The organism is Synechocystis sp. PCC 7509, from assembly GCF_000332075.2.
Classification (GTDB): Bacteria; Cyanobacteriota; Cyanobacteriia; order Cyanobacteriales; family Chroococcidiopsidaceae; genus Aliterella.
Window position 1 is genome coordinate 2,117,779 of sequence record NZ_ALVU02000001.1, and the last position, 57,671, is coordinate 2,175,449.

The 57,671-nt window shown below is 40.8% G+C and carries 51 protein-coding genes and 2 pseudogenes (2 of these 53 only partly in view); 21 read left to right on the plus strand and 32 right to left on the minus strand.

Annotation, left to right across the window (positions count from 1 at the left end):
• The 4 genes and pseudogenes from SYN7509_RS0210715 to SYN7509_RS30670 form a co-directional block, all read right to left on the minus strand.
• Positions 1-242: the 5' portion of a helix-turn-helix domain-containing protein gene (locus SYN7509_RS0210715; protein ID WP_009631412.1), read on the minus strand. It extends 112 nt beyond the left edge of the window; 242 of the gene's 354 nt are visible here — the first part of the coding sequence; its start codon is at positions 240-242; its stop codon lies beyond the left edge, outside the window.
• Between the two features lie 154 nt (positions 243-396).
• The gene (locus tag SYN7509_RS0210720; protein ID WP_009631411.1) at positions 397-888 is read right to left on the minus strand and encodes a cupin domain-containing protein; all 492 of its coding nucleotides are present in this window, start codon (positions 886-888) and stop codon (positions 397-399) included.
• Positions 876-1,112, minus strand: coding sequence for a 4Fe-4S binding protein (locus tag SYN7509_RS28460; protein WP_009631410.1), 237 nt, complete (start codon positions 1,110-1,112; stop codon positions 876-878). The genes SYN7509_RS0210720 and SYN7509_RS28460 overlap by 13 nt, the downstream gene beginning before the upstream one ends.
• Positions 1,082-1,342, minus strand: a pseudogene (locus SYN7509_RS30670) (class I tRNA ligase family protein); the annotation flags it as partial. The gene SYN7509_RS28460 and the pseudogene SYN7509_RS30670, both read right to left, overlap by 31 nt.
• Between SYN7509_RS30670 and SYN7509_RS0210730 the strand changes: the two are divergent.
• Positions 1,342-1,647: an ATP-grasp domain-containing protein gene (locus SYN7509_RS0210730; protein WP_009631409.1), complete on the plus strand. Its 306-nt coding sequence runs from the start codon at positions 1,342-1,344 to the stop codon at positions 1,645-1,647. The pseudogene SYN7509_RS30670 and the gene SYN7509_RS0210730 overlap by 1 nt on opposite strands.
• A gap of 93 nt (positions 1,648-1,740) precedes the next feature.
• Here SYN7509_RS0210730 and SYN7509_RS0210735 read toward each other — a convergent pair whose 3' ends face one another.
• The 5 genes from SYN7509_RS0210735 to purD form a co-directional block, all read right to left on the minus strand.
• On the minus strand, positions 1,741-2,076 hold the full coding sequence (locus SYN7509_RS0210735; RefSeq protein WP_009631408.1) for a XisI protein: 336 nt from the start codon (positions 2,074-2,076) through the stop codon (positions 1,741-1,743).
• Entirely contained in the window at positions 2,064-2,480 is a 417-nt protein-coding gene (locus SYN7509_RS0210740) for an element excision factor XisH family protein (protein WP_009631407.1), read from the minus strand. The genes SYN7509_RS0210735 and SYN7509_RS0210740 overlap by 13 nt, the downstream gene beginning before the upstream one ends.
• A gap of 347 nt (positions 2,481-2,827) precedes the next feature.
• Positions 2,828-3,868 carry a S66 peptidase family protein gene (locus tag SYN7509_RS0210745; RefSeq protein ID WP_009631406.1) on the minus strand — a complete coding sequence of 347 codons (1,041 nt, stop codon included), beginning with the start codon at positions 3,866-3,868 and terminating at the stop codon, positions 2,828-2,830.
• Positions 3,869-3,974: 106 nt separating this feature from the next.
• Complete coding sequence (gene nblS / locus SYN7509_RS0210750) at positions 3,975-5,924, minus strand: two-component system sensor histidine kinase NblS (protein WP_009631405.1); 1,950 nt, start codon at positions 5,922-5,924, stop codon at positions 3,975-3,977.
• 100 nt (positions 5,925-6,024) lie between these two features.
• Positions 6,025-7,302 (minus strand): phosphoribosylamine--glycine ligase, encoded by a 1,278-nt coding sequence (purD, locus tag SYN7509_RS0210755; protein ID WP_009631404.1) that lies wholly within the window; start codon positions 7,300-7,302, stop codon positions 6,025-6,027.
• A gap of 646 nt (positions 7,303-7,948) precedes the next feature.
• Here purD and SYN7509_RS0210760 point away from each other — a divergent pair.
• Positions 7,949-8,515, plus strand: a complete 567-nt coding sequence (locus SYN7509_RS0210760; RefSeq protein WP_009631403.1) for a hypothetical protein — start codon at positions 7,949-7,951, stop codon at positions 8,513-8,515.
• Positions 8,516-8,666: 151 nt separating this feature from the next.
• On the opposite strand, the gene SYN7509_RS0210765 is transcribed toward SYN7509_RS0210760, so the two are convergent.
• Genes SYN7509_RS0210765 through folK form a run of 4 tightly spaced genes read right to left on the minus strand, consistent with a single transcriptional unit; the run spans position 8,667 to position 11,871 of the window.
• Positions 8,667-10,097, minus strand: coding sequence for a cryptochrome/photolyase family protein (locus SYN7509_RS0210765; RefSeq protein WP_009631402.1), 1,431 nt, complete (start codon positions 10,095-10,097; stop codon positions 8,667-8,669).
• A gap of 33 nt (positions 10,098-10,130) precedes the next feature.
• Entirely contained in the window at positions 10,131-10,820 is a 690-nt protein-coding gene (locus tag SYN7509_RS0210770; RefSeq protein ID WP_009631401.1) for a Uma2 family endonuclease, read from the minus strand.
• A 3-nt stretch (positions 10,821-10,823) separates the two neighbouring features.
• A complete protein-coding gene (locus tag SYN7509_RS0210775) occupies positions 10,824-11,372 on the minus strand; it encodes an NUDIX hydrolase (protein WP_009631400.1) in 549 nt (182 codons plus the stop codon).
• A gap of 4 nt (positions 11,373-11,376) precedes the next feature.
• A complete protein-coding gene (gene folK / locus SYN7509_RS0210780; protein ID WP_009631399.1) occupies positions 11,377-11,871 on the minus strand; it encodes a 2-amino-4-hydroxy-6-hydroxymethyldihydropteridine diphosphokinase in 495 nt (164 codons plus the stop codon).
• Between the two features lie 157 nt (positions 11,872-12,028).
• Between folK and SYN7509_RS0210785 the strand changes: the two genes are divergently transcribed.
• Both SYN7509_RS0210785 and psb35 read left to right on the plus strand, forming a co-directional pair.
• Positions 12,029-14,428, plus strand: a complete 2,400-nt coding sequence (locus SYN7509_RS0210785; RefSeq protein WP_009631398.1) for a transglycosylase domain-containing protein — start codon at positions 12,029-12,031, stop codon at positions 14,426-14,428.
• Positions 14,429-14,530: 102 nt separating this feature from the next.
• Positions 14,531-14,761 (plus strand): photosystem II assembly protein Psb35, encoded by a 231-nt coding sequence (gene psb35 / locus SYN7509_RS0210790; RefSeq protein ID WP_009631397.1) that lies wholly within the window; start codon positions 14,531-14,533, stop codon positions 14,759-14,761.
• A 16-nt stretch (positions 14,762-14,777) separates the two neighbouring features.
• On the opposite strand, the gene SYN7509_RS0210795 is transcribed toward psb35, so the two are convergent.
• The 4 genes from SYN7509_RS0210795 to SYN7509_RS31315 all read right to left on the minus strand — a co-directional run bounded on the left by SYN7509_RS0210795 (position 14,778) and on the right by SYN7509_RS31315 (position 20,195).
• Complete coding sequence (locus SYN7509_RS0210795; protein ID WP_009631396.1) at positions 14,778-15,203, minus strand: tellurite resistance TerB family protein; 426 nt, start codon at positions 15,201-15,203, stop codon at positions 14,778-14,780.
• 24 nt (positions 15,204-15,227) lie between these two features.
• Positions 15,228-16,568, minus strand: coding sequence for a 16S rRNA (cytosine(967)-C(5))-methyltransferase (locus SYN7509_RS0210800; RefSeq protein WP_009631395.1), 1,341 nt, complete (start codon positions 16,566-16,568; stop codon positions 15,228-15,230).
• Between the two features lie 76 nt (positions 16,569-16,644).
• The gene (locus tag SYN7509_RS0210805) at positions 16,645-19,728 is read right to left on the minus strand and encodes a hypothetical protein (protein ID WP_009631394.1); all 3,084 of its coding nucleotides are present in this window, start codon (positions 19,726-19,728) and stop codon (positions 16,645-16,647) included.
• 341 nt (positions 19,729-20,069) lie between these two features.
• Positions 20,070-20,195, minus strand: coding sequence for a hypothetical protein (locus tag SYN7509_RS31315; protein ID WP_255327304.1), 126 nt, complete (start codon positions 20,193-20,195; stop codon positions 20,070-20,072).
• A gap of 14 nt (positions 20,196-20,209) precedes the next feature.
• Between SYN7509_RS31315 and ldpA the strand changes: the two genes are divergently transcribed.
• From ldpA to SYN7509_RS0210855, 10 genes are all read left to right on the plus strand, one after another.
• Positions 20,210-21,304, plus strand: a complete 1,095-nt coding sequence (gene ldpA, locus SYN7509_RS0210810) for a circadian clock protein LdpA (protein ID WP_009631393.1) — start codon at positions 20,210-20,212, stop codon at positions 21,302-21,304.
• 51 nt (positions 21,305-21,355) lie between these two features.
• Complete coding sequence (locus SYN7509_RS0210815) at positions 21,356-23,086, plus strand: R3H domain-containing nucleic acid-binding protein (RefSeq protein WP_009631392.1); 1,731 nt, start codon at positions 21,356-21,358, stop codon at positions 23,084-23,086.
• 241 nt (positions 23,087-23,327) lie between these two features.
• Positions 23,328-24,593, plus strand: coding sequence for a glycosyltransferase family protein (locus tag SYN7509_RS0210820; RefSeq protein WP_009631391.1), 1,266 nt, complete (start codon positions 23,328-23,330; stop codon positions 24,591-24,593).
• Between the two features lie 183 nt (positions 24,594-24,776).
• Complete coding sequence (locus SYN7509_RS0210825) at positions 24,777-25,778, plus strand: glycosyltransferase family protein (protein ID WP_202807227.1); 1,002 nt, start codon at positions 24,777-24,779, stop codon at positions 25,776-25,778.
• Positions 25,779-25,828: 50 nt separating this feature from the next.
• A complete protein-coding gene (locus SYN7509_RS0210830) occupies positions 25,829-27,679 on the plus strand; it encodes an ABC transporter ATP-binding protein (RefSeq protein ID WP_009631388.1) in 1,851 nt (616 codons plus the stop codon).
• A complete protein-coding gene (locus tag SYN7509_RS0210835; protein WP_009631387.1) occupies positions 27,663-28,841 on the plus strand; it encodes a histidine phosphatase family protein in 1,179 nt (392 codons plus the stop codon). The genes SYN7509_RS0210830 and SYN7509_RS0210835 overlap by 17 nt, the downstream gene beginning before the upstream one ends.
• A gap of 4 nt (positions 28,842-28,845) precedes the next feature.
• A complete protein-coding gene (locus SYN7509_RS0210840) occupies positions 28,846-30,129 on the plus strand; it encodes a glycosyltransferase (protein ID WP_009631386.1) in 1,284 nt (427 codons plus the stop codon).
• 5 nt (positions 30,130-30,134) lie between these two features.
• On the plus strand, positions 30,135-31,430 hold the full coding sequence (locus tag SYN7509_RS0210845; protein ID WP_009631385.1) for a glycosyltransferase: 1,296 nt from the start codon (positions 30,135-30,137) through the stop codon (positions 31,428-31,430).
• Positions 31,431-31,449: 19 nt separating this feature from the next.
• Positions 31,450-32,490 (plus strand): glycosyltransferase family 2 protein, encoded by a 1,041-nt coding sequence (locus tag SYN7509_RS0210850; protein WP_009631384.1) that lies wholly within the window; start codon positions 31,450-31,452, stop codon positions 32,488-32,490.
• 108 nt (positions 32,491-32,598) lie between these two features.
• Entirely contained in the window at positions 32,599-34,155 is a 1,557-nt protein-coding gene (locus SYN7509_RS0210855; protein WP_009631383.1) for an iron uptake porin, read from the plus strand.
• A 22-nt stretch (positions 34,156-34,177) separates the two neighbouring features.
• On the opposite strand, the gene SYN7509_RS0210860 is transcribed toward SYN7509_RS0210855, so the two are convergent.
• From SYN7509_RS0210860 to SYN7509_RS25680, 7 genes are all read right to left on the minus strand, one after another.
• A complete protein-coding gene (locus SYN7509_RS0210860; RefSeq protein ID WP_009631382.1) occupies positions 34,178-34,546 on the minus strand; it encodes a response regulator transcription factor in 369 nt (122 codons plus the stop codon).
• A 326-nt stretch (positions 34,547-34,872) separates the two neighbouring features.
• Positions 34,873-35,547, minus strand: coding sequence for a response regulator transcription factor (locus tag SYN7509_RS0210865; RefSeq protein WP_028954241.1), 675 nt, complete (start codon positions 35,545-35,547; stop codon positions 34,873-34,875).
• A gap of 13 nt (positions 35,548-35,560) precedes the next feature.
• Entirely contained in the window at positions 35,561-37,036 is a 1,476-nt protein-coding gene (locus SYN7509_RS0210870; RefSeq protein WP_009631380.1) for a sensor histidine kinase, read from the minus strand.
• A 138-nt stretch (positions 37,037-37,174) separates the two neighbouring features.
• A complete protein-coding gene (locus SYN7509_RS0210875) occupies positions 37,175-38,011 on the minus strand; it encodes an SWIM zinc finger family protein (protein ID WP_009631379.1) in 837 nt (278 codons plus the stop codon).
• A gap of 5 nt (positions 38,012-38,016) precedes the next feature.
• The gene (locus SYN7509_RS0210880) at positions 38,017-41,169 is read right to left on the minus strand and encodes a DEAD/DEAH box helicase (RefSeq protein ID WP_009631378.1); all 3,153 of its coding nucleotides are present in this window, start codon (positions 41,167-41,169) and stop codon (positions 38,017-38,019) included.
• A gap of 159 nt (positions 41,170-41,328) precedes the next feature.
• Positions 41,329-41,559: a hypothetical protein gene (locus tag SYN7509_RS30675; RefSeq protein WP_009631377.1), complete on the minus strand. Its 231-nt coding sequence runs from the start codon at positions 41,557-41,559 to the stop codon at positions 41,329-41,331.
• Positions 41,560-41,806: 247 nt separating this feature from the next.
• On the minus strand, positions 41,807-42,058 hold the full coding sequence (locus SYN7509_RS25680; RefSeq protein ID WP_009631376.1) for a hypothetical protein: 252 nt from the start codon (positions 42,056-42,058) through the stop codon (positions 41,807-41,809).
• 76 nt (positions 42,059-42,134) lie between these two features.
• Here SYN7509_RS25680 and SYN7509_RS29180 point away from each other — a divergent pair.
• Together SYN7509_RS29180 and SYN7509_RS0210905 are read left to right on the plus strand one after the other, a co-directional pair.
• Positions 42,135-43,018, plus strand: a pseudogene (locus tag SYN7509_RS29180) (IS5 family transposase).
• A gap of 298 nt (positions 43,019-43,316) precedes the next feature.
• Positions 43,317-44,744, plus strand: coding sequence for an APC family permease (locus tag SYN7509_RS0210905; RefSeq protein ID WP_009630399.1), 1,428 nt, complete (start codon positions 43,317-43,319; stop codon positions 44,742-44,744).
• A gap of 65 nt (positions 44,745-44,809) precedes the next feature.
• Here SYN7509_RS0210905 and rfbB read toward each other — a convergent pair whose 3' ends face one another.
• From rfbB to SYN7509_RS0210920, 3 genes are all read right to left on the minus strand, one after another.
• Positions 44,810-45,823, minus strand: a complete 1,014-nt coding sequence (rfbB, locus tag SYN7509_RS0210910) for a dTDP-glucose 4,6-dehydratase (protein WP_009630397.1) — start codon at positions 45,821-45,823, stop codon at positions 44,810-44,812.
• A 45-nt stretch (positions 45,824-45,868) separates the two neighbouring features.
• On the minus strand, positions 45,869-47,242 hold the full coding sequence (locus tag SYN7509_RS0210915; protein WP_009630396.1) for a hypothetical protein: 1,374 nt from the start codon (positions 47,240-47,242) through the stop codon (positions 45,869-45,871).
• A 106-nt stretch (positions 47,243-47,348) separates the two neighbouring features.
• Complete coding sequence (locus SYN7509_RS0210920) at positions 47,349-48,071, minus strand: precorrin-2 C(20)-methyltransferase (RefSeq protein WP_009630395.1); 723 nt, start codon at positions 48,069-48,071, stop codon at positions 47,349-47,351.
• Positions 48,072-48,093: 22 nt separating this feature from the next.
• Here SYN7509_RS0210920 and SYN7509_RS0210925 point away from each other — a divergent pair, with 22 nt between their 5' ends.
• Together SYN7509_RS0210925 and SYN7509_RS25690 are read left to right on the plus strand one after the other, a co-directional pair.
• Complete coding sequence (locus tag SYN7509_RS0210925) at positions 48,094-48,789, plus strand: esterase/lipase family protein (protein WP_009630394.1); 696 nt, start codon at positions 48,094-48,096, stop codon at positions 48,787-48,789.
• Positions 48,790-48,851: 62 nt separating this feature from the next.
• Positions 48,852-49,487, plus strand: a complete 636-nt coding sequence (locus SYN7509_RS25690; RefSeq protein ID WP_009630393.1) for a cytochrome b N-terminal domain-containing protein — start codon at positions 48,852-48,854, stop codon at positions 49,485-49,487.
• Positions 49,488-49,507: 20 nt separating this feature from the next.
• Here the strand turns inward: SYN7509_RS25690 and SYN7509_RS28465 are convergent, their stop codons facing one another.
• The 4 genes from SYN7509_RS28465 to bchB all read right to left on the minus strand — a co-directional run bounded on the left by SYN7509_RS28465 (position 49,508) and on the right by bchB (position 55,204).
• Positions 49,508-49,639 (minus strand): CHAT domain-containing protein, encoded by a 132-nt coding sequence (locus tag SYN7509_RS28465; protein WP_084610663.1) that lies wholly within the window; start codon positions 49,637-49,639, stop codon positions 49,508-49,510.
• Between the two features lie 114 nt (positions 49,640-49,753).
• A complete protein-coding gene (locus SYN7509_RS0210940; RefSeq protein ID WP_009630392.1) occupies positions 49,754-52,234 on the minus strand; it encodes a BsuBI/PstI family type II restriction endonuclease in 2,481 nt (826 codons plus the stop codon).
• A 273-nt stretch (positions 52,235-52,507) separates the two neighbouring features.
• Complete coding sequence (locus tag SYN7509_RS0210945; protein WP_009630391.1) at positions 52,508-53,539, minus strand: GTP pyrophosphokinase; 1,032 nt, start codon at positions 53,537-53,539, stop codon at positions 52,508-52,510.
• Positions 53,540-53,677: 138 nt separating this feature from the next.
• Positions 53,678-55,204, minus strand: coding sequence for a ferredoxin:protochlorophyllide reductase (ATP-dependent) subunit B (gene bchB, locus SYN7509_RS0210950; RefSeq protein WP_009630390.1), 1,527 nt, complete (start codon positions 55,202-55,204; stop codon positions 53,678-53,680).
• A gap of 463 nt (positions 55,205-55,667) precedes the next feature.
• Here bchB and SYN7509_RS29185 point away from each other — a divergent pair, with 463 nt between their 5' ends.
• A complete protein-coding gene (locus SYN7509_RS29185; protein ID WP_202807209.1) occupies positions 55,668-55,964 on the plus strand; it encodes a hypothetical protein in 297 nt (98 codons plus the stop codon).
• Between the two features lie 20 nt (positions 55,965-55,984).
• A complete protein-coding gene (locus SYN7509_RS0210960) occupies positions 55,985-56,491 on the plus strand; it encodes a transposase (protein WP_028954076.1) in 507 nt (168 codons plus the stop codon).
• Between the two features lie 190 nt (positions 56,492-56,681).
• Here SYN7509_RS0210960 and SYN7509_RS0210965 read toward each other — a convergent pair whose 3' ends face one another.
• Positions 56,682-57,557 (minus strand): shikimate dehydrogenase, encoded by an 876-nt coding sequence (locus SYN7509_RS0210965; RefSeq protein WP_009630649.1) that lies wholly within the window; start codon positions 57,555-57,557, stop codon positions 56,682-56,684.
• Between the two features lie 66 nt (positions 57,558-57,623).
• Between SYN7509_RS0210965 and SYN7509_RS0210970 the strand changes: the two genes are divergently transcribed.
• A protein-coding gene (locus SYN7509_RS0210970; RefSeq protein ID WP_009630650.1) for an alpha/beta fold hydrolase crosses the window boundary here: on the plus strand, positions 57,624-57,671 show its start. The gene runs 888 nt beyond the window's last position; 48 of the gene's 936 nt are visible here — the first part of the coding sequence; the start codon lies at positions 57,624-57,626; its stop codon lies off the right edge, out of view.

A 57,671-nucleotide genomic window follows, 5' to 3' on the forward strand; every position in this document is an offset into this window, starting at 1 on the left:
CCTCCTTTGCCTGGAGTAGATAATCCAATTTCTCCAGTGCGGTTATATTGCTGAATTACTTTTCTGACAAATCCTTGGGACACCCCACAATGACGCGCAATCTGAGCCGATAGTCTAGGGTCTGCTAGTGCATTGTAGATCACAAGCCATTTTTGTCTATCCCAATGAGAGGACGCTAACTTTATTTTTTGCTTGATTGTCTCCTTTTCTAAGTGAGAACAGGCTTTCGTTACTTGACCCACATATCCATTTCCCTTTTCCAAGTTTCTCTGTTTTACTACTCTACTACCTCTGATCGCAACTTGGTATCAGCATTACGCCTCTAGTAATGGTTGTAGGGAAATAACTTGAGGAACTTGTGAGGAAAAGGGCGATCGCTTATAGCTGTGTTGCTATCTAGGGATTAGTCAAAATTGCTTTGGGTTGCTTGGCATCAAATAAAGAGGCAGAAAGCAGAATAACAATACTGGCACTCTCATTTTTGCCATAATGTACCATTTTCGCTGGTTCAATCAATGAATCGCCAACTTTGAGAAGGGTTGTTTGTCCAGCTTTAAGAATTTCTTCGGTGCGATTGACTCTAATAATTTTGGCTGATCCCTTAACAACGGTATAAGTGAGCGTCCCAAATTCAACGCGCTCAATCTGCATTCCTGGATGGGTATGAGGCGGGAGATTAGCGCCCGATGGGATTGTATAACGCACCAACTCCAAAATCCGACCCTCGGCATCGCTGGGATAACCACTAGCTAAAACTTCACGAGTTACAGATTGAGTGTAAGTATTAACGGGTGGAGAGGTTTTTTGACCTCTTGCTATTTCCACTGTGCTAAACAATGTCAGTGCGATGAGGGGAAACAGAGAGATTGATTTTTTCAGAAATTCCATTGCTTTTTCTCTCGTGCGGTAATGAGAAAGTCTAGTTTAGCGCGATTCCCTTCGGGATAGCTTCGCTGCACGCGTTTCATTTCCCGGACGCTAAAACCTTGATAAAAAAGCGCTCCCGTTGGGCAAGCATTGACACATTTGCCGCAGGAAGTACAACTTTGGGACGTTCCCCAAGGTTGATTTAAGTCAGTAATTACATGAGAATTTGTTCCTCTCCCCGCCATATCCCAAGTATGCGCCCCTTCAATTTCATCGCAGACTTGAACGCAACGATTGCAGAGATACAACGGTTGTGGTCGATGCCAAAGTCCTTGTGGGAAATATCAACTTGGCGATCGCTTTGCTTCATATTCTGCAAAACTTTAAGTTCAATCGGCAACCCGTGACAATCCCAACCCGGCACATAACGAGCTTTGCGTCCCTTAAGTAACTGGTAGCGGGTGATGATATCTTTTGCAAAAGTTTAGGAACAATATTGAGGGTGGTCTTTGCATTCGACAAGTTGAAGACTTTATTTTAGAAACAGAGAAACGTTACTTTGTTATAGATGGTAAATCCTTTGCTCCATTGCCAGATAAAGAAATTCCAGAGATTGTTGAGGAGTGCGCTAAACGAATTAATAGTAAGTTCTTTTCGGTAGACGTGATAGAGCGCCAAGATGGTTGCAAACGAGTTGTAGAAATTGGCGACGGTCAAGTGTCAGATTTAGTTGGATGGACGGCGGAACGTTTTGCTTCGCTGTGGGCTGAGTACATCTAATAATTCTGTTAGATTACAGTTTAGCGATCGCATCCCAAGTAATATTTTTCTACGGCAAAGCGCGATCGCGCTATCAAAGCAATGTAAAAAATGTTAACTAACAGCATATTCGGTAAATTGACGTTTGAAGGCAGAATGAAAGCCAATAACAATATCAGTTTTTGGTACTCCCATTTCTACAAGCTCTTTAGCAATATCACTCTCTGTCCCGTTGTGCTGAAGCCAGATTTTTCCATCCTTGATATCTAAGTGCAGAATACAGCCATAAATTCGCCTTTCATCCTGCCAGCCGACATGGACTATTTGATAATGATCTCTAATCGTGTCAAAAATAAGTTCAGTTTCAACCGTGCGATCGTCACGACTAAGATCGGCATATTCTTGTAAAAGTTTCTGTACACTTTCGCGGTATTGCTCTAGTTTAGCCATCGCTCGATAACCTCCTGTTGTGGTTGATAGACAATCAGTTTTAATTGTTGGCTGCTAATAATACTTTGGGCAAGTTGAGTAGTAAAAAAGGAAGTATAGGTATCAACAGGTACAGCAAGATAGAGGATGTGTTCTGAGTATTGCTCTAGTAAAAGTGTCCGATAACTAATAAATTGACCGAGGGCAGTATAAAATTCTGAAATAGCAGAGTTTTGAACAAAGCTTTTGATTTCTACGGCAATCTTTTTACCTGCTTGTTCTGCGGCTAACACTTTCTCGGCTCCCAGGTCAATATATAGTTTGCCTAACTCATAGCGTAATAAAAGAGGATCGTGAGTAATTGTCCAACCATCTTTTTCTAGAGCGTGGCGCACGGCTTTGTGAAAGACATCTTTAGCAGGCATAGTCTTACACTACATTTCTTAATCTCTAGTTTATCTATAACCGCAGCAATAAGGAGCGATCGCTTATATTCTTTGAGTTTTTTAACAACCGCGCGATCGCGTAGCAGTTCAATAGCCTTACCCCTTTGACCTTGACGACCCTACACGCGAAGTAGAAGCTATCCTGAGAGCAAAACTCAACCAAGCTGAGTAGCGGCGGCTCGACTTTACTATTAGAGCGAGTTTTGTGAAGATTACAGGCTGTTTGTGAAATGCGATCGCCTCCTAAGTAATATTTTTCTGCGATAGTGCGATCGCGCTTTATAAAAAATTATCTAGAAACAGCATAAAAATATCTAAAAACTTGTCTAAATAACCGCAGATTCTAGCATCTTAATACTTCCGGCTACAGCATCAATTTCAACCTCTAAACCAATGGGTAGGGTAACGATGTTTTCTAAGTGACCAATCGCAGCGCCGTAATAAGCAGGGATTTTTAATGGTTGAATATGACCCCAAACCACTTCTTCTAAAGTCAACGAACCATAGTCAGCATCTGGCGTACAGCCCGGACATTGCCCAAAAATAAACCCTGCTAGTTTGTCAAATACTCCAGCAATTTTGAGGTGAGTCATCAAGCGATCTAAACGGTAAATATTTTCGCCTGTATCTTCTAAAAATAAAATTGCCCCAGCCATATCAGGCAAGTACAAAGAACCCACAATTCCCGATAACACAGACAAGTTTCCGCCAATAAGTTTACCTTGAGCCTTGCCTGGGGTAATAGTTTGAATGCGATTTTTTACCTGCATTAAACGATCTCCATCGTCGCCATCTTTAGGATTTGCGATCGTTACAGCTTCTCCCGCAAATAACACGCGGCGGAAAGACTCAGTTTGAGAGGTTCGCCACGAAGTTAGACCATTAGGCCCGTGAAAAGTTACTAATTGAGTACGGGCGTTAATTGCTAAAATTAGGGCGGTAATATCGCTAAAACCAATAATAATTTTAGGGTTTTGGCGGATAATTTCATAATCTAAATAAGGCAAAATGCGGCTGCATCCCCAACCACCGCGAATAGGTAACAAAGCGCTCACTTGCGCCTCTTGAAAAAATTGGTTGATGTCTGCGGCGCGATCTTTGTCGCTACCTGCTAAATAACCATAGCGATCGCCAACATGAGGGGCAAGTTTAGGCACAAGTCCCAGACCCCGCACGGCATCTAAAACTATATTTAGTTCTTCCCGGACAAAAGTAGCGCTGGCAGGGCTAATAATCCCTACAATCGCCCCAGGTTTTAGGCGAGGGGGTTTTAATAGCGGGCGACTTTTTGCTGTGGCTATTTTTAGGGGTGTTGCTAAGGCGCAAGTAGTAGCAGCGATCTGGAGAAATTGACGGCGATTGAGCATTTAGTTTGTTAAAGCTTTCACCTTTTTACACTAAAAGTTATTGTTTTGGTTAATTAATAACTACCTACATGACAATCTCGATCAGTTTAGGCGATCGCGGCAATTTTTAGGTCTTGCTGATGGCATCCATAAGCGAGAGATTAGCCGTTGACAATGGTTGTTCTACAAATACAGCTAAATCAAACCAAAAAGTTGTCCCTACACCAACCTCGCTAACCAGATGTACCGCGCTGTGATGCTTGTCAACAATATTGCGGACAATTGACAGTCCTAAACCTGTACCTTCTAAAGTATGGACGCGGTTTTCTACTCGGAAAAAGCGCTCGAAGATTGCTTGTTGATCTTCGGTGTCTATACCAATCCCCGTATCCGAAACTTCAATGCGGACTCGCTCGGCGACAGTATGAGAATGTTCGTTGATAGTTTCGGGAAGCAAATAAGCGCGAATTGCAACAGTTCCCCCTTGCTGAGTAAATTTAAGTGCATTACCAACTAAATTTGTAAAAACTTGCAGGAGTAAATCGTAATTCCCTAATACAGCAGGCAAATCCCTAGAGATTTCCTGCACTAGCTCAATCCCTTTATCCCTCGCATTTAGTTGATAGGTGCGTAAGGTTTGCTCCACTGCTTGCGCCAAGTCTACACCATCAAAATGATAGATTCGGCATGATTCCAAGCGTGATAAGTCTAAAACATCGTTGACTAAACGCGCCAGCCTATCGGTTTCGTGGTTGGCGGTTTCCAAAAACTCCCGACGCTCGGCTTCTGTCAATTCTTCCCCGTAATCGTGCAGAGTTTCGATGTGAGTTTTGATATTAAATAAAGGAGTTCTTAGTTCGTGGGAAACATTGCTAATAAACTGACTTTTTGCTTCATTTAGCTCTACTTCGCGGGTAATATCTTGAACAGTAACAGCAATACCTTTGATACTTTCCCGTTGCTGATTAACTACTGTCGTTAAAAGAATGCGTACCGTACGATCGCTTGGATCGCTAAGAGTTAGCCGAAACTCCGCACTATCGCGCTCTCCAGAGGCTATTTGATATAAGGGACGCGATAATTCTCCTCGCACCTCGGAGGGTAACTGATCGAGTACATTTACTCCCACTACTTCCGAGGTTTCCCAGCCAAAAATTCGCCTAGCGGTAGGGTTAACTAAAATCACCCGCAAATCGGCATCTAATAGCACCGCACCATCGGCAATAGTTGAAACCAATGTCTCTAACTTGGCTTTTTCCGCCGTCAATTCGTCAATATTTTGCTCGTCGTAACTTTCTAGCTTTTCTGCCATTTCATTGAAGCTAAAAATCAATTCTCCCAATTCCCCACTCAAAGGTAAATCTATGCGTTGCTTAAAGTTTCCCGCCGCAATATTTTTAACTCCCGTTGATAGCTCTTTAATTGGTTGAGTAATCATTAAAGCGTTAGAAACCGCTCCCAGTATTACCATTACCCAAATCGAGACAAAAACTGCGATCGTCACATCCCGCGTTAGATTTGAAGACGTTACCACCGTAGGATTAGGATTAGTACCGATCGCTAAAACTCCTAAGTACCTACCTTCGTGCAACAAAGGAATAAATACATCCGTAACTTCGCCATCGGGTGAAACGTGTTGACGTACCATCGGAATTTCGGAATTGGCGGCATAATTTTCGGGTAAATTAATGCGGCGAGCAATACTTAAAGAAGTTTGCACTTCTGGTTGCCAAAAAGGAATACCAAAAAAGATTTTTCCCGCTTCGTCGGCGTATAGCATATAGCGGACGCTAGAAGTGTTGCTATAAAAGCGTTGGGAAAACTGAGCAACTTCTGTGAGATTATTTTCGGCAACTAATGGCGCAACGTTGGAAGCTAGAAGCAAACCTAAATCGCTACCAAAACGGGTGTCATTTATCCGCGCATCTTGTTGAATAGTATTGACTGCCCAAAAGGTAAGCCCGCTCATAATTAAGGAAACAACTAAAGTTGCCGCCGCCAGTAGCTTTGTCTGGAGGGTAAAATCTGCCCACCAACTGGCGATCGCTTCTCTAAGTGTTTTTAACCAAATAACCATTTTTTATTTATATTAGCTTTTGTAATAAATCCTTACAATTAAAAACTAACAGTTAATTGGTAAATAGGTTGGCAATTAGACTCAAAATTTATTTTTTACTTTATTTTTGCACCCGATAGCCAATATCGCGTCGATAGTGCATCCCTTCAAAATGGATGCCGCTAATTCCAGCATAAGCACGAGCAATAGCTTGGGCAAAATTTTCGCCAATTCCTGTTACTCCCAAAACTCTACCGCCATCAGTAACTATTTGCGTGTTTAACTGCTTTGTACCAGCTTGGAATACATAGGTATTTGTTAAACCTTCAGCGCTTTTGATCCCAGAAATTGCTTCGCCTTTGCGATAATCTCCCGGATAACCAGAAGCAGAAGCAACTACACAACAAGCTGCGCCAGATTTCCAAGCAATAGGTGGCATTTCCCCTAATCTTTTTTCTACGCAAGCAAGTAACAAGTCTTCTAGAGGTGTTTCGAGTAAAGGTAAAATTGCTTGGGTTTCAGGATCGCCAAATCGACAGTTAAATTCCAAAACTTTAAATTTGCCCTCTGGTGACACCATTAAGCCAGCATAAAGTACGCCTCGATAGTCTATGTTGCGTTTGCGGAGTGTTGCGATCGCACTTTGCAATACCTCTACTTCTATTTTTGCCATCAATTCGGGAGTAACTAAAGGCGCAGGTGCATAAGCTCCCATGCCGCCGGTATTATCTCCCGTATCACCGTCACCGATGCGTTTATGGTCTTGGGCGGGTAATAAAGGGCGAATCACGATCCCATCGGTTAAAGCCAATACCGAGACTTCCTGCCCTACCAAACATTCTTCTACGAGGACAAATTTACCCGCGCTGCCAAACTGTCCCTCAAAGATACTATCAATTGCTCTATGGGCTGCCTCAACAGTGGATGCAACAATAACGCCCTTCCCTGCCGCTAAACCATCAGCTTTAATCACAATCGGTATAGATCCAGAATTTACATAGCCCTTGGCGGCGGCGGCATCGGTAAATACAGCAGCTTTGGCGGTGGGAATGCCCGATTCTGCCATTAATGCTTTTGCCCACGCCTTACTAGCTTCAATTTGAGCGCCAGCACGAGTTGGCCCAAAAACTTTAATTCCTAAATTTTGTAAGTAGTCGGTAATACCCATTGCTAAAGGTATTTCCGGCCCCACGACAACTAAATCAATATTATTATCTTGGCAAAATTGACCTATTCCCTTAAAGTCATCTACACTTATTGGCAAGTTTTGACAGCGTGTTAAAGTTGCCGTACCGCCATTGCCAGGAGCGCAGAAAACTTGTTTAACTTGGCTCGATTGCAGTAGCTTTAATGCGATCGCGTGTTCTCTACCACCATTACCAACAACTAAAACCTTCACCTCTACTACCCTCGCTCTCAAACCCAATTTCTATGCTGCTGTAAGTCTTGCTAAATAACTTAACTTTTAGCTTTGTATCTTCAATCCTATAGCGGATCGACCTAAAACACTGCCTATCTTAAATTGCTTGTTAAAACGTAATTGCCAGCCTGTTAAAGAGTTTTTGTAAACAAACACAACTTAACGAATATTTTTAGCGGTCTAATCATTTTGTTTAGGTTGCCTTTCATAGTCAATAAGCTTAACTTCAAGCCTTTTTTAGCAACCTAATTCTTAGTCTGCAAGATTTGAGATATTGTTGTTTTTTCTTAATTCAAGATTAGATCCAAAACAGTAAAACCCTTGCTAACTATAGTGCTGTCTTCACTGCGGAGATAGTTTATCTTAGTACGTCTACGTTTATTTTGTTAAAAAATATACTTAAACTACAAAATAATTACAGATAAATATTGTTATTTTTTATACTTTACTACGTACTTTAGTTTAAAAGTAAATTTACGTCTGACAAAGCTTAATTTAGCTTTACAAATAAAATCTGTAATTATGCCAAGTCAAATTGTAGTAGTGTTTGTTACCAAATAAAAAAGTAACTTGCACTTGATACAGGTGTAATAGATCACTTAAAAATAATTTACGGAGAATTACAATGAAACGATTTATATCTGCTCTTAAAACAGTTTTGGTAGTAGCCCCTGTATTAGGGTTATCTCTATTGGCACAAGAGGCATGGGCTGGTTCATTGATCTACGATCCTGGTGCTGACACCTGTACGGGTCTAAACTGCAATGCGAGTGTAATTTTTGGAACTTATCAACGAGATCAGGCTAATAACGCTGAACCCTTTACTGTTCAAGTCTTTAGTAGTGGTAATGAATGCGTGCGTATTCACGGGTTGGCTCAAGCAGTTGACTTAGAAGCTGTACTTGTTGCTCCTAATGGTCAAGTTTGGCGCAATGATGATGGAGGCGGTAGTCTTCGCCCCCTAATCAAAGCTATCACTCCATCTGTTCGAGGTTGGTATACACTGCAAATATCCGGCTATTCTGGCTTACAAGCTAGATCCGATTTTCAATTAGCCTATGGACGTTATAATTCGGCTAACCCCAACTGTAGTGGTGCAACAGTACCCAGTTTTGGCGCAAGTGCTGAAAATGCTCCAAAACCTAGCGGCAATCTAGGCCCATTACCACCCGCAGGTACAGGCAAAATTTAAAACAACGCTTTAGCAAAGAGCTTTTTAGTCCTTTTAACTAAAGCTATTACGTGAAACCGAAGATAAATAGAGCCTGAATTTTAGATCGTCGGCTGCTCAACCATTAAAGGTTAGTTGAGCAGCCTTTTTATAGTTGAAAATACGCTAACCGTTAATTTGTTTGCTGTTTATACAACTCTTTAAATAAACGCTGCTGAAGCTTATGATCGACAATTGGCAATGGATAACCCAGCGCGTCGCATTCGTCGGCGGGAATATTACCACTAATCAAAAATTCTGTATCTACAGACCTTAATTCCGGTAGCCATTCTCTAATATAGTCACCTTCGGGGTCAAATTTTTGCGCTTGACTTGCGGGGTTAAATATTCTAATTGGTTTAGGATCCATACCACTAGAAGCGCTCCATTGCCAGCCGCCGTTATTGGCTGAAAGATCGCCATCTATTAAATGTTGATAAAAGTATTTTTCCCCTAATTGGGGATTAATTATTAAGTCTTTTGTTAGAAAACTAGCTACAATCATCCGACAGCGATTGTGCATCCAACCGAGTTCGTTCATTTGTCGCATCGCCGCATCTACAATTGGGTAGCCTGTTTTCCCCTCACACCAAGCTTGAAAATATTTTTCGTTATTGTCGTAGGGAAAATTTTTAAAAACTTCTCGATACGCCCCGGTTTCTAATTCTGGGAAATTGTACATAGCGTGTTGATAAAATTCTCGCCAGGCTAGTTCTTGTTGCCAACCAACAATGCTAGTGTTCGTTTCATCGCTGCGGCTATTTTCTAACGCCTCCTTAGTTGCTGCCCATACTGTACGAATCCCAATTACACCAAACTTTAGCGCTGCGCTCAGTTGAGATGTACCATTTACTGCCGGAAAATTGCGTTGCTCTTTGTATTCGTTAATTGCTAGATAAGTAAATTCTTCTAGCTTTTGGGTGGCGGCGGTTTCTCCTGGGGCAATTACTAATTCATTTTCCCAATTAAAGCCTAAATCTTTAGCAGTAGGTAAAGCTATAACTCCTGCCTTAATAGCAAGATTTTTTTCGGCGGCTGTCAGTCCTGTAAGGTCTTTTAAAGCGGCTACAGGTTCGGCTTTGGGTTTACTTAGCCAATTGCGCCAAAAGGGGCTGTAGACGGTGTAGGGCGTATTAGAACCCGTGCGGATATCTTCAGGAGAATGGAGCAGTTGATCCCAGTTTTTTTCGATAAATTCGATACCTTTTGCTTGCAGTGCGTCAATTACTGCGCGATCGCGCGTTTGCGAATAAGGTTCAACATCCCAGTTCCAAAACACCCCACGAGCGTTTAAAATCTCTGCTAAAGCGGGTATTGCTTGTGTGGGATTGCCTTTAATAATCAATAACTCGCTACCTACTTCGGTGTAACGCTGTTGTAAGTGCTGCAAACAGCCCATCATATAAGTAACGCGCACGGGCGCAACATCATCCCGTTCTAAAATGTTGGGATCGAGGCAAAATACCCCTACTACCTTTTGACTATGCTCCCGTGCGATCGCAAGTCCCGTATTATCACTAAGGCGCAAGTCGCGGCGATGCCAAAATAAAATTAAGTCAGACATTTATAATTAATTTAGTACAAGTGTACTAATAGTTTACGATAGTTGATTAGCCAAAAGCTCGATAAATTGGGCGTGTTCTGGGGAATTTAATCCTAACTGTAAGATGGCGATCGCGTTTAGCATTTCTCCTGCTAGTAATAGAGGCACAGCTAACCACAAACCGGGAAAAACAAGACTTCGCACTACTCCATTGTCATCGGGCTGTAGAAGCACATATTCCCCTTCAGTAAGGCTAAACCAATCTAGTTTGCGATCAAAAACCTGCCAAACAATATATTCTTGAACACCATTGCGGCGATATACCTGTTTTTTAGCGTACAAATCGTAAGCGGCGCTACTAGCAGCTATTTCTACAACTAATTCCGGCGCTCCTTCTAGATAGTCATCATCGCTAACAATACTTTGTCCACCGGATTTGATTCTTAGTAAAGCATCGGGTTGGGGTTCGTTATCTAAATCTAGGCGCACGGTAGCGTTATCAAGCAAAGAAACTCCTGGCGTTGCAATCCAATAAACCGAAAGCAGCGCCATAATTACCGCGTGAGGTTCGCCGTGACTTCTAACTCTTACTGGCGAACCCATATATGCTATTCCTTCAATTAGTTCAGCTTTTTTTAACTTTGGCATCGTTGTATAGCGGCGCTCAAATTCAATGCGAGACAAGCGATCGCCATTTTCTAGAGGAAGGATTTGAGTAGCTGTTTGGATCTTTGAGGGAGTCATAAATTAAGTTAAAAACGGTTTGGCTAAGAAAAAGCTAGAAATCGATTTAGCATCTACTGGCTCACCTTCTAAAATAGCTTGTTCTAATTCTTGAGGAGTGAGCAAAACTGTCTCTATATCTTCGTCATCGTCTTGAGATAGCGGTTTCTCTAAAAGTTCCAACTCTTGAGCGAGAAAAGCATAAATAATCTCATCGGAGTAACCCGGCGCTAGGAAAAATTCACCCAGTTTTTGCCATTTATGAGCGCGATATCCTGTTTCTTCCTCAATTTCACGGCGGATTGTCTCGGCGGGAGATTCGTTTAGTTCCACCGTACCCGCCGGAAATTCTAACAATCTACCTTGGACTGCAAAACGATATTGTTTGACTAAAACAAGTTTACCTTCGGGAGTTACTGGCACGGCTAAAGCACCTCCAGGATGCCTAATACATTCCCATTCGCCTTCCGATTGGTTGGGTAAACGCAGACGATTGACTTCAAAATCAAATTTGCGCCCTCGGTATTGCAGGTGTTGCTTTAATAGTTGGGGGGGTTCGTTGCCGATTGCCATAGGGTTAAATTTTGATAACTCCTGAACAGTTTACCGCTTGCACCAATTGAGCGATCGCAAGTCCTGAAACTGGTTCAATCCAATTAGGAGCAATTTCTGCTAATGGTACGAGAACAAAAGCACGTTCGTTCATGTGCGGATGCGGTAATTGTAATTGAGGAGTATCTAAAATTAAATCTTCGTAGAGTAATAAATCAAGATCGATGGATCTTGCTCCCCATCTTTCTTTTCGCACTCGTCCAAACTTGGCTTCTACTCCTAGTAAGGTTTTGAGTAATTGCTGGGGTAGTAATTGGACTTCTAACAAGGCGCAACCATTTAGGTAATCTGGCTGAGGGATTCCGCCTACAGGCTTTGTTATATACCAACTAGAAACTTTCTGTACTGCAATACCTGGAGTTGCGGCTAATACTTGCAAGGCGGCGGTTAAAATACCGATTGAATCGCCTAGATTACTACCAAGAGCGATCGCACATTGTTTAATTTCACTAATTTGCAAAGCTTTCTTAGCTCCAATAAAAATTTATCTATTTTATAAGTTGCCCAAACTATAAGCTAAAACTTTATAATTTTCTCTTAGTTACTAGCGATCCCAACCAAGTAGAATAAACAAAACCATTGTTCGACTTGTAGCGTTATTGAGGAACTGTATAAAAGTGTCCAAATTAATCCCCTGGCTCAAAGATCGAACAAATAAGATTAGTGACTCTGCGCCAAGGGAAGAAGTCCGCACCGAAAAACTAACTTTGGTAGAGAGAATCAAAAATTTACCAAAGCTCGTTTATGCCAAAATTCCCAAGGATAAACCTCTATATCGTTACTATTGGTTTTGGCTGATACTTGTAGCTACTGGTGGAACTGTTGCTTGGACAGTCTTTTGGTTGGCGATTGAACGCAGTTTGCCTGAAGCGACCGAACTATACACTTTTGTCCGCGATGATACCTTAACTATAAAGGCTGGCGATGGTGGTATCTTGCAACAACGGGGTCCAGCGACAAGAGAACAGTTAAAACTTAGCCAAATACCTAAGCCACTGATACAAGCTTTTATTGCTTCCGAAGATCGCCGCTTTTACAATCATCACGGGGTAGATTATCAAGGCATTGTTAGAGCCTTTGTAAATAATATGCGATCGCGTAATTTGGGCGAAGGTGGTAGCACCATTACCCAACAGTTGGCGCGAATTTTGTTTCTCAATCAAGAACGCACGTTGGTCCGTAAATTTAGAGAAATAAGCTTATCCCAAAAAATCGAGCAAAAACTCACCAAAGAGGAAATTTTAGAGCGTTACTTAAATTTGGTGTATTTGGGATCAGGTGCTTACGGTGTTGCCGATGCTTCTTGGGTGTATTTTAGTAAACCTGCAAATAAATTAACCCTAGCAGAAATGGCAACTATTGCTGGGTTAGCTCCCGCACCTAGCCTTTATTCCCCAGTTGTCAACCCAACGGCGGCGAGACGGCGACGGGATTTAGTATTGCAAAGAATGCAGGAAGATGGAGTAATCACGCCGCAAATTGCCAAAACCGCCACAAGTACGCCCACGGCGCTTAAACCAAGTTTGCCCAAAAGACTGCAAGTAGAAGCACCTTACTTTACTACTTATATTCAGCAAGAATTACCTAAATATATTTCCCCAGAACTTATAGAAGCTGGCGGATTGACCGTTGAAACTACTTTAAACCCCCAGTGGCAAAAAGCCGCAGAAACGGCGGTAAAAAACACGGTAGCTCAAAATGGACGTTGGCAGCACTTTGAGGAAGCTTCCTTAGTTAGTATTGACCCCCGCAATGGCGAAATTAAAGCAATGGTGGGAGGTAAGGATTTTAAGGTCAATCAGTTTAATCGTGTAACTCAGGCTCAACGCCAGCCAGGCTCTACTTTTAAGGGCTTTGTCTATGCCGCCGCGATCGCTTCTGGAATGTCTCCCTACAAATCTTACATCGACGCACCTTATATAGTGGAAGGCTACGAACCCTTAAACTACGATCGCAGTTACCGAGGTTGGATGACTGCAAGTAGCGCCCTAATTTCATCTATTAATACTATTGCTGTCAAAGTTTTAATTGATGTCGGTTTTGAACCCACAATCAAACTTGCTCACAGTATGGGTATCAAATCCGAGCTTAAACCTACCTATTCTCTAGCTTTAGGCTCTAATGAAGTAAATTTACTCGAACTAACTAGCGCTTACGGTACTTTGGCAACCCAGGGAAAGCATATTGAAACCCACGGGATTCGCCGCATTCTCAATCGTAGTGGCGAGGTGATTTATAGCTCAAAATACCAGTCTAAACAGGTGCTAGACCCCGGTAGCGCCGCAATTATGACTTGGATGCTCAAAAGCGTTGTGCAGTCGGGTACAGGTCGCGCAGCGCAGTTGCATCGCCCAGTGGCTGGGAAAACGGGGACTTCCGACGAAGCCCGCGATTTATGGTTTATTGGCTACATTCCCCAAGTAGTAACGGGGGTATGGTTGGGTAATGATAATAATTCTCCTACCTGGGGTAGCAGTAGTACGGCGGCTTACACTTGGCATCAATTTATGGCTCAAGCTGTGGAAAAAATGCCTATAGTCGCATTTCCCTCAAGACCAAAGTTAGAAGGACGCAAAGGGAGCATCAAGGCGCAGAAACTTAAACCCAAACGCGTAATTTCTAGACGCATTCGTTCTAAACGTCTAAACGAGAACAGAGAGCAAAATAATTTACAAGCAATTCCTGAATCTAATCGGCAACGAAGACGCAATCGGCGTTACGAGAAGCAAAATCCAGAAACTACAGTACCACGCAATCGTAATTATAGAAGCGACCCAACTAATAACGCCTCCCCCAGACGACTACGCAAGCCCCCTGAATCCACACCACCAAAAGAGCGATCGCAACCTAAAGTCAGGATTAGGTCTATTCCTCAAAATACCCCAACCAAAACTCCTCCCCAAACACCAACTAGGTCTTGGCGAGAGCGGCTTAGACCTGTGGAAAGCCCTCGCTACAACAAGTCTCCTGTAGCACCCGCTCCTAACCCTACTCCGGGCTTTGGTAGCGATGGTTAAAATTTGTTTTAGCTATTGCCTTCATCCTTGGGGGAGATAGCAAAACAATACAGATTTTTGTATGCTCTTAAAATCAGTATTGCCTAATATTAGGAGCATAAAATGATTAATTTATTAATGCAAACCGCCGCCCAAGCCGCAGAAAATGGCCCTCATTTTCCTGTATCTTTCACCTTAGTATATGTAGTTGGATTTATTGCGGCGGTATCAATTGGATCTATTGCTTGGTACAACTCTAAGCGTCCCGTAGGTTGGGAAGATAAAGAACGTCCTGATGTTGTCCCCGAAGTCAAAAAAGAAGTAACTCCTGGTATTGGCGAACCTAAAGCTTAAATAAGTCGCCTAATTTTTACTTTTGACCCTCAACCCAACGGCGGTAAAGCTTTTGAATTTCTTTGATTACTGCATTATGGGCGGGTTGAGGTGCATTATTTCCTGGCTCTAAAGACTGTAATTGAGTCAAAAGTTTTGCTTCTTCAGTATCTACATCACTATCACTATAGATTATACCGCTAATGGATTCCAGCAGTTTTTGATAGTCGGCGGTAGTGGGAGAGTTGCCTAAATAATCCTGCACCCATTGGTAACATTCTGCTGTTTCTACTTGCCGTAATTCCTGAAGTAAGGGATAAATTTCTGGGTCTTGAGCTACACCTTTTTCTTGCGCTACTCGGTTTAAATAAGTGCGTTCTTCTGGCTGAATTTTGCCGTCAAGCCAAGCCACGCCAATTAATATTTTGACTAGCTGTTTAACATTATTTTCTTGATTTAACATTGTTTTTCTCTAATAACTAGGAATTTACTGGCTTTTTCGCAATCGCACCATAAAAAAGCCATCCATCAAATCTTGATATGGTAAAACTTTAATCCAACCTGCGGGTTTTGCAAAGGTAAAACAAGGTGAATTGGGTGCTGGGGGTTCAATTTGCCAATTAGTATTTTGAGCCAAAAAATTCGCAATTATGTTTTCGTTTTCTTGGGGGTGTAAGGTGCAGGTAGAGTAAACCATTACGCCCCCTGGTTTGACAAACAACGCCCCTTGAGAAATTAACTCGGCTTGCAGTAATGAAAGTTCTTGGATACTTTGGGGAGTTTGTCGCCAACGTGCATCAGCGTGGCGGTTTAATGTTCCTAAGCCAGAACAAGGAACATCTAGTAATAGGCGATCGCATTTATCGATAAATTGCTCAAAATGGCGGCTATCCCCTACTTGAATTTGAATTGATTTTAGTTGCAGGCGCTTGGTATTTTGTTGGAGTTTTCGCAAACGGGAAGCTGTGCGATCGCACGCCCAAATTGTCCCTTGATCTCCCATCAATTCGGCAATATGGGTAGTTTTTCCCCCTGGTGCTGCACAAGCATCGATGATAAATTCACCGCTTTGAGGATCGAGTAAATGGCTAACTAATTGAGCGCTACTATCCTGCACCGTCCACCAACCATCGTTAAAACCCGGTAAGTTTTGAATTGCTCCGGTACTTCCATTTATCCTTAAAGCTTGGGGTAAATAAGGAACGCGACTTACATCTATACCCGTTTCTTGTAAGGCGGTTTCAACTTTTTCAATAGAACTTAGGAGCGGATTTACTCGTAAATCTAGCTTTGGTGGTTGGTTTAACCACTGACAAAGTTGCTCTGTAGCGGTGAAGCCAAATTGCTCTAACCAAACATCGATTATCCAATCTGGATAACTGTGCAGAATACCTAGTCGTTCTGTAGGATTTTCTGGCAACTGAAGCGGATCGATTCCTGTTTCGGCGATGCGGAGGTATTGGCGCAATACACCATTTACAAAGCCTGAAAGTCCTGAAAGTCCGTTTTTTTTAGCTAATTCTACCGTAGTATTCACCGCCGCCGAGGGGGGAATATGGCTCAAATATCGCAGTTGATACAAGCCTAAATGTAAAATTGTGCGGAGTAGTGGGGGTTGTTTATCGGCTTTTTTACTGGCTAATTGATCGATGAGAGTATCAAGAAGTCGCATTTGGCGGACGCTACCGTAAACAAGCTCGGTTACTAAACCGCGACTTCTTGGATCTAGGTCATTTTTGCTTAATACCCGCTCCAAGGCGACATCAGCATAAGCTCCTTTGTGGACAGCACTTAGAGCAATAAAGGCATTTTGGCGAGAATCTTCCATAGTTATAGTTTAGGTTTTGAACCACAAAAAAAGCCTCCGGTTAGGGAGGCTTAAAAGTTTTTAAAGCATAGAGATTTTAGCCAATCAGATTTCTTACGGCTAAGATTCCAGCGATCGCACTAGCTACTAATGATGTCAGTGCGGTACTAAATAACCACCAAGCTGCACCAGAAGCGGCTTTTTTAGTTTCTACTGCTTGTTTTTGTGCTTGCTGTTTAATGGACTCTAAGCGTCTTTGAGTTTCTTTTTGAATGCGATCGCCTTGTTGCAATACTTTGTCTCTAGTTCCTTCAATTTGAGCAATAATCCGGTTCGCATCGGCTTCGGAAATGTCTTCGCGGGAACTAAGGACAGCTACTAAGGTTTCACGGTCAAATTGCGATAACCTTTCGCGTAAGGCGCTAAATCCAGCTTGCGGATCGTCAAATACTTTGCTGAAATCTTGCTGGATTCCTTCGTAATTCAACTCTGGACGTTCTAAGGAGTTTAGGTAATTGCGGACTTTGCCAAATACTCCTTCAATGGCGGAAGTTACGGTTTGCTGGATTTTTTGCGCTTGTTCCACAATGGAGTTGCGGACTGATTCTACTTGATCGGCGATGCGGTTTGCTTCTTCAGTGCTAATATCTTCTCGTTGAGATAGTAGCGATACCAGGGTAGAACGATCGAACTTAGAAACGCGACTTCCTATATTTCCCAAACCAGAACGCGGATCGTTAAGTAGTAACTGTAGATCGCGCTTAATCCCATCTGGATTAAGTTCGTCTTTGTTAGTGTTTCGCAAATAGTTTTCGAGAGTAGCTTCAAAATCAACAACTTGCTGAGTAGCGCGACTAGCTAACCGACGCGGTGCTTTAACAATACTGTTAATTCCGGCTTGCAATTGGTCGATGGCTTTGTTTACTTGTTCCTCGCTCAAGTCTTGGCGCTGGCTGAGAAGTTTTACTAAGGTTTCCCTGTCTACGTGCGATAATCTTTCCCGTAGTGCGATCGCGCCAAGTTTGGGATCTTCAAGTAATTTACTCAAATCTCGCTTGATTCCTTCAGGATCGAGTTCTTCTAAGTTGGTATTGCGGAGATATTCAGCAATTTTTGTTGTAGTTTGCTCGTACTGCTCTTGAGCAATTCCGGCTAGTTTCTGCGGCGCTTGCAAAATGTTACTGCGTACTGATTCTATTTGATCGAGGGTTTGGTTAATTTGCTCCTCATTCAAGTCTTGACGCTGACTGAGCAGTTGTACCAAAGTATCGCGGTCAAACTGGCTCAATCTCTCTTTTAGTACGCTAATTCCAGCTTGCGGATCGGCAAAAAGAGTTTGAAAATCGCGCTTTATTCCTTCAGGGTTTAGTTCTTCCTTGTTGGTATTGCGGAGGTATTCTTCAACTTTAGTCCGTACTTCTGTAGCTTTAGCTTGCGCTTGTTCTTGGACTTCTTTAGCTTTATTAACAACCCCATCGCGGGAGGTTTCCAACTGGCTAACAATCCCTTCTGCTTCTTCGCTGCTGATGTCTTGACGCTGGCTGAGAAGTTGGACAAAGGTATCGCGGTCAAATTGACTCAGGCGATCGCGTAGCGCCTCAAATCCGGCTTGGGGATCTTCTAATAACTTCTGGAAGTTTTGTTTAATTCCTTCAGGATTTAGTTCTTCTTTCCCTGTGTTACTCAGATAATTTTCCACCGATGCGCGGATATCTTTAGTTTCTCCCTGGGGTACATCGCCAAGACTACCCAAAACTTCAGTGCGAATACTCTCTAATTGTTCGGCTACTTCGGTAATTTTTGCAGGTAACAAGTCGCCACGAGCAGTTAATTGTTGAGTAAAATACTCTTTATCTATTTGCTCTAATTGTCTCTTAACGGTTGCTGGATCGGCTTCAGGGTCGTAGATAACATCTTTAAACTCGTTTTTGATAGTTTCGCGGTTTAAGTGCCAACCGTAGGAATTTAGCAAATAGTTATCTACATCGGCTTTAATAGTGTTGAAAGCTGGTGCTTTCTCAGCGATCGCAGTACCAACTTTACTAACTTGTTCTGTGGCTTTCCCTGTCAACTGCTGCAATTGACCAGAAATTTTTTCTACATCCAAGTCGGACAAATCTGTTCTTTTTAAAACTGTTCCTAGCAATGCACTTACTCCTAGTTGCATTGCTTGGTTCATCATCCCGCCGTTTTTGTTTCCGTTACTTTGACCATTGGTGGCTAACTTCTGGAGTTGTCCAGCTAAATCAGAGGAAGTCAATTCTTCGGGAGTCGCAGACTGTAAAAAGTTCTGAATCTGCATTTGTGGGTCTACTTGCGGCTGACCAACTACATTTTTCCAAGCACCTTCTAATTTATCGACAACTTTATTAATGTCTTGTTTAGAAAAGTCTGTACGGCTGCTAACTAAGTCTACCAACGTTTGACGGTCAATATTCAAGCCTTCATTTCCTGCTAGGCTTTGCAAATTTGAGCTACTAAGTATTTTCTCAAATTGGCTACCAATTTCCTCTACATCTAGCTTAGGCAATTGCAGATTGCTTAAAGAACTTTGCAAAGTGTCGCGGATGCTATTGGGGTCAATTCCCGAAGTCAATTCGCGGCGAACTGCGGCGGTAATAGATTCAGCTGTCGAGACTAATTGCGACGAAGCGGCGCTTGCACCCATAGCGGTAGCAGCAGTTCCCATCAATCCTTGAAAGCCAGATGTAGCAGTGCTAACCACCGAGCCAATCAACGAACCGACGGTAGTTGAACCTACCCAAACTAACAGCGAAAAGTAAGTAGACCAAATCACAATAGCTGTAATTGCGCCTAAAACTGCACTGCTAACTAAGCTAAGTTTTACTGCTAAAAAACAAGCAATAAATAAAGCAATACTAACAGTGATTAAAGTCCAAAGACCTACCGCCGTTTCTATTTTGCGAATAGTGCTACCCAAGCTTTCTGTTTCATCAGAATTAGACGAACCGCCTAAAGCCGAAATACCAAAAGCAACAGAGAAGTTTGTTAATAGTAATTGAAAGGCAAAAGCCATCAATACCCCGGCAATTAGTGCGACCAAAAATTGCGGTGCTGAAAATAAAGCTAAAGTTTGCGGTATCTCGCTTACCTGCGTTTCAACTACTTTGGCTACTCCTAAGCATTGACTAGATAACGGAATAATTGTACTTAAGTTCATAAGTTTCCTTCTTTGTTAAATTATGCTCGGTTCTTGTTACACAACAATTTGCGTACTAAGCGTTTGGCATTTATAAAACTGTTTTATAAACGTCAATTGCTAATTACTGTTTGACTACTTATTTGTAGTTCCATTTTCTATATGCGTTGCTGGCTCTTTGCTCTAACTCCCTCTAAGGTGAGAACAAAGTATGTTTATTTATATAATTTTGTAAATAACAAAATATTTAATAGGTTATAATCTAACGCGTCAATTATGCGGCAGCCAGCAACAAGGAAATGCGATCGCCTTTTCTCTGTAGACAGTTATATTTGTTACTGATTTTTGCAGTCAGCAAAGTTTTAAATATCGGGGAAGGGAATAGAAGTGCGATCGCCTAAATACTGTTTATCTAGCGAGGAGTGGATGATTGAACAAAGATTTATCCAAACTTTGCTAAAAATTGCTGCTATTTTTTTACGTAGCACACTAGCATATAGAAGTGACTAATTCGTACTACCCCTTACGCTCTCTAGAACAAGGTAACTGGCTCAAGCTGATTTGCGGAGCTAGTTTTCAACATCTACCCTCCGTAAGAAATTTAACTTTAGCTTATGCGCTTGCGGGTGTAGATTGTATTGATGTCTCCGCCGATGGAGCAGTAATCGCCGCCGCCCAAGCAGCGCTACAAGTAGCTCGTTCAATGCAAAGCACAGCGCAAAAACGGGGCTATGGGATTAAACAGTTACCCTGGTTAATGGTAAGTTTGAATGCTTCTGAAGATCCGCATTTTCGTAAAGCTGCTTTTGACCCCTTAGCTTGTCCTCCAGAGTGTCCGCGTCCTTGCGAACCAATTTGTCCAGCGCAAGCAATTGTATTTAACAGCTTGGAGGATGATTTTTCAGGGGTATTAGAGCCTAATTGTTATGGCTGCGGGCGATGTTTACCAATTTGTCCCAGTCAATTAATTAAGACCAATTCTTATGTAGTCCCAAAAGAAGACTTCGCACCATTAGTATTATCTCAAGGAGTCGATGCGGTCGAAATTCATACCCAAGTAGGTCAGTATACAGAATTTGCTAATTTGTGGACTAGCGTCAAGCCTTGGGTAAGTAAGTTGAAATTAGTAGCAATTAGCTGTCCCGACGGGGAAGGGTTAATTGACTATTTATGGAGTATCTACAAACTAATTTCACCATTAGAAAGTGCTTTAATTTGGCAAACCGACGGGCGACCCATGAGCGGCGATATTGGTGATGGTACGACGATTGCGGCGGTAAAACTAGCCCAAAAAGTTCTAGCAGCTAAGTTACCCGGCTACGTGCAGTTAGCCGGAGGGACTAATAGCTACACTGTACCTAAGTTGCAAAAACTAGGGATGTTAGGCAGTAATTTAAAAGGGGGTCGCATTTGCGGGGTTGCTTATGGTAGTTATGCCCGTGTGTTGTTATCGCCAATTTTAGAACGATTAGAACAATTACAAAATAAAACTAATGAATTATCAACTGTTGGCCTAGAACAAGAACCCCAATTACTTTGGGAAGCTGTAAACATGGCTCAAACTTTAGTTTCTCAGCTTAAACCGATTGCTTGCTAAAAGTTTCCCTTTGTCCTATCGCTCTACGTTAATAACGTCACTGTAGAAAGAATGCAGATTACAGACGATCTCCAAAAACTAATTGATATTTTACCGATAGAAATTCAACAAGCCCTAGACCAACACGAATTACGGGATAGCCTAGTTGAAGTAGTAATGGATTTGGGTCGCCTCCCCGAAGCCCGTTTTCCTAACCGCGCCGAATATTTATCCCAAGTTCCGGTTTCTCAAGAACAGTTAAATGATTGTATCGAGCGCGTCGGACACTTTGGCGGCGACAATCGCGCCGGAATTGAGCGAACTTTGCACCGGATTAGTGCTATTCGCAATCGCACAGGAAAAATTATCGGTTTAACTTGTCGCGTTGGTCGGGCAGTATTTGGCACAATTGACATGATTCGCGATCTTGTAGGGACGGGTCAATCAATTTTAATGCTCGGTCGTCCGGGAGTCGGAAAAACTACCGCTTTAAGGGAAATTGCCCGCGTTCTGGCTGACGAACTCAATAAGCGCGTAGTAATTATCGATACTTCCAATGAAATCGCTGGAGATGGCGATATTACGCACCCAGCTATCGGTCGAGCTAGACGAATGCAAGTATCGCGCCCCGAACTACAGCATCAAGTCATGATTGAGGCGGTAGAAAATCATATGCCCGAAGCGATCGTTATTGATGAAATTGGCACGGAATTAGAGGCAATGGCAGCCCGAACCATTGCCGAGCGCGGCGTACAGCTAGTTGGGACGGCTCACGGCAACCAAATTGAGAATTTAATCAAAAACCCGACTTTATCCGATCTAGTCGGCGGTATTCAAGCGGTAACGCTAGGAGATGAGGAAGCAAGAAGGCGGCGAAGTCAAAAAACTGTTTTAGAGCGTAAAGCTCCGCCTACTTTTGAGATTGCGGTAGAAATGCAAGAGCGCCAACGTTGGGTAATCCACGAAAGCGTCGCCGATACTGTAGACAATTTGTTGCGTGGAAAGCCGCCAACGCCACAAGTTAGAACGGTTGGGGAAGATAACAAGGTGACAATTACTCAAGAGCAACCCGCAGTCAAAACGGCACGTTCTAATAGCTCTTGGCAAGGTGGAGAGGAGATAATTGAGTCGAATCTAACTACTATGCGATCGCCTGGATGGAGAGAAACAGGTAAAATGCTTCCCACACCTCAAGTAGCTACTGGGCGCATTTCAGGAGTTGGGGAGTTTGACCGCTTACTTGAGGAATCTTTTGATCGTTTTGGTTATAGCCCTACTCCTGGTCCCAATGGCGAAGATTTGCCTTTGCATATTTACCCTTACGGTGTCAGTCGCAGTCAGTTAGACCAAATAATTGAAGTGCTAAATTTGCCGATAGTGCTGACCAAAGACATTGATGGAGCTGATGGAATTTTAGCATTGCGATCGCACCTCAAGAGTCATTCTAAGTTGCGCCATATTGCTAGAGTCCGCCAAGTCCCCATTCACATGATTAAAGCTAGTACCATTCCCCAAATTACTCGTTCTTTGCGACGGCTTTTGAATATGGATGAGCCAGGACTTGGCGACGAGCGGGAAATGAGTTTATTTAGTCGCAATGGTAGCGAAGATGAAATGGATGCGTTGGAGGAAGCAAGGCTAGCTGTTGAGCAAATAGTCATTCCTAAAGGGCAACCTGTGGAGTTGTTACCCCGCTCTCCGAAAGTGCGGAAAATGCAGCACGAACTTGTCGAACATTACCATCTCAAATCGGATAGTTTTGGCGATGAACCCAATCGCCGTTTACGGATTTATCCTGCGTAATCGCAAAAATTAAGACGTGGGTGTTTTGCCCAAAATTTAACCCTAAATAAAGCGGGAAGCAGAAGCTGACCCGCTTTTTGTTTGTCAGTAGTTTTAATTACAGCCGTTCTACATGAGTTTTTTCTCATACAAGTTTCATCAATAACTCACAAAAAACTGCGAATTTAATAACAAGAGCCTAAATTTTTAGGTTGTTACCGAACAGCCAACCATCTATTGACCGTACGGAGACGATTCGCACATGAAGATCATGGTCTACTCTCACGACACTTTTGGGCTTGGCAACATCAATAGAATGCTGGCAATTTGCAAACATCTGCTAACTTCTATTCCTAATCTTTCAATTTTGCTAGTATCGGGTTCGCCCATGCTACAAAGCTTTCGGATGCTTAAAGGGCTTGATTATATCAAACTTCCCTGTCTCAATCGCGGCGAACATGGCGAACTTGCGGCTAAGTATTTAGGTACAGATATAGAGGAAACGGTAAAGCTACGTACTGACTTGATTTTGTCTGCTACCGCTAATTTTAAGCCTGACTTGGTAATCGTAGATAAAAAGCCCTACGGACTCAAGCATGAATTGACGGCAACTTTAAATTATTTGCGATCGCATTTATTACAAACTAAACTTGTCTTACTCCTGCGAGATATTCTTGATAGTCCAGACAAAACTATCGAGGAGTGGCAAAAACATAGTTACTACCAAGCCATTGAACAATTTTATGATCGCGTGTTAATTGTCGGTACACCAGAAATATTTGATACGGCTAAAGAATATAACTTCCCTCCGGCGGTGACTCAAAAGGTACAATACTGCGGCTATACGCGCCGTCCGCCAGGAGTAAAGAGCAAAAACTCCATTAGAGAAGAATTACAAGTATTGCCCCACGAGCGCCTAGTATTGGTCACTCCGGGTGGTGGTGAAGATGGTTATGAGTTGGTTGAGGCTTATTTGTCAGGTTTGGCTTTGTTACCAAAACCTTACCAATTTAAGAGTTTAATCATTTGCGGACCAGAAATGCCCCTCAAACAAAAACAACAAGTAGAACTTGCAGCAAAAGCCCATTCTCAAGTTCAAATTGGAGAATTTACCGACGATTTAATGAGCTACATTCAAGCGGCGGATACTGTCGTGTCGATGGCTGGATACAATACTATTTGTGAAATTTTGTCTGCGGGAACACCCGCCGTAGTTATACCACGAGCAAAACCATCTTTAGAGCAGACAATTCGAGCCGAAAAAATGGCGAATCTAGGTTTATTTAAGGCTATCGACCCAGAAAATATTGAGCCAGCAAATTTGATTGAAGCGCTGTTGAGTCAGTTAGCAGAACCCCAGCATCAGCCAAGTTACAAGCTAGATATGAATGCTTTAACCCACGTCGCTGATAATATTTTTTCACTGCTTGCTCAAACGACTTGTCAACGTAAACTGAGTAACCTTTATCAAAAATTAGTCAATACTAATACTTTAGGTCAGCAAAAGCAACTACTAACTCATAACTAAACTATGAAAAAAATTATATTTTACTGTCAATATTTAAGTGGTATAGGTCATTTAGTACGTAGTACCGAGATTGTGCGGAGCTTGGTTAAAAATTTTAAAGTTTATTTTGTTAATGGCGGCCCGCCTATTGCTGGTTTTGAAATGCCTCCTCAAGTAGAATTAATAGAATTACCCCCAATTTGGTTGGAAAATGGAGAATTTAGAGTAGCAGATACAAAAAGTGTAGAAAGTATCCAAAAGGTTAGAAAAAATCAACTCATTAATGTTTTTGAACGAGTAAAACCTGATTGTTTGATTACTGAGTTTTTCCCTTTTGGTAGACATTTATTATTATTTGAATTACTGCCGCTTTTAGAGTATATAAAATCTACAGCACCCCACACAAAAATTATTTGCAGTCTGCGCGATGTGATTGGCAAAGTTAGCGATATTCAAGAAGAGGATACTATTTGCTACTTGATGAATAAGTATTTTGACTTGTTGTTGTTTCACTCTGATGCTAATTTTCAAATATTTGCCGAGAGTTTTACACGGCATCAAGATATAAATTGTCCTATTACTCACACTGGTTTTATTGCCCAAGCATTAAAAGAAAGTTGCGGCAATTTGTGGAGCAATAACGGAGACTTTGCAAAAATATTAGTAAGTGTTGGTGGGGGAAGAATAGGGCAAGAAGTTTTACAAACTGTTATAGAAGCAAGTGTAATAGTTTCTAAAAAAATTAAACACGAAATTCAAATATTTGCCGGCCCTTTTATTCCTGAAGACAAATTTGTAAATCTACAACAAGCCGCTAAAAATCAACCCAATATTAAAATCGCTAAGTATACTCAAAATCTGTTGGAATATATGAATACAGCAGATATTTCTATTAGTTTAAGTGGATATAATACAGCTATGAATATTCTTAGTACGAGGGTAAAAGCTATAGTTGTTCCTCTCAGTCATAATGACCAAGACAAAGAACAATTACATAGAACTCAAAAGCTAGAAGATTTAGGAGTTGTTGAAGTTATCCACCCCGACAATTTAAACCCAGCTTATTTAGCTAATGCAGTTATTAAAAGCTTGTCAACTAAGCATAAAGAGAGCAAACAGCAAGTTTTTGATCTCAACGGTGCAGAAAATACTAATGCTTTTTTACAAAGATTCTTAAATAAAACATCTTTGATTCCCAGTTATTAGTATGGGCAGTTATAGCGCCTTGTAGTTCCGGTAATAGGGAGATATAGTTAATGGGTCATCGCCCGAACGAAAAGAATTTAAAAGAAGTTTTACCAGGATCTTTAAAGATTTTGCGTAAGTTTTCTCCTTACCTTCGCAAGCGAAAAGTTGTAATTGCGGCTTCCTTTTTTGCTTTGTTGTTTGAAACTGGCTTGCGATTGCTAGAACCTTGGCCCCTAAAATACATATTTGACTACGTTCTCGTACCTGCTTATAACAATACAAGGGTTGCTAATCCCTTTGGTTTGAGTGCGATCGCGCTGCTGACATTTTTGGCTTTAGCTAGTGTAGGAATTGCTGTAGTAGGCAGCATAGCAGCTTATTTAAGTACCTACGGGATGTCTTTAGCGGTAGTAGAAATATTATCAGAAGTGCGGGGCAATCTTTTCGATCGCTTACAGCATCTTTCCCTCGCTTTTCATCATCAGTTTAAAAGTGGCGATTTAATTACCCGCGTCACCGCCGATATTGAAAAAATGCGGCTGGTAATAACCAAAACTACCCTACCTTTATTTACAAACACCGTCTTGTTAGTAGGGATGACGGCGATTATGTTTTGGATAAATTGGGAACTTGCTATCGTCGCCGTAGCAATTTTTCCTCTACTATTTATCCTCACTAGCAACATGATTAGCCGCATTCGCAGGTTTGCTAAAGATCATCGCAATTCTGAAGGAGTTTTAGCTTCTGTAACGGGGGAAACAATTGGCGCTATTAAGGTAGTGCAAATACTGTCTCTTGAAAAAATGCTCAATGATATTTTTTTGGCGCAAAACAAAAAAAGCCTAGATGAAGGAATTGAATCGTTAAGACTCTCCGCCGCTTTAGAACGTACAGTACAGGTATTAATGGCGGTGGTTATGGCGGCGGTATTGTGGCGGGGTTCTTACGTGGTGTTGCGTAAAGAACTTACTCCGGGCGATTTGTTGGTTTTTATGACCTACATGAGAAACGCTTTAGAACCGATGCGAAGACTGTCTAATCAAATCGGTCAAATTGCTAAAGCTACAGCTTCCGGCGAACGAGTGGTAGAACTACTAGAGTACGAACCAGAAGTAAAAAATTTACCAAGGGCGAAAAAAGCTCATCCTTTTTTTGGTGCAATTCGGTTTGAGGATGTTAGTTTTGGCTACGCACCTGGTAGAGAAATTCTCAAAAATATTAACTTTACCGTTCAACCAGGACAACAAGTCGCGGTGGTTGGTTCTTCTGGTAGCGGTAAATCGACTCTAGTTAGCCTGATTTTGCGCCTCTACGACCCTGTAGCAGGTCGAATTTTAATTGATGGTCAAGATATCCGCGAATACACTATAGACTCGCTGCGGCGACAAACTAGCGTAGTTTTACAAGATAGCGTGTTGTTTGCCCAAAGTATCCGCGAAAACATTGGTTATGGCAAATTAGGCGCGTCGGATGAAGAAATTGAAAAAGCAGCTCGTCTTGCTAATGCTCATGAGTTTATTGTCAATTTGCCTCAAGGTTACAACACAATTTTGAGCGAACGGGGGGGAACTCTTTCCGGGGGACAAAGACAACGAATTGCGATCGCCCGTGCAGCTATTCGTCAAGCACCGATTATTATTCTTGACGAACCGACTACAGGTTTGGACTACAGGAGCGAAAGTGCCGTCAATACAGCACTAGCAAGGCTTGGGGAGGGCAAAACAACCTTTACTATTTCTCACAACCTAAGAGCGGTAGAAAAGGCAGATATAATCTTTTACGTTGAAGCGGGAAGCATTATCGAACAAGGGACTCATAGCGAACTTATGAATTTAGGCGATCGCTATGCAACTTTATATAGGTTGCAAAATATTGTGGATAGCACACCCAAAGGAGATGCTTATGTCCTCGAAGCTTAAAGAAACCCGCGTTGTTTTAGTGCGTCACGGACAAAGTACCTACAATGCTTTGGGATTGTATCAAGGTAGTTGCGATCGCCCTTTATTAACGGAAACTGGTTATAAAGATGCGCGTTTAACCGGGGAGTTTCTTAAAAAACTAAAGTTTGATGCAATTTATTCTAGTTCTTTGGTGCGATCGCAAGCTACAGCCAAAGAAATTTTAAAAACGATGTCTCCGCAAACTAATCCTAATACTATAAATTTTACTTACTTGTTGCGCGAAACCGATTTGCCTGCTTGGGAAGGATTAGCTTTTAAATACGTGCGCGAAAACTTTTCCCAAGACTACCACCATTGGAAACAGCACCCCGACGATTTTTGTATGCAGTTAGGGGAAACTAATTCTATCTACCCCGCTTTAGATTTGTACCAACGAGTAGGCGAATTTTGGCAAGAAGTATTACCGCGCCACATTGGACAAACCTTGCTAATAGTAGCTCATGGTGGCACAAACCGCGCTTTAATTAGCACCGCTTTGGGTATTACACCCAACCGTTATCACTGCATTCAACAATCTAATTGCGGTATTAGTGTATTGCATTTTCCTGATGGTTCTTTAGAGTCGGGAAGTTTAGCAGCGATGAATCTTACTACCCATGTAGGAGAATGCTTACCCAAACTTCAAGAAAGCGGATATGGTTTGCGTTTATTGCTTTTACCTTTGGAAGTAACTCCAATTCAGCAAATAGCGCCGTTACTCCAAGAAACCAAGATTGATTTCAGCATGATTGAGGACAATAGTAACGCTCAGGCGATCGCTAAAAAAATTCTCGAACATCATCCCGAAACGGTGCAAATAAAGGTTTTGTCCCAATATTTTCCTGAGAATTGGCAACAAGGTATTAATGCTAAAAATACCGCTTCAACATTTATTACTGGCTTGGTAGTTGGAAATCTAAACATTATCAAACGTTTAGTAGGTAATGCGCTGGGAATAAATGTAGATTTTCAGCAATCTTTGCAATTAACTCCCGGTACAATTACCAGCATTCAATATCCAGGAAACAAACAATATCCTATATTGCAAGTAATGAATTTATCGGGGTTAGTTAATAACTCCATCCTCGATTTAGAAGCTCTAAAATCCTGCGATTTTTTACCCATTAAAACACCTAGTTAAAAAAATGAAAATTGCATTTATAGTATGGCGATTTCCCGTTTTATCGGAAGCCTTTATTCTCAATCAAATTACAGGTTTAATTGACCGAGGACACGAAGTTCATATTCACCCCGTTAATGGTTTACCAAAAAAGAATCCCGGTAAAGTACACCCTATTGTTGAAGAATACAACCTTTTAGATTGTACTTTTTACCCCGCAACTCTCCCAGACAATATTGCCCTACGTTTTTACAAAAGTGTGGGATTGATTCTAAAAAATCTTAGCAAAGGTTCTTTAAATACCTTGCAATTTCTTAATCCTTGGAAGTATGGAAATGAAGTTGCAACTTTAAAGACTTTTTATCGCACGGAATCGTTACTTAGCGATGGTTGTTATGACATTATTCATTGTCAATTTGGAACTTTAGCGCCGATTGCTTTAGCCTATCGAAATGCTGGTATCCTCAAGGGTAAATTAATTACTACTTTTCGGGGTATTGATATTAGTAAATATGTTGAGGAACAAGGCGTAAATGTTTACGATCAATTGTTTCAAGAAGGAGAGTTTTTTTTAGCAAATTGCGAGTTTTTTAGAAATAGAGCTATGAAACTCGGTTGCGATCCAAATAAAATTGTCGTTCATGGTTCGGGGTTAGATTGCGATAAATTTGCCTTTAAAGCTCGATATTTTCCCCAAAGTGGTAAAGTCCGAATTGCTACTATAGGTAGATTGGTAGAAAAAAAAGGTATAGAGTACAGTATTAAAGCGGTAGCTAAATTAGCTGAAACTCATAAAAGTCTTGAATATAATATTATCGGCGATGGGGAACTAAAAGAACATTTTGAGCAACTTATTAGTCAACTAAATGTTGGTCATGTTGTTAAACTTTTAGGGTGGAAACAGCAAAAAGAAATTATTGAAATTCTTGATAACTGTCATATTTTTATCGCTCCTAGCGTCACCGCCGCCGATGGAAATCAAGATGCTCCGGTTAATACTTTAAAAGAAGCAATGGCAATGGGATTACCTGTAATTAGTACCTTACATGGCGGGATTCCTGAATTAGTAGAAAATGGAAAATCGGGGTTTTTAGTACCCGAAAAAGATGCTGATGCGATCGCCCAAAAATTAACGTATCTCCTAGAAAATCCCGAAGTCTGGGAAGCAATGGGTAAAGCAGGTCGAGCGAAGGTTGAAGAAAAATATGATAAAGAAAAGCTTAACGATGAATTAGTAGAAATATATCAACAAATGATTGAAAGTCAAGAATTATTAAAGCAACCTGTAAAAGAGCTAACTCCTATTTAAAAATTATGAAAGTAGCGTTTTTTGTAGCACATTTTCCCGTCCTATCTGAACCATTTATTTTAAATCAAATTGTTGGCACAATAGAGCGGGGTCATGAAGTCGATATTTACTCTCTTGATGGTCGCCCTGCTGATGTTTCTAAGGTGCATCCATTAGTAAAACAATATAACCTTTTAGAACGTATTTATTACGCACCAACTAGACCAAAAAGCAAGTTTTGGCGCACTTGTAAAGGTTGGGGATTATTCCTTATAAACTTTTACAAAAACCCCTCAGTTTGCCGGCAATTGTTAAACAAATCTCGTTACGGAAGTCAAGCAAAATCCTTAAAGTTACTTTACCGGGCGATGCCTTTTTTAAATGCAAAAAAATCCTACGATATTATTCACTGTCAATTTAGTACCTTGGGTGTTTTTGGTGTTTGGTTTCGCCAACTTGGTTTATTAGAAGGGAAGCTAATATCAACCTTTCGGGGTGCAGATATAAGTAAGTTTTTGCCTAGATGGGGAGAAAAAACTTATCAAGAACTTTTCCAAGAAACCGATTATTTCTTAGCCAATTGCGAGTTTTTTGCTAAATATGCGATCGCCTTAAATTGTCCCGCTACAAAAATCTTAGTCCACGGTTCGGGAATAGATTGTAATAACTTTGCTTTTAAACCCCGATATTTCCCCAACGATGGAAAAGTTAAAATTGCCACTACAGGAAGGTTAGTAGAAAAAAAAGGCATAGAATACGCCCTTAGAGGTATTGCAAAAATAGCAAATACTTACCCAAATCTTGAATATAATATTCTCGGTGATGGCGAATTAAAAGAGCATTTTGAGAAACTAATTGCCGAGTTAAATATTAGTTCTGTTGTCAAATTGCACGGTTGGAAGCATCAAAGAGAAATTATAGAAATTTTAGATGTATGCCATATTTTTGTTGCACCTAGCGTTACTGGAGTTGATGGAAATCAAGATGCGCCAATTAATACCTTAAAAGAAGCAATGGCAATGGGAATGCCAGTAATAAGCACATTGCATGGTGGGATTCCTGAATTAGTAGAAGATGGAAAATCGGGGTTTTTAGTACCTGAAAAAGATGGAGATGCGATCGCATCCAAACTAATTTATCTCATCGAACATCCCCAAATTTGGGAACAGATGGGGAAAATTGGGCGATCGCGCGTTGCAGAAAAATATGACATGAATAAACTTAACGATGAATTAGTCGAAGTTTATCAAAAAGTCATAGATTCACACTTACCTCCGCAACAATTACCAGAACAAGCTTTAGCCTTAGTAGTTAACAATTAATCAAAGAGAGTTACTAGCCATGACCCAACCAACCGTCACAATTGTAGTTGTACCCCGCGAACGTTTTAGTTGTACTCAAGACTCTTTAGAAAGCCTCTACGAACATACCGATTTTCCCTTTCAATTGATTTATGTAGATGGAAATTCCCCGGCAAAAGTTCAGCAATATTTGCAAGCAAAAGCCCACGAAAAGAACTTTAAAATTATTCGTACCGATTATTATCTTTCCCCCAATCACGCCCGCAATATTGGCTTGAGTCAAGTTGATACCAAATATCTAGTGTTTATTGATAACGATGTAATTTTTTCTCCTGGTTGGCTGCAAGCTTTAGTTACTTGTGCAGAAGAAACAAACGCTACTGTAGTTGGGCCATTGATGTGTGAAAAAAAGCCGATACATCAACGAGTTCATTTTGCTGGGGGAGAATCCCGCGTTGTAACTGATATCAAAGGTAAACGCCATTTGCGCGAAAAAATGTACAAACAAGGTCATCAAGTAACAGCCTTACGTCCCCAAATTCAGCGCACTCAAACTGAGTTAGCAGAGTTTCATTGTGTACTGGTTCGCAAAGAGATTTTTGAGCGCATTGGTTACTTAGATGAAGGGATGCTGAACACCAAAGAACACCTAGATTTTTGCATGACAGTGGCGCAAGTAGGCGGAAAAGTTTACTTTGAGCCTAATTCTTTAGTTACCTACGTTCCCGGCCCCCCGCTAGAATTGAGCGATTTAGCTTTTTATATGCTGCGTTGGAGCGATGCTTGGACTTTGGCAAGTTTGCAACGCCTCCGCGAAAAGTGGGACTTGTCAGAAGATGGTTACTTTAAAACCAAGTACAAAAAATTGGGAGTAAGACGAATCTCTACAATTATTAAGCCTTTGGTTCGCCGTCTGAGCTTTGGCGCTGAGAATAAACCTTTGAAAAGAATGTTGAAGTTTCTCGACCGAAAAGTTAACAGTTATCTGACAAACCGATATGCAAAAATGCTACCTCAACATAAACTACAGCTAAAGCCAATTCAAAAACAACCCGTAACCCCAGAATTGTCTAATGTGTAATGGTGAAATTAATTCGGCTCGTTGGATTGTTTGGAGAACTAGCGGAGACTTGTTTAACCTTGCAATCTATATCTAGAAAAACTGGGTTTGAGGTTATTTTTAGATATTATGCCAGTAGTTTGTTTAAATATTTTCCGGCTTAGTTTAGCAATTTCCCTCTCTCTAGTAGTTGATATCCTTGCCTATGTTGGTGTAAAGGCTTCAACTCAAGCCTTTATTATAGAATCGGGACTTCAAGAGAGGGAAATTATTACCCCCGTTGCTGACTTATCTTCTATCCAATCGAGCGATCGCATTTTTCAAGCTTGGCAATCTTTACTACAACGCTATGGATGCAGTGCGGGGGATATCAATCAAAATAAGCAAATTCTTTTTAGCCGCTATGAATTTGCCACAAATTTAGATATTTGTTTAGCTCAAGTAAGCCAGCTAATTGTAGCTACCCCTGATTTGGTAAAGCAAGAGGACTTAATCACCTTAAAGAAGTTACAAGTAGAATTTTCTGCCGAGTTAGCAGCCATTAGAGGCAGATTAGACATAGAAACACAAATAACTAAGTTAAACTCGCCAATTACTAAGCTTACAGGAGAAATTGCGGTAGGAATTAGCGCCGCCAATGGTGGTAATAAAGCCGATGATGACGAGCCGCTAGATAGTAATCTTAGCCTTGGTAGTAGAGTACGTTTGACCTTTGATACTTCTTTTACTGGCGAAGATCGTTTAAGAGTGCGCTTACAATCTACCAATACTCCCAGGTTTAGTAACGCGACGGGTACAAATATGGCGCGTTTGTCTTTTCAAGGAGATGATGAATACCAGTTGCAACTAAGTGTATTGGAATATCGCTTACCAATTACAGAACAAGCAACAGTCTATATTGAACTTGAAGGCGGTGGATTAGATGACTTTGCTAATACTTTAAATCCGCTTCTAAGTGGTAGCAGTCGCGGCGCTATTTCCCGTTTTAGTCAGCGTAACCCAATATATCGGCAAAGTGGGGGCGCAGGATTTGGGATTAACTACGATTTTGGCGACAGTGTAAGTTTGAGTTTAGGCTATCTGGGTTTTGATACGCCAACAGACGAAGCAGATGATATTGAAGCAAGTAATAATGGTGTTCCTTACGGTGCGATCGCTCAATTAACTTTACAACCCACTGAATCTATCGGTCTTGGTTTAACTTACGTGCGCTCCTACAACAACCTTGACACCGGGACGGGAAGCGAACTAGCTAACGATCCTTTTGACGAACAAAGTAATCGCATTATCGCCAATTCCTACGGACTACAATTGACGTGGCAACTAAATTCAGCCCTTACCCTTGGAGGTTGGGCGGGATATACTAAAGCCACCGCCGTAGACCTTTTAGGCAAACCAGAAGCCAGCATTTTTAACTACGCGCTAACTTTAGCCTTTCCAGATTTGGGTAAAGATGGTAATTTAGCCGGAATTGCGATCGGTCAACCCCCCAAAACTACCAGTAATGACTTAAGTACAGCTTTACAAGATAAAGATACTTCAATTCATTTAGAAGCTTTTTATCGCTTTCAAGCTACAGACAACATTTCTGTAACTCCTGGACTGTTAGTAATTGTTAATCCAGAACACAATAAAAATAATGACACCATATATATAGGCACAGTTAGAACCACTTTTTCTTTTTAGTTTGCTTATTATGGTCAAGTAATTATAGTTGCTCTTTACTTAAATGTACTTGTACTCGCTCCAATAATTCGGAAAATTTAAAGGGCTTGGTAACGTAATCATTAGCACCGTAAGCCAATGCCATTAGCCGATCTTTTTCGTCTGCATGGGCTGTAACAATAATAATTGGTCGATTGTCTGCTTGGCTTCGCAATTGCTTCAACACAGTCCACCCATCAAGAGTAGGCAAGCCCAAGTCGAGCAATAAAAGGTCAAAATCGCCACTTTGCGCCATGTTCAGAGCTTGAGTTCCATCAGGTGCAATGGCGGTGAAAAAGCCATACTTCTTTAACCCTTTTTCTATAAAAGCAGCAAGGCGCGTTTCATCTTCAGCTATCAAAATTCGGTTCATAAATAGGTGGCTCTTTTCAAAGAGTGCCACCCACTGTTAAAACTTTTATTGTTCATTAAACTTATGTAAAAATTAAATTTCTAATTTAAAATTGTTTTTTGGTAGAGCCTAGCTGAAAGCATCTAATTATTCAAAGTGGGCTGTTATAAATTATTTCTATAGTTACTGGGGCTTTCCCCAACTTTCGGATATTTTTTACTGTGTACTTAAATAATTTTCTTATGGTCAAACGCGCGATCGCCAGTTAAATAAAACTAATAATTTTAATATGCTTACACTATGACGATTTTTGATGAGAACAAGATGAAGTTTTGATGAGAAAATTCTCATGCTCGCAGCCGATAACCCATACCTCTAACCGTCTCAATTAAGTCATTGCCTAACTTTTTGCGTAAGTAGCCCACATACACATCGACAATATTAGAGCCAGGAGCGTAATCGTAGCCCCAAACGCGATCTAGTAGTTGCTCTCTACTCATCACTTGTCCTGGGTGACGAAAAAACGTTTCAGCTAAAATAAATTCGCGGGTAGGCAAATCAATAAAGCGATCGTCCACTATAACTTTACGAGTGCGTAAATCCAACATAATATTACCAACTTGAATAACATCATCACTTTGGGTTTTGGTACTCCGAGTAGGTTCGTTACGCAATTGCACCCGTACCCTTGCTAGTAGTTCTTCAAAGCGAAAAGGCTTAGTTACATAGTCATTTGCCCCGGCTTCAAGTCCTGCGACTTTGTCTTTGGTATCATCTCTAGCGGTGAGAATAATAATTGACAACATTTCCCCCTGTCCGCGTAACTCCGCCAATACTTGCAAGCCATCTTTACCCGGCAATCCCAAGTCGAGAATTAGCAAGTCAAACTTCTGACTTTGAGCCATAGCTATAGCGCTATCTGCGTCAGTAGCAACAGTAGTATTAAAGCCATGCGATCGCAACCCTTTTTCTAAAAAAGAGACAATGCGCGGTTCATCTTCAGCAATTAAAATCTGGTGGATAAGGCAAAATCTCCTAGGACTGTAGGGGAATAATCAGCGTAAAAGTAGCTCCAACTCCCTGTTTACTATAAAGTTTGACAGAACCACTGTGAGCAATGGCGATCGCTGAAACAATAGATAATCCCAATCCCGCCCCCTCCGAACGACGGTAGCTATTAGCAGCGCGGGCAAAACGTTCAAAAATTCTCTCCTTGTCCGCCGGGGCAATTCCAATCCCTGTATCTCTTACCCAGAAACGAGCTTTTCCATTAGCTACCGCCGAACCGATGGCAATGCGATCGCCTACGGTTGTAAATTGGGTGGCATTTTGAGCTAAATTCATGATTGCTTCAGTGATACGCTGGCGATCGCCTATCAATTGACCTTTACCTTTAGCGTCCAAACACCAGTCTCGATCTGCCAAGGCTTTAGCTTTAGCAAACAATTCCTCTGTTAGCAAATCAACATCTACCGTCTCCAAACACAAAAAGTCTGGGCGCTCTGCTTTCGCCAGCAAAGTTAAATCATTAACAAAACGGCTCATCCGGTCTATCTCATCAAATACCAAAGCTAAAGTTTCTTGTTGTTCCTCCGTTTCATCTCCCATCAATTCCAAATGACCGCGAATAATTGTAATTGGCGTTCGCAGTTCGTGACTTGCATCATTAATAAAGTTGCGTTGACTTGCAAAAGCCGCCTGCAAACGATCCATCATTTCGTTGAAAGTGATAGCAAGTTCGGCAATTTCACCTTTACCATCTACTGGGAGGCGTTGCGTCAAGTCCGATTCACTAATAGAGTGAGCCGTAACTGTTAGCAGCCGCAACGGAGCTAATACTCGTCCAGCAGCCAGCCAAGTTAGCATCAAAGCAGCAGTCAACACCACTACCATTACTTGAATTACCACCTTTACGGCTTCTAGTCCTTCGGCTCGTTCCCCCGCCGTTGTATGCGCTGCCGCAAATACTCCTAAAACTTCGCCATCAACCTTGACAGGTTCAACTATATAAAGAACTTTGCCAATACTCCTATCTGTTGTTTCCACTTCCCCCTGTTCCGAACGGCTAAGTTTTAGCCAACGTTGCATTAGTTTAGAATTTGACTGGAGTGGTTTCGGTAGCCCCCTGGGGCTAGATTTGTAAAATTGCTTGTTGATGATGGCAATTAAATAAGTATCATCTTCGGGAAGCTGACGAGACAAATAGTCTTCCATAACTTCAGCTAAGTTTTTTTTAGCAGACGGACGTGCGATTACTTTTTGTTCCCCGTTGATCTGCGGTAATGCTTCAGCTTGGTTACCAAAATTGGCAGTAACTTCTGTTTGAAATATTTGCACTTCCGAAGCTAAATCCGCTCTCACCCGCGCATCTATACGGGTAAACAAGAGCCAACGAATCGTTGGAATTGCTACTAACATAGACAATGCCATCAGGACAGCATACCAGATCAGAATGCGGGTTCGCGCTTCCCCGGCTACTCGCCGCCATTGCTGAAATGGTTTGGTTTGCACTGCTGTTTATTTGCCTCTCAACTTGAAACTCTTTTGCAACTATGTTAATTAGCAACTGTTAAGCGAGTCAAGTCTAGACAAAGGTAAAATGCTACTGCGGTAGAAATGGGGATAAACCTATTGACTTATTGATGTACCTTAAAAAATATCGCGGTTTTTAGTTTTCACTCGTTCGTACAACTCCTCCATTACTGCAATAAAAGAGTTATCTTTTTGCCAAAAAGCCGGGAAATCGCCCGGCTTTTTTACTAAAATAGCGGGTAAGCTAGGGGGCGTTGCTACTTCCACTATGGACGGTAATCTTTTTGTTCCTTGCCAAAAATCTCGTAAATTAATTTTTTGAGATATTGGGAATTTTTTGATTTTAGGATAATAAGATTCTGTTGGGACTAAAGGACTTTCTTTAGTTAGAAGTTGAGCAGATAAAGCAAGTCCTAAAGGTGATTTGGCTAACTCTGTTTGCAATTCGTCTTTAGCTAAACCTCTAAGTTCAAATAACATAAACGGGTCATTGTCTAGTTGCGATGCTACTAAGTAATAAACTCCGGCAATATGTTTGCAAGGGTTTTCCCAATCGGGACAAGAACAGTTAGTTTTAAAATCTTTTTGATTATAAGGTAGAAGATGCAAACCTAAATTACTAAAAGCATCATCAATATTATCTGGTACTTCATTCATTAGCAGCTTAGAAACAAAACTAGCTTTTGAGGAAATGTATTTAATCGCTTTTGACCAGCTAGTTTTATCAATGGTTTTGATTTCTATAGTAATGTGATATCTTGGCTCTTTGTACACGCCAAAATAGGGATTGATCGAACCTTTGACGGTAGCCGTAATTATATTTTTAGTTATTTCGTACTCCAGAATTTTGCCATTATTAGCGTAACTTCTCCCGCGTCCAAGTCTAGCAGAATCACTAAATTTTTCTAGCGCTTCAATAAATCTTTTTCCCCACCAAGTTCGACTAAATTTCATAGTAGTTACTCCAATACGGCGGTTTTACTTAATGATATCAATTGCTTAAAGGCTTCATTATCTAGTTTTGTCAGCCAAGCTTCATCGTTACCGACAATCATTGAGGATAAAGTTTTTTTATCTTCAATCATTTGGTCGATACGTTCTTCCAAAGTACCGATCGCAATAAATTTATGTACAAAAACATTCTTATTTTGACCAATCCGAAAAGCTCTATCTGTAGCTTGATTTTCTACGGCGGGATTCCACCATCTATCAAAGTGAAAAACATGATTAGCTTTAGTTAGCGTAATCCCCACACCACCAGCTTTAAGGGAAAGAATAAATACAGAGGGTTCGGTTTCTGGGTTTTGAAATTCTGTAATAAACTGTTCTCTTTTTGTTCTGCTAGTACCGCCATGAATAAAGTAAGTATTGTATTTTAAATGTTTTAAATATTTCTCTAAAGAGTCGCCAATTTCCTTAAACTGACTAAAAATTAAAATACTTTCACCTTCCGAAATCGCTTCTTCTACCATTTCGCTTAAACGGCTGAGTTTATGAGAGCGGGTTGTTGAAAACTCGCTTCCATCTTGTAAAAACTGGGCGGGATGATTGCAAATTTGTTTCAACTTCATTAAGGTAGATAAAATTAACCCGCTCCGTTGTATTCCTTCTGCTGATTCTACTTGTTCAGTTACATCTTTAACTATCGCTTCATACAACGAAGCCTGCTCTTTTGTCAAGTTGCAATATAACTTTTGTTCGACTTTATCGGGCAGATCGTTAATAATAGATTTATCGGTTTTGACTCGCCGTAAAATTAAAGGTTCTACTAACTTTTTTAAAGTGTTAGATTTTACTCTGTCGTTATCTTTTTGAATCGGAATTTCAAACGACTTGCGAAACTGTGCTTCTTTACCTAAGTAGCCAGGATTGAGAAAGTTAAAAATTGACCAAAGGTCTAGCAAACGGTTTTCTACGGGTGTTCCTGTCAATGCTAGACGGTGGTGAGAGGATAATTTTAATACTGCCTTAGTTTGAGCAGTTTTAGGATTTTTGATATTTTGCGCTTCGTCTATAACTACTCGCTGCCATTCTACACTTTGCAGTAGTTTCTCATCTTGACGAGCAAGGTTAAACGAAGTGATAACAATATCGTGCTGTGCGATCGCTTCAATAAACTCTGCTTCCAGCTTAATCCGATTGCTACCATGATGAACCATTACCCGCAAATGGGGGGCAAATTTTTCTACTTCCTTTTGCCAATTTCCCACTACTGAAGTTGGCGCAATCAACAGCGTTGGTAATACATCTTCTATAGCTTCTTTTTCCATCACCAACTGGGTAATAACCTGCACCGATTTACCCAAACCCATATCATCGGCTAAACAACCATTAAGACCCAATTGTTCTAAATATTGCAGCCAAGAAACTCCTCGTTTTTGATACTCTCGCAGCTTACCAAGTAATTTAGGCGGGTCAGAAATTGGTTCTAGCTGACTTTTATCGTGTAGTTTCAGCATCATTTCGGCTAAAACATCTTCGCGGTCAACCTCCAAATCCTCACTTTCTGCTACTATTTTCATTAAATCTAGCAGCTTCATTTCTGGTAATTCTTCACCATGCGATCGCCAAAATTCTAGTAACTGTTGCATTTTTTCCGGGTCTAGTTCCATCCATTGACCGCGAAATTGCACCAAAGGCGTTTTAGCCTCTACCAATTGTTGCCATTCTTTTTGAGTAACTTCTTCACCACCAATAGATAGCGAGTATTGATACTGCACCAGAGAATCTAAACTAAAATATCCTTGCTTGTTGGTTTTGGTGGCGCTAGACTTACGACCAGAAGTTTTGAGGCGAAGCTTGGCTTTGCGGCGACCTTCCGGTGTCCACCAAGCAGGGACAATGACTTTATAACCCGCATCTTCTAAAACCCAAGCACTTTGGGAGAGAAATTCAAAGGCTGATTCTATTTGTAATTGCAACCCGATAGGCTGGTCGGTTTCTAATCCTTGCCAAAGTGTGGGATACATTCGGGCAGCATAGCCTAAATTTAGTAATAAATTTGTCTCGAAATTTTGACCGAAGTATTTATAAGTGTCTTTTTTGCTTTTTTGATTTAAAGACCAGTAATCAGCCAAAGCTAGTTTATAGGAAGGATCTTGTTTAGAATTTACGACAAAATGCAATTGCCAATCATCAGCTTTATTCTGGGCTTCTTGCAGTAAAAAACACAGGTCAAAAGTAGATTCGGTTTGAGTGGGAATTAGTCTTTCTTTCCACTGCGACCATTGTTTGTATTGTGCAAGTGCTTGGTTAGTATTTTGGGGATTATTTTCTTCAGGATGCAAGCAACTGTAGACAATGGTGTTGGCAATCTGTTTATCAAATTTTGCTGTAGAGGGGGTGTGAGTAATAATATCGTGTAATAAACACTCAGAGAAGTGTCTGAGTAAGGTTTCTGGGTCGATTAATTCAATAGTTTCTCTAGGTTGGGGAGAACCAGCTACGCAGATAAGAGGCAGATATTCTAGATAGTTTTTTAGTTCTGTCTCGAACTTATCGGAGATAATTTCCCAAGCTGCATAAATTTCAAAAGAATTTGATTTATTTTTCCCTTTTTTAGCAGCCAATTCTCGGTATTTGAAAGCGGGGATGTATTGCTCTTTAAGAATAATCTGTTTAAAAAACTGCGTGTAATGATACCAAAATAAGAAATCTGTACCGAGTTGCACTTCCACCAAGCTATACAAAGCCAAAAAGTGAATGTCGTTTAGCAGTTTAATAACATTGTTGACTTTGGCTGAATTATAAGCGCCCGTTTTTACTCTGGTATTAGTTTGATAACAATCGATTTGCCAGTCTTGAAACTCCTCGTATTCGGTAGGCACTTCTCCCTCTAGGTATTTGATTAATTCGGGAGAAGCTAGAGGTTGATTGTTGACCGTTGGTAAGGCAAAGTATTGAGGAGAGATATTGCTATTATTGGCGATCGCGATGCCCAATTCCTGAGTCAGAAATTTTGCCAGTTCCGCTTTATTTAAAGAACCTGGATGGATATTTTTACTGCTGCGGCGTTTTTTATCATCAGGAATTTCTACCCACAGATAAAATGCCCCAGTCTGCATAAAATCAGATTCTAGACTAGGAATCCAAGTACCGTGAAGGACTTTCATAGATAAATGCCTCCTAACGCGCTTTTTAGGAATTTTATCAGCTTATTTGCCTTTGCAACAATCCCAATAAACTTTGCAAGTCCGCTTCAACAGACTTGTTAGCTGTTGACAATTTCGGCTTGACTTACAACTTAGAACGGTAGAAGCAAACATCAAAATTCATGATCGCTTTTGGATTCGTTCTTGGAGACGAGCAACGATATCTAAACTCAGTTCTGCTTCTGGCTCAGTTTGTTCGCGCGTTGCTAAAACAGAATCAATCTCAGAAGACAAAGCTTGCCCAACTAGCCAGGCATCAATAATCAGACCTGAAGCCCCGCCTTGTTTTGTGAGACCTTCAAATACAACATTGGTATCAACAACAATCCGAAGTAACGGTAAATCAGACATGACACTACTATAGCATCACAGGCAGTGTCAAATCTTCAAATTACCGTAATAATCTGGCAGACTTACAGATAGCTTTAACACTTGAGACTAAGCAAGATAACGGTTGAATTGAGACTTCGCTTTCCTAACTGATTCAAAACACAACTTGAGACTTAGTTATCTAATACCTTAACTATTAGCGCAAAAACAGGATGCAATGCGATCGCATTACAGCAGGACTACCCTAGATTTAGAAATCTGCTGGATTTTAATTAAACAAAAATTGTTTGAGCGAAGGAACTATACGAGCTAATTCAGCTTTATTGTGTTTGAGAAGCTCATGTCCCCATAATTCATTTTGATTTTCAGGGCAATCCTGGGCGAGAGTGTCTCCAATTTCTTCAAAACTCTTATTAATGTTGCTTCTTAACTTCTCTGGTTCAGATAACACTCCGATAACAAATACCCTATCTTTTAAATCACTTGGAATATGGTTCTGCACATAAACTAATCGATCCACATCTCCATCGAAATCAACAGACCTCTTGCAAAAGTACGAATTACAATGGGGAGAAAGAGATTAGATAAATACAAAAATGACTTATAAACAAGTAAAAAAGCTAAAGGCTGAAGACTTTAAGCGCTTATGTGGTGTGCAGTATGAGACATTTAAGCAAAGGGTAGAAATAGTCAAAAAAGTATATTGTTCACGTAAGATAACAGAGAAACCATCGAAATTAGGGGTAGAAGACCAAGTTTTAATGACCTTAGAATACTTACGAGAGTACAAAACATATTTTCATTTAGGAGCAACTTGGGGAGTAAACGAGTCCACAGCCTATCGAAGCACTAGGAAAATAGAAAATATATTAATTCAAGCACCCGAATTAAGATTACCAGGAAAAAAAAGACTAATCCAAGATGATTGTCAGCTAGAAACAGTAGTGATAGATGTAAGCGAAACCCCCATAGAAAGACCTAAAAAAACAAAAGAGCTATTATAGCGGCAAGAAAAAATCTATACATTGAAAGCCCAAGTAATTATCGATAAAAGGAATGGAGAAATACTATGTACAGCATATAGAAAAGGGACTGAGCATGATTTTAAGTTGTATAAAAGGAGTAAGATCAGGATTAAAAAAGAGGTTAGATGTTTAGCAGACAAAGGATATCAGCGAAAAGTTGGGGGGAGCGGTTTCCTTCCCCCAAGCTTTTCAAGAGAAGGAATTAAAAAGTATCATCATTTCAGTAAAACACCTAAAAAGAAGCCAAAAAAAGGTAAGTTTTCTATAGCAGATAAAAAAGAGAATAGGGAGCTAGCAAAAGAGAGAATAGTTATTGAAAATATCTTTGCACATTTGAAAAGATTTAGAATTTTACAAGGGCGATATCGAAACCGAAGAAAACATTTGGATTAAGGTTTAATTTAATATCTTCTATTTACAATTATGAGCTTTACATTTATGTAAATCAATTTTAAATTTTACTTTCGCAAGAGGTTTACTATAGTAATTTGCTAATACTATGGCGGCAAGTATTTGTTCTTAACACTTAGCGCCACCGTTCATGTCTACGTAGTAATACTGAAACCAGTTTTTAGGATTTATGCAAACGGCAATATTCTCGTAAAAACGCTGATGACTGGGTTCTAGATTGCACTCATGCTGATATATAAGTTTTTTCAATCTCAGTCAAGTAATTAAGTTGCTTTCTTTAGTAATGAAAAAACAGTTGTTTGTTTATAGCTAGACAAAAATTAACTCAATATAAGGTTTAAGATGACTGTCAATTCAAGAAGAAGTAATTCTGGCTTGCGGAAAGAGTGCCTTTCTTTTCCCGAAATACTGGCTCAATCACTGGGAAATATTGCCCCTTCTGGAATGGTAGCTGTAACTATACCATTAGTATTTGCCAGCGCCGGAAACGGAACTTGGCTGGCTTATTTAATTGCAACGATAGGACTTGCTTTAGTTAGTCTTAATATTAATCAATTTGCCCGCAACTCTGCGGCTCCAGGAGCATTATATAGTTACGTAGCTAAGGGACTGGGTTTAACGGCTGGAGTTCTTTCTGGCTGGGCGCTGATTTTAGCTTATTTATTTACGGCGATGACCGTGTTGGGCGGCTTCTCTATCTATATGGATGTGGTGTTGGCGGGTTTTGGTATTCATGCTGCGCCGATATTTTTGTTTGCAATCTGTGCGGGTTTAGCTTGGTATTACGCTTACTCCGATGTCCAGCTATCAACGGTCACTATGCTGATTTTGGAAGTAAGTTCTATTGGTTTAATTTTACTATTGACTGTAATTGTATTATTTAAGCAAGGCTTCACTATTGATACATCGCAACTTGCCCTTGAAGGGGTTTCTTTTGAAGGTTTACGATTGGGGCTAGTTTTGGCTATTTTTAGCTACGTTGGGTTTGAAAGTGCGACGACAATGGGTGACGAAGCTAAAAATCCTTTGCGCTCTATTCCCCGCGCGGTAATTTGGAGTACGGTGCTATCTGGTCTATGCTACGTGCTTCTTTCCTACACAGAGGTGATAGGTTTTAGGGGACATGAAACGCCTTTTGATAAAGTGGCTACTCCCCTTAGTCTTCTGGCTAGTCTGGCGGGAGTAGGAGGATTAGGAGCAATTATTTCTATTGGCGTAACCATTAGTTTCTTCACTTGTTGCCTTGCTAGTATCTCGGCAGGAGCGCGGATTTTCTTTGCTATGGCGCGTCATGGATTGTTTCACTCGTCGGTTGGTGAAGCTCATGAAGATAATGAAACACCTCATATTGCTGTAACGCTCTGTTCGGTTTTTGTATTTGTTGTCCCCGCCTCTATCTCCATGTTTGGGATTCCAGTTTTGGATATTTACGGATACTTGGGAAGTATTGCTGCTTACGGATTTCTGCTAGTGTATATTCTAGTTTCCATTGCCGCTCCGGTTTATCTGCAAAAGCAAGGAAAATTGAATATTGGCAATATGGCGATCGCCCTTCTAGCAATTTTGTTTATGCTAGTTCCTGTAATTGGTAGCGTTTACCCCGTTCCAGCTTTTCCTTACAACGTATTTCCTTATTTATTTTTGTTGTACCTGGTAGTTGGTGGTGGATGGTTCTTAATGCTCCGTCTGCGCTCTCCCGAAACTATCGAGGAAATAGAACACGATTTAGAGCTAATACACGGCAGATTTGAGAAGCCAGAAGTTAGTTAATTGCTTCGACTTGATTAAAAGTTTTTTAGAATTGCCAGGAGGTTAACAACCTGGCAATTTCATATTTACAGCAAGGCTTCCCACCATTGACGGCGATCGCAATACCATTGCACAGTACGACGCAAACCTTCTTGCATAGTTGTTTTTGGTGTCCAACCTAGCTTAGTTTTAATTTTGCTGGCATTAATGGCATACCTAAAATCGTGTCCCGGTCTATCTTGAACGTAGGTAATTAATTGATTACTAGGATTTATAGGTATCGAAGCCAATTCATCCATTAAAGTACAGATTTTATTAACTAAATCGATATTTTTAATTTCATTGTTGCCACCAATATTATAAGTTTCCCCAGGTTTACCGCGCCTAATTACTGCTTCTATTGCCGTGCAATTATCGCCCACATACAGCCAATCGCGGATATTTTGCCCATCACCATAAATAGGTAAACTTTTACCCTGCAAAATATTGATACAAATTAAAGGAATTAACTTTTCAGGAAACTGAAACGCGCCGTAATTATTAGAGCAATTAGTTACAATTGTTGGCAATCCGTAGGTATGGTAATAGGCGCGTACTAAGTGATCGCTGCCAGCTTTAGAAGCCGAATAAGGACTACTGGGAGCATAAGGAGTTGTTTCTGTAAAAGCAGGTTCTGTAAGGCTCAGACTACCGTAAACTTCATCAGTAGAAATATGCAGAAATAGCGCCTTATTTACAATTTTTGCTGCTAAGTATTGACGAAAAGCCTCTAATAAGGTATGAGTTCCAACTATATTAGTTTGAATAAAAGTCGCAGGTTGGAGTATAGAGCGATCAACATGAGACTCCGCCGCAAAGTGAACGATAGTATCAATATTTTCTGATATTAGTAATTTGTCTACCAGAGCGCGATCGCCTATATCTCCTTGAACAAAACAAAAATTAGGATTTCCTTCTAATTCCTGCAAATTCTGCTTATTTCCGGCATAAGTAAGCACGTCTAAGACCACAAGGCGATCGCCTGGGTAAGCATCGCACCAATAACGCACAAAATTTGTACCAATAAACCCCGCTCCGCCAGTTACCAATAACCGACGCATTTATTTTGCTCCTCTCTATAACTGGTTATTTATGCAACCTAAGCTCTAAAAGCTAGGTTTTTTGGGATCGATTGGTGACGGTGCGCTTTGTGGCGTAGTGGTAGGTTCTGGGGAGGGACTCGGTGGTGTATCTAAAGAAGGCGTAGGTGTACTTGTGGGTTCAGGACTAGGAGGAGTTGGTGTAGGGGTAGGGCTGCTCCTAGTTGGCTTTGCTTGGGCGCATTTATTGGTACTATAGTCAAACTCAAGCCGAAAATTGTAGTTAGTAGTTTTATCAGTTTTAGCAAACTCATAATTTCTCACGTAATTTTGCGCTTGAGCAATGTCTGGCTTTCCAGTTTTGGTAATTAAATTAGGTTCAGATAATCTTTTTCCTTCTGGATTAACCACTACATTAACTACGGCGACATCACCGTCTATTGCGCGATCGCACGTTGTCAATTTGCGGCGAATTGGTGGTTTTGTAACTACGTCGGGATTTTGAGCTTGAACTAAAGCTTGTTGACGTTTGAATTTGTCCAAATTGTCAAGAGCGGTTTTTGTGTCCTCTGATAGTTCGCTAGACGGATTGCGATTTCCTCTCAGTGCTGTTGCAATTTCTTGACGACTCAGAGCGCGAGTAGTTGTTGGTGGTAAGCGATCTTGTCTCCTCAAAGCGGCGGCAATTTCTTGACGGCTCAGAGCGCGAGTAGTTGTTGGTGCTGGTGTAGCCGCTCTTGAGGGAAAGTTATTTCTCATACTATCGCGCATTGCCAATAACTCTTGTTTGCCTCTTTCTGGTAGTTTATTGCCTTCTACTGTTGGGCTTGGGGAAGGAATATTTGAATTGGAAGTTGGCGCTGGGGAAGGTGTAGCGGTGGCGATTTCGTCATTTGCGGGCAAAGTGCGATCGGCAGTTAAAGGTGTATCGGGTAAGCCGTTATTGGCTGGCAAAACGAAAGGTGGTGCGGGAGGAGCAGAAGGGAGCGGCAAATTATTAGGGTAATTAGGCAAGTTTTCGTAAGGAATGGGCGGAAAAGAGGTATTCGGTGGCGGTGGTAAAAGTACTTGAAAAGTTTGCAGTGGAGGAGTTTGATTAGGAATTTGGTTGTAAATCGGCGCACTACCTGGTGGAAGTTGCAACGGTGGCATTACACTTGTTTGATAAGGTGGCGCGGGCGGTAGTGGTGGCAAATCGGTTAGTTGAGAAGCAAAGGGCGGTAGGGTGTTATCTACAGGGTTGGAAACTTGGGGAAGACGGTTTTGTTCTTGGGGAGATAAGTCCACAAGTCCTATAGTTCTTTGAGATGGCGATTTATCAGCTTGGGAATCTAATGTTAATCCTGGCAACACCGCCCAAAGCAATCCATGAATTCCTACGGAGGCTAATATCGCTATACCAGTGCTAGATAGTAAATTTTTGTTTGCAGTGTTAGACATAAAAATATTTTTCAGTTATGGGAATTTTTAAAGTTATTTTTTGGGTGGAAAAGTCGATAACTTGAGCGCAAAACTATCTTATTTTAATCAGCAATCATTACTTCCTTTATAAATGCGATCGCTGGCTTACTTGCACAATTAAAATCGAAAAATAGGGCAACTGTAAAGAAGGGCGATCGCGCAAGCTATCATAAATTACCATATCTTTTTGGGTAGCTCGTTCTACAACTCGGCTGCGCTCTAATAAATTACGCCGCTCTAAGATTTTCCATACTTGTGCGTATACTGAAGCAACTTTCATTAAAACTACTACATCTGCCCAGTTTAATACAGCTTCTAGTTCTTGTAGCTGATAGATTGCGGGTAAAACTACTAATTTTTCTGCGCCAACGGTTAAGGGTAATCCTAGCGCTGAAGAAGCAGCCATTGGCGAACAAACTCCAGGAATTGATTGGACTAATACTTCAGGATGGATTTGTTGCAAAGTTTGTGCCAGGTAACTGAAGGTACTATAAAAACTAACATCCCCTTCACAGACAAAAGTAACATCAACTCCTTGTTGCAAATATTGCCAAACTTGGACGGCGGCATTTTTCCAGGCGAATTCTAGAATCTCCTTTTCTTGCACGTAGGGAAAATCTAAAGCTAGTTGTTGCTGATTAGAGCTAATCCAAGGCGCTACAATTTGTTGAGCGATGCCGAGTTTGCCGTTTATTCCTGCTGGAAAAGCAACTACTGTTGACGACTGGAGGATTTTTAGTCCCTTGACTGTAATTAATTCTGGATCGCCCGTACCGACGCTAATTCCGTATAAAGTGCCAATTTTCACAAGTTTAGTTTAATTAAACCTAATGTTGCCTACAGTTATTTTGCCGGGATACTTGGAAAGTGCGATCGCCTATTTGCCTTTGCAACAAGCTTTACAACAACTGGGTTTTCCTACTTTCACCGTACCATTACGCCGCCGCGATTGGTTGCCAACTTTGGGCGGACGACCGATTACACCGATTTTGCAACAACTTGATCGCACTGTAAAGCAAGCTTTAAAACAATCTAACACTACACAAATTAATTTAATTGGTCATTCGGCGGGGGGGTGGATTTCTCGGATTTATCTGGGAGAAAAGCCTTATTTGGGGCGCAAAGAAATAGAGTCTCAAGCGCTTTGTCATGCTCACCCCTACATTGCTAATCTAGTTACCCTGGGTACGCCTCACATTAGTCAAGAGCGATGGACGCGATGGAATTTAGATTTTGTCAATAATAACTATCCTGGCGCTTTTTATCCTACCGTTCGTTACATTTGCGTTGCCGGAAAAACTATTTTTGGCAGTCGCCTTTCTTCTAAATGGCTGGCTTACAGTAGCTATCAGCAAACTTGCGGAGTGGGAAATACTTGGGGAGACGGGATTACACCAATTATGGCGGCGCATTTGGAAGGTGCGGAAAATTTAATTATTGAGAATATCAATCACTCGCCGCGATCGCCGGGACTTTGGTATGGTTCGGCTGCCGTTTTACCCTCTTGGGTGACTTATCTATCTTAAGATCACCTGCACATATTGGCTGCTAAGTTAAAATTGTAAACAAAACTATACATTTAGCAGTTATGATTTCTACTTACGATTTTAGATTGCGGCGGACAGCGACAATATTATCGGTGGCGATTGTAACTTTAACTGCGATCGCAGCACTTACAGGAGTATTACTATCTTTTTACTACGAACCCGCCGCCGGAGGTGCTTATCAGTCGCTGAAGTGGATTGATACAGAAGTTACCAATGGTTTACTAATTCACACCCTTCACGATCGCGCGGGAACGTTGCTAATCGGCGTAAGTTTAATTCAAATGGTAGTAATGTTTTTAGGTAGACAATTCCGTTCTAATTGGCTAATAGCTTGGGTAAGCGGTATTTTTTTGATATTAAACGCGATCGGTCTTGCTTGGACGGCAATTATTTTAGATTGGAGTCAAGAAGGTTACTGGCGCTTTCGGATTGAATTAAGCACTATTGAAGCAATACCGCTAGTTGGTTCGACTTTAAGAGATGTGTTAGTAGGCGGTGGCGCGTTAAATACAACTACAGTAGAGCATCTTTACACTATCCATAGTTACTTGCTATCGGCGGGAGCAATATTACTTTCGACAGTGCATTTGTGGAGCATATTGAAGCAAGAAAAAGAAATGAAAGACGAAATTGTTGCGCCCGAATTACCAACACCTAAAGAAGCTGAATTGACTTAAATTAGTGGGCGATCGCACTTCTAACGCGCATCCCCAATTAAAATAAATGGCGACCAATACAAAGGATGCTTGTCAATTAAGCTCAACTTTGCCTGACGCAAAGCTTCTCCTTTGGTCATACCTTTGTTGAGATTTTGGTAAAAGGCAACCATCAATTGCTTAGTTTCCTCGTCTTTGAGCTTGTCTTTAGTTAGGACAAATAGTGCGATCGCTCTATTTGTTTTTATCCACCAGACAATTTTTAGCGATCAACCCCATCGGCGGTTTTAATGTCCTTTCGCTGGGTTTTCATAAGGGCCAAGAAATCTCTCGCCGTTGAAATGAATCATATGGTCGCTTTGATCTGCAACCCAAACTTCTGTCTCCCAAGAAATCTCCGCAAGATACCGAGTCATTTCTCTACGACTTGGGAAAGCACTAACAAAAACTAAGCCTTTGCTACTGGACTGAAAAAGCTGCTTCAATTCATTGTGACGTTTTAAGTTGACTGGGCCATGACTTGTCACAGCTTCTATCAATACCAACCAGTCTTGACGCTCGTAATAAACTACAATATCTGGCATTTTCCCATGAGGATCTAATTCAATCCCCATTTCTCGGAATCTCTGAGTTTCATTAACGATGAACTTGTTTCCAGCATCGCCCACATACAGAACTAACCCTTCCGGTGTAAATCTGGGGCAGAAACTCTCCAAAACATCTTTTATCAGTATATTTTGTCCCCCCGATGATAGCTTAATAGCTTGACCGTTAGGCAAACTTACGGGAATCATCGGTATGTTGCGCTTTTTATTCTGCAACAAGTTTGTGACTGAAACAATATAATTTTGACGTGCTTCTTCCCACTGCTCGGAGTCATAGGATTTAAGCAGGGATAAAGCTTGTTGATGAAGCTGATAACACCATTTTGGGCTATTAATTGGTCTATCTGGTTGATCTGGATTCTCAATAACTATCCCCATCTGTACAAACTGGTGCATAGTTTGCCGTCTTACTGTCTCGCGTGTATTTGGCGCGTATTGTTTCCCATAATAATCACGAAACCAATCCATCATCTCTGTAATCCTGCGTCTTGGTGCTGTAGCTTGATTCCAGGGCGTTTCAGGTTGAATGTTTGCTAAGGCAAGTAAGCAAAGTGCCGATCGCTCATTTTGTTGCTCTCTTGGGGCCGAAATCTCTTTGAGAATTGCCAGTGCTGCTTTAATTCTTTCACTAGCTTGAACAGCATTTGTTGTTTCGCTCATAATAGACAGAGTTGTATGTATGACTGTATCAAGTTGCGTTTGGTTAAAGCAACGATCTCCAATTTGGCTTCCTAGCTGAATTAAGTCATCTTTGCAAGGGTACTTAATTTTACGCAAATCTGTGGCATTGACTTGTGTATGCCCACTAAATTGTCTAAAAAAAATATCAAGTAAAGTTGAATTAAGAAATGCTGCTAAACCTCGTGCAAGGTCAGGATTCATGCCCTTGCCTTCGGCATGGTAGTAGTTAAGATGATTTTCTATGCCTAATACTGGTGCATCTAGAGGAGAACAAACCGCCGCAACAAGACGACGCTTTTCTTCCTTGGCAGAAAAACGCTTTATCAAAACGTACCAACCCGATTCAACTAACCATTTACTTGTTTGTTGGTTTTGTTCAATTGCGATCGCCTTACGAGGATTGACGGGTGGAAACAATACTTTTCCGGCTTTGATTGATTCTGGGTAAAGCAGGGGAACACTTTTTTCGTCCCAGGAAGTTCTTAGCGCTGATTTAAGACGAAAATCGACAACTGCACCCGTTGAAACTTTTAAACCAAGGTCATTTAAGGTAGATGAAAATCTATCCATTTGCACTCTCAAAGCATCATCAAGAGAGTTTGTCACAATATGAATGAAATTTTCCGAATCGCTGGTTTCAACAACTTTGCTATAGGGAACGTACCTTGACTCTAAAAATTCATCTGTCTCATCTGTAAAATTACTGGTAATTTCTATACAGTCAGGTTTGTTTTTTGTTTTAATAGCATGAAAAATAATATTTTCTTGTAATATACTCTCTGAAAAAACTGCTGAACGGCTCTCAAAAACATGAATTTTATCAAGCCCCATTTCTTTCAAAAAAGCTTGACGAAAAGGACGATAATAAGCACCATTACAAAAGCTTCTGGGCGTAATTGCAACTATTTCTCCCTCCTCAACAAGCTGTAGCATAGTAAGCCAGACAAAGGTACTATACAAATTAACAGTTTCAATCCCAAGTTTTGAAAGAAGTTTCTTTTCGATTGATTGGTTGTTAATCTTTTTGTAGGGCGGATTTAAAATCGCGTGAGTAAAACTGTTAGCAGATGGAGTAAAAAGCGGCAAATTTATTTCAGTAATAGCTTCTATAAAGCTTTCTTCACGTAAACAATAATCTGCTTGAATCCCTCTTTTTTCTAAAGCTATACAACACTCTATAAGACATTGCTGCAAAGATGGGATAAATATTGACTCAACTTCATAAGCTGTTATCGAGCATCTCTTAACACTATGAGGATTCATCAATAGTCGTTCTACAAAAGCGGCTGTTAATGATCCAACTCCGGCTCCAGGATCTAAAAGACTGATATGATCTGATAAGTTGCTAAATTTTCCTGCCATAAAACGGGCAATTGAAGCAGGAGTTAAAAACTGACCTAATTCGCTACGCTGCTTTAGATTTAGCCTTGAGGAACAATGAATTCTGGAGATATCTGTGTAATCTGTGAGGAACGTTGTCATGCCGTAAGGTATAAAGTCATCTTCGCCTATCAGTGAGGAATTGCAACTTTTTTGCGTAGCGTAAAATTTTTAATGTTGGAAAGTGCGATCACACTGCGAAACACTTGGTAAGTTTGATTGTTGCTAACTCAGAAAAAAACAATTGACAAGCGGATTTACCAAATTGCTAAACTTTCTTATTATACAGGCTTAAAAGGAGCGCTCACCCTAGCACTTGAATTACCAGTACGAAAACAAAGTCAATTTAAAAGTATTTTTTTACATCAAAGAAATTTACCTATCTCCAGTTTGCAACCATTCATCAAAACTATTCCTCTGACTTAGATAAAGAATATCTTTGAACGCTTCTTTGTCAGATAAATAAAGAGCGTGTCTTATCATCGTGTATGGATTCAGGTTATTATCGCCTTTACTATCCGAGTTAATTTTCCTTTTGAATTCAATTACTTTATTGAAATAGTTCTCTAAAGCAGTTTTAAAACTTTGCGTTTTATATTCTGGGAAAATATTAAGAATTTCTTTCACAAGTTCGTCTGCTCTCTCTCGTGCAAACGTATAACCACTAAACTGAAGATTTCTTTTTATAATTTCCAGAAAACTGAAAGTATTAAGTTGATTATCTGTTTTATTTTCATTTACATTTTGAATTGTATTTTTTTCTATTGTTTCTGCTTCTTTTTTTACTGCTAAAAATTCTTGATCGGCAATTTCAAATAAAGCCGCAAGTCTATTTATACGCCTACTCAGATTAGGTGAGAGTTCTTTTTTGTACTTTAATTTATGATCTAGGACGCTCCAAGCATCTTGAATAATTGTTCTAACTTGTACTTCAACAGATTTAATCTGGGATAGATTTTTATATTCAGGTAAATTCTCTCTTGTAGAATTTAGAGTTAAATCTAAATGCAAACTTTTATAACCAAATTGATTTTCTGTCTTTTCTAGAGCTTTTGTTTTATCGCTATACTCAGTCACCTTAAAATCGTTTTCCAACAGTTCTTTTATTTTGTTAATATCTTCCTCGTATAAGCAAATAACTCTAATGCCAATTAGATCAGTGATATGTTCCTTAATTTCATACTCCTCATTGTTTTTTTCCAAATCTTTTCTATATTTTCTTGTAAATTTTTCAATACATTCTTCACGCACTTTTAGTCGAGAAGTAATTGATTCTAACTCAATATCTGTTAATAAGGCTGTAATTAAAGTTTTAAATGAAGCCTCAGCAGATTTTAAAAACTCTAGTTTTGAGTCATAGTATTCTTTAAAATTATTTTCTTCTTTTTTAAAATCTGAAGAACCCATATTATAATAATTTTTTAAAAGTATAAGTTATCAACATACATCAGTATTAATAGATACAACCAAATTAATTCGTAATTTATAAATAAACAAGGAATTGAGGTGTTTACTCTCAATTCCTTACTCATTTTTAGACTCTAACTACGCGCCTACAGATTCTTTGGCGGCGTACATGACTTCAAGACTAATTACACTAAAACCGCGATCGCGCGCAAATTTTTCAGTATTGCGTTTAACTTTACCGCGTACAAACCCCGGCACTTTATTTAATTCTGCCTGTGCTTCTTTATTCCAACCAAGGTCAGAACCTGCGGAAATGCCTTTAGTAATAACTTCCTTGGTATCGTGTCCGCCAAAGATTTCCAATAAGTGGTCTTCCATACCCAAAGTAAAGGAATTGTAGACTAAATCAGCAATTTGATTTGTGCCTTCATAGCCGCAAAATGGCTTGTAGCCGATGGGGAAGTTCTGAATGTGTACGGGAGCAGCAATTACACCGCAAGGGATGTTTAAACGCTTGCCTACGTGCCGCTCCATTTGCGTACCGAAGATAGCTGATGGTTCTGTGCGGGCGATCGCATCGCCGATTAGTCCGTGATCTTCGGTGACAATCACTTCATCGCAATATTCCCCTACTTGCTCCTTAAACCACTCAGCGTCGTACTTGCAATAAGTACCCGCCCAAACAACGTGAATGCCCATTTCTCGCGCTAATATCTTTGTCATCGCGGCGGCGTGGGTGCTGTCGCCAAAGACTACAGCTTTTTTCCCAGTTAAATTTTGACAGTCAATGGAGCGCGAAAACCAAGCAGCTTGAGAAACATACAAAGTTTGCTCGTTGATAAAGTCTTCGTAGTTTACCTCTGCGCCTTGGTCGTTGAGAATCTGCTGAATTTTGCGAATACAACGCGCCGTTTCTACTACACCCATTGGCGTAATATCTACATAAGGCATCCCAAATTCTTGTTCTAGATACTTCGCCGACATTACCCCTAGTTCCCGATAAGGTACTAAGTTAAACCAAGCTTGAGAAAGTCTTTTGAGGTTAAGCACCGATGCTGCTTCAGGAATTACCTCATTAATTTCGATTCCCAAATCCGTCATCAATTTTTTAAGTTCGGTACAATCGTGGTGATTGTGGAAGCCGAGACTAGAAATACCAATAATGTTTACGGATGGCTTTTCAGTTTTACCTGTAGGTAATTCGCCTTTTTTCCGAGCTTTTTCGGTGTATAGCTGCACAATTTGCCGCAACGTAATATCCGCCGCTTGCAACTCGTTAACGCGGTAATGGTTGACATCTGCCAGCATGACATCGCACTTTGTATCAATAGAAGCACGTTCGACAAAGTTTTCTAAGTCTTCTTGCAAAATGCTAGAGGTGCAAGTAGGCGTAAGCACAATTAAATCGGGGTGTTCTTCGGTGTCTTTGCGAGTAATGTTGTCAACTACCTTTTCTTGAGAACCCCGCGCTAGTACGTTGCGATCTACCGAACTAATAGTAACTGGCGTAAAATTGCGATCGCGCTCTAACATTGATCGCATAACGTTAAAGTAGTCGTCGCCAATCGGTGCGTGCATGATGGCATGGACGTTTTTAAAAGAGCTAGAAACTCGCAAAGTTCCAATATGGGCGGGCCCTGCATACATCCAATAAGCCAATTTCATATCTTTGCCATGCTCCCTAATTTATATAGCTGGGGATAATTAAATTATTTGTCTTGTAGTTTCCGATTGTCCCAGAGATATCGGGTGCTAGTGCAGTTACTAGCAATTTTTGCAACAAAACGATAAAGTGCGATCGCTTCCCCAGACATCAAACAAGTTTAGTTAAGCTAATACTTATCCTGTCTTTACAATGGCATTTCACCACAGTCTAGGCTTTTCTCGTGAAAGCCTTGCAGGAGGGGCGCTACTTGAATTACGGTGCTTTTTATCTGCTGTTGACAAGTATAATTTATGAATACTGTATAGCAATCCTAAATCAATTGTGAACGTTGTAGGGGCGCAATGCATTGCTACGCGATCATGTTTATGAATCAACCAGGATTGCTATAGTTAGCATTGAATCTATCCCACTAAGGTCAAAAGGTGATAATCTAATTGTCAGAGTGATTAAGTCCTACAGAATATGGCGGGAAGATTTGAGGGATTAAGCGATCTAGAATGGAAGTTGTTTGAGGATGTGATCGGCGAGAAAGGAGAAAAACGGGGACGGGGAATGCCCCATGCGCCTTTCCGTCATGTAATCAACACCTTAATGAAGGCAATTGATTACGGGCTGCCGTTGGTGCGATGTACCGAAGGGAGAAGTTTGGGCATCAAAAAGTTCAGCCCACCGATGGCTAAAAAGCTGGCAAGCAGATGGAACGCTAGAGCGACTACAAGCAAGGATATTAGGCATCGCCTCGGAAAAAGGATTAATTAACTGGAGTCATGGTGCGGTCGATGGCTCTTTTTCCCCCTGGGAAAGGAGGAGGTGAGGACGTTGCTTATGGCTATAAGGGCAAAGGAATTTTAATTCATACTTTGACCGACGGTAATGGTATGCCTCTGGCTAATTGCACGACCGCAGCTAATGGTAGTGAAAGAGAACAAGTGATGCCGCTATTGAATAGCGTTACTGTCAAAACTAATTCTCCTGGCAGACCCCGTAAACGGGTCAAAGTGCTGGCTGGGGACAAAGGCTATGACTCCAAAGATTTGCGTGCGGCTTTACGCAAACGTGGTATTAGACCGCAGTTGCCGAAGCGAGCCTGGAAAACTAAAAGAAATCGAGGTAGACCCATAAAAATGTCAGTCCCTCGTTTTCAACAAGAGCGCTGCTTTGCATGGTTTCAACGGAAATACCGTAGACTTGTTGTTCGATGGGAAAGAATTTCTGCCTGCTTTAATGCTTTTATTTCCCTTGCAACAATTCACATTTGGATTAACAGAATTTTATTACTGGGATAGGTTCATTCTTCCTAGCTAATTTTTAAGATAAAACAATCAATGAATGAATGGTTCTATCAACTCGCCGTTTCGCTATGCTGGCGGTAAGTTTTATGCTCGTAATCTGTCTCTCGAACATATTAGACCTCTTGCAAAAGTAAGCTTCAAGATTGATTTGCATTCAAGTTAAGCTCATAATTTTAAAAATTTATTAACCTTTACTAAGATAGTTTTGCAACGCCTGACGCATAACATCAATGGGTGCGGGTTGTTGCAACCAAATTTTTAAAGCGGCGGCTCCTTGTTGTACAAGCATTTCTAAGCCATCAATAGCCGTCGCCCCCTTTGCTTGTGCTTGTTGTAAAAACTTGGTAGGACTAGGAGTATAAATTAAGTCATAGGCGATCGCATCTGCTGCTAATAATCCCATTTCCTCATCACTCAAAGGCGACTCGCGAACGTTGGGATACATCCCGATGGGAGTTGTGTTGATAATTACTTTTGCCTGGGGAATTAGTAGCGGCAATTTATCCCAACTGCGGACTAATAATTGTGTCGCCAAAGCTGAATTTCCCCAACTAGCAATAAATTCGGCTAACTTTGTAGGATTTCTTCCCACTACATAGGTTTCCTTAAAACCTAATTGAGCGCAACCTGCTACCACCGCCCGCGCTGCGCCACCATTACCCAAAACTAAGGCAGTTTTTTCGCTCCAATTTTGAGCGTAAGTTTGCAAAGGAGTAATAAAACCTTCGACATCGGTATTAGTACCCGCCCAAATACTGCTACTTGTCCGCCAAACGGTATTTATAGCGCCGATTGCTTTAGCGGTAGCAGATATTTCTGTAATTAAAGGCGTAATTGCTTGCTTGTGGGGAATTGTAATATTAAAGCCCACTAAATCGATTGCCGCAAATCCAGAAATTGCCGCTTGTAGATTGTCTGGATGTACTGGTAGAGGTAAATAAACATAGTCTAAGCCTAAATGCGCGATCGCCGCATTGTGCATAATTGGCGACAGTGAATGCTCTACAGGATGCCCAATTACGCCCAGTAGCTTAGTTTTTCCAGTAATTATTTGCGACATAATCGGTGTTCTAGCGATCGCTCGTTAGAATTATTAAAGTAACTTAACATTATTTCTAATTAAATCATGCAGGCAACACCAGCCGTCTCTACTACTCCAACGCCCGGTAAATAT

Bases quoted from the DNA above. Each gene is read 5' to 3' on its own strand.
- SYN7509_RS0210720 (WP_009631411.1), bottom strand. From the start codon at position 888: ATGGAATTTCTGAAAAAATCAATCTCTCTGTTTCCCCTCATCGCACTG.
- SYN7509_RS28460 (WP_009631410.1), bottom strand. From the start codon at position 1,112: ATGGCGGGGAGAGGAACAAATTCTCATGTAATTACTGACTTAAATCAA.
- SYN7509_RS0210735 (WP_009631408.1), bottom strand. From the start codon at position 2,076: ATGGCTAAACTAGAGCAATACCGCGAAAGTGTACAGAAACTTTTACAA.
- SYN7509_RS0210740 (WP_009631407.1), bottom strand. From the start codon at position 2,480: ATGCCTGCTAAAGATGTCTTTCACAAAGCCGTGCGCCACGCTCTAGAA.
- SYN7509_RS0210745 (WP_009631406.1), bottom strand. From the start codon at position 3,868: ATGCTCAATCGCCGTCAATTTCTCCAGATCGCTGCTACTACTTGCGCC.
- nblS (WP_009631405.1), bottom strand. From the start codon at position 5,924: ATGGTTATTTGGTTAAAAACACTTAGAGAAGCGATCGCCAGTTGGTGG.
- SYN7509_RS0210760 (WP_009631403.1), top strand. From the start codon at position 7,949: ATGAAACGATTTATATCTGCTCTTAAAACAGTTTTGGTAGTAGCCCCT.
- SYN7509_RS0210765 (WP_009631402.1), bottom strand. From the start codon at position 10,097: ATGTCTGACTTAATTTTATTTTGGCATCGCCGCGACTTGCGCCTTAGT.
- SYN7509_RS0210770 (WP_009631401.1), bottom strand. From the start codon at position 10,820: ATGACTCCCTCAAAGATCCAAACAGCTACTCAAATCCTTCCTCTAGAA.
- SYN7509_RS0210775 (WP_009631400.1), bottom strand. From the start codon at position 11,372: ATGGCAATCGGCAACGAACCCCCCCAACTATTAAAGCAACACCTGCAA.
- psb35 (WP_009631397.1), top strand. From the start codon at position 14,531: ATGATTAATTTATTAATGCAAACCGCCGCCCAAGCCGCAGAAAATGGC.
- SYN7509_RS0210795 (WP_009631396.1), bottom strand. From the start codon at position 15,203: ATGTTAAATCAAGAAAATAATGTTAAACAGCTAGTCAAAATATTAATT.
- SYN7509_RS0210800 (WP_009631395.1), bottom strand. From the start codon at position 16,568: ATGGAAGATTCTCGCCAAAATGCCTTTATTGCTCTAAGTGCTGTCCAC.
- SYN7509_RS0210805 (WP_009631394.1), bottom strand. From the start codon at position 19,728: ATGAACTTAAGTACAATTATTCCGTTATCTAGTCAATGCTTAGGAGTA.
- SYN7509_RS0210815 (WP_009631392.1), top strand. From the start codon at position 21,356: ATGCAGATTACAGACGATCTCCAAAAACTAATTGATATTTTACCGATA.
- SYN7509_RS0210820 (WP_009631391.1), top strand. From the start codon at position 23,328: ATGAAGATCATGGTCTACTCTCACGACACTTTTGGGCTTGGCAACATC.
- SYN7509_RS0210830 (WP_009631388.1), top strand. From the start codon at position 25,829: ATGGGTCATCGCCCGAACGAAAAGAATTTAAAAGAAGTTTTACCAGGA.
- SYN7509_RS0210835 (WP_009631387.1), top strand. From the start codon at position 27,663: ATGTCCTCGAAGCTTAAAGAAACCCGCGTTGTTTTAGTGCGTCACGGA.
- SYN7509_RS0210840 (WP_009631386.1), top strand. From the start codon at position 28,846: ATGAAAATTGCATTTATAGTATGGCGATTTCCCGTTTTATCGGAAGCC.
- SYN7509_RS0210845 (WP_009631385.1), top strand. From the start codon at position 30,135: ATGAAAGTAGCGTTTTTTGTAGCACATTTTCCCGTCCTATCTGAACCA.
- SYN7509_RS0210850 (WP_009631384.1), top strand. From the start codon at position 31,450: ATGACCCAACCAACCGTCACAATTGTAGTTGTACCCCGCGAACGTTTT.
- SYN7509_RS0210855 (WP_009631383.1), top strand. From the start codon at position 32,599: ATGCCAGTAGTTTGTTTAAATATTTTCCGGCTTAGTTTAGCAATTTCC.
- SYN7509_RS0210860 (WP_009631382.1), bottom strand. From the start codon at position 34,546: ATGAACCGAATTTTGATAGCTGAAGATGAAACGCGCCTTGCTGCTTTT.
- SYN7509_RS0210875 (WP_009631379.1), bottom strand. From the start codon at position 38,011: ATGAAATTTAGTCGAACTTGGTGGGGAAAAAGATTTATTGAAGCGCTA.
- SYN7509_RS0210880 (WP_009631378.1), bottom strand. From the start codon at position 41,169: ATGAAAGTCCTTCACGGTACTTGGATTCCTAGTCTAGAATCTGATTTT.
- SYN7509_RS30675 (WP_009631377.1), bottom strand. From the start codon at position 41,559: ATGTCTGATTTACCGTTACTTCGGATTGTTGTTGATACCAATGTTGTA.
- SYN7509_RS0210905 (WP_009630399.1), top strand. From the start codon at position 43,317: ATGACTGTCAATTCAAGAAGAAGTAATTCTGGCTTGCGGAAAGAGTGC.
- rfbB (WP_009630397.1), bottom strand. From the start codon at position 45,823: ATGCGTCGGTTATTGGTAACTGGCGGAGCGGGGTTTATTGGTACAAAT.
- SYN7509_RS0210915 (WP_009630396.1), bottom strand. From the start codon at position 47,242: ATGTCTAACACTGCAAACAAAAATTTACTATCTAGCACTGGTATAGCG.
- SYN7509_RS0210925 (WP_009630394.1), top strand. From the start codon at position 48,094: ATGTTGCCTACAGTTATTTTGCCGGGATACTTGGAAAGTGCGATCGCC.
- SYN7509_RS25690 (WP_009630393.1), top strand. From the start codon at position 48,852: ATGATTTCTACTTACGATTTTAGATTGCGGCGGACAGCGACAATATTA.
- SYN7509_RS28465 (WP_084610663.1), bottom strand. From the start codon at position 49,639: ATGGTTGCCTTTTACCAAAATCTCAACAAAGGTATGACCAAAGGAGAA.
- SYN7509_RS0210940 (WP_009630392.1), bottom strand. From the start codon at position 52,234: ATGACAACGTTCCTCACAGATTACACAGATATCTCCAGAATTCATTGT.
- SYN7509_RS0210945 (WP_009630391.1), bottom strand. From the start codon at position 53,539: ATGGGTTCTTCAGATTTTAAAAAAGAAGAAAATAATTTTAAAGAATAC.
- bchB (WP_009630390.1), bottom strand. From the start codon at position 55,204: ATGAAATTGGCTTATTGGATGTATGCAGGGCCCGCCCATATTGGAACT.
- SYN7509_RS29185 (WP_202807209.1), top strand. From the start codon at position 55,668: ATGGCGGGAAGATTTGAGGGATTAAGCGATCTAGAATGGAAGTTGTTT.
- SYN7509_RS0210960 (WP_028954076.1), top strand. From the start codon at position 55,985: ATGGCTCTTTTTCCCCCTGGGAAAGGAGGAGGTGAGGACGTTGCTTAT.
- SYN7509_RS0210965 (WP_009630649.1), bottom strand. From the start codon at position 57,557: ATGTCGCAAATAATTACTGGAAAAACTAAGCTACTGGGCGTAATTGGG.